Annotated in this window: 51 protein-coding genes (2 of these 51 cut by a window edge); 42 read left to right on the top strand and 9 right to left on the bottom strand. The window is 55.5% G+C overall.

Annotated features, from left to right (window positions below):
• The 30 genes from QP400_RS05525 to rpe form a co-directional block, all read left to right on the top strand.
• Positions 1-365: the 3' portion of an L-threonylcarbamoyladenylate synthase gene (locus QP400_RS05525; RefSeq protein WP_004805182.1), read on the top strand. It extends 256 nt beyond the left edge of the window; only the last 365 of its 621 coding nucleotides appear in the window; the start codon falls outside the window, past its left edge; its stop codon occupies positions 363-365.
• A gap of 58 nt (positions 366-423) precedes the next feature.
• Positions 424-2,460 (top strand): choline BCCT transporter BetT, encoded by a 2,037-nt coding sequence (gene betT, locus QP400_RS05530; protein WP_004805183.1) that lies wholly within the window; start codon positions 424-426, stop codon positions 2,458-2,460.
• A 9-nt stretch (positions 2,461-2,469) separates the two neighbouring features.
• Positions 2,470-3,804, top strand: coding sequence for a replication-associated recombination protein A (locus QP400_RS05535; protein ID WP_004805186.1), 1,335 nt, complete (start codon positions 2,470-2,472; stop codon positions 3,802-3,804).
• A 96-nt stretch (positions 3,805-3,900) separates the two neighbouring features.
• The gene (gene rpsD, locus QP400_RS05540; protein WP_004805188.1) at positions 3,901-4,527 is read left to right on the top strand and encodes a 30S ribosomal protein S4; all 627 of its coding nucleotides are present in this window, start codon (positions 3,901-3,903) and stop codon (positions 4,525-4,527) included.
• A gap of 93 nt (positions 4,528-4,620) precedes the next feature.
• A complete protein-coding gene (locus tag QP400_RS05545; RefSeq protein WP_004805190.1) occupies positions 4,621-4,974 on the top strand; it encodes a DUF948 domain-containing protein in 354 nt (117 codons plus the stop codon).
• 188 nt (positions 4,975-5,162) lie between these two features.
• The gene (alaS, locus tag QP400_RS05550) at positions 5,163-7,847 is read left to right on the top strand and encodes an alanine--tRNA ligase (protein ID WP_004805194.1); all 2,685 of its coding nucleotides are present in this window, start codon (positions 5,163-5,165) and stop codon (positions 7,845-7,847) included.
• Complete coding sequence (gene ruvX, locus QP400_RS05555) at positions 7,847-8,296, top strand: Holliday junction resolvase RuvX (RefSeq protein WP_004805196.1); 450 nt, start codon at positions 7,847-7,849, stop codon at positions 8,294-8,296. Before alaS ends, ruvX begins: the two co-directional genes overlap by 1 nt.
• 8 nt (positions 8,297-8,304) lie before the next feature.
• On the top strand, positions 8,305-9,510 hold the full coding sequence (mltG, locus tag QP400_RS05560) for an endolytic transglycosylase MltG (protein ID WP_004805197.1): 1,206 nt from the start codon (positions 8,305-8,307) through the stop codon (positions 9,508-9,510).
• Positions 9,510-10,316, top strand: a complete 807-nt coding sequence (locus QP400_RS05565) for a shikimate dehydrogenase family protein (protein WP_285462567.1) — start codon at positions 9,510-9,512, stop codon at positions 10,314-10,316. Before mltG ends, QP400_RS05565 begins: the two co-directional genes overlap by 1 nt.
• Positions 10,291-10,905: an A24 family peptidase gene (locus QP400_RS05570; RefSeq protein WP_004805201.1), complete on the top strand. Its 615-nt coding sequence runs from the start codon at positions 10,291-10,293 to the stop codon at positions 10,903-10,905. Before QP400_RS05565 ends, QP400_RS05570 begins: the two co-directional genes overlap by 26 nt.
• Positions 10,906-10,955: 50 nt before the next feature.
• Positions 10,956-12,173, top strand: a complete 1,218-nt coding sequence (gene aroC / locus QP400_RS05575) for a chorismate synthase (protein ID WP_004805204.1) — start codon at positions 10,956-10,958, stop codon at positions 12,171-12,173.
• Positions 12,170-13,723, top strand: a complete 1,554-nt coding sequence (gene aroB / locus QP400_RS05580) for a 3-dehydroquinate synthase (RefSeq protein ID WP_004805206.1) — start codon at positions 12,170-12,172, stop codon at positions 13,721-13,723. The genes aroC and aroB overlap by 4 nt, the downstream gene beginning before the upstream one ends.
• The gene (locus QP400_RS05585) at positions 13,720-14,208 is read left to right on the top strand and encodes a shikimate kinase (RefSeq protein WP_004805208.1); all 489 of its coding nucleotides are present in this window, start codon (positions 13,720-13,722) and stop codon (positions 14,206-14,208) included. Before aroB ends, QP400_RS05585 begins: the two co-directional genes overlap by 4 nt.
• Before the next feature lie 69 nt (positions 14,209-14,277).
• The gene (efp, locus tag QP400_RS05590; protein WP_004805210.1) at positions 14,278-14,841 is read left to right on the top strand and encodes an elongation factor P; all 564 of its coding nucleotides are present in this window, start codon (positions 14,278-14,280) and stop codon (positions 14,839-14,841) included.
• A complete protein-coding gene (gene nusB, locus QP400_RS05595) occupies positions 14,841-15,668 on the top strand; it encodes a transcription antitermination factor NusB (protein WP_004805212.1) in 828 nt (275 codons plus the stop codon). Before efp ends, nusB begins: the two co-directional genes overlap by 1 nt.
• Before the next feature lie 161 nt (positions 15,669-15,829).
• Positions 15,830-16,378 carry a bifunctional pyr operon transcriptional regulator/uracil phosphoribosyltransferase PyrR gene (gene pyrR / locus QP400_RS05600; RefSeq protein ID WP_004805215.1) on the top strand — a complete coding sequence of 183 codons (549 nt, stop codon included), beginning with the start codon at positions 15,830-15,832 and terminating at the stop codon, positions 16,376-16,378.
• Between the two features lies 1 nt (position 16,379).
• A complete protein-coding gene (locus QP400_RS05605; RefSeq protein ID WP_004805218.1) occupies positions 16,380-17,339 on the top strand; it encodes an aspartate carbamoyltransferase catalytic subunit in 960 nt (319 codons plus the stop codon).
• A 1-nt stretch (position 17,340) separates the two neighbouring features.
• A complete protein-coding gene (locus QP400_RS05610) occupies positions 17,341-18,642 on the top strand; it encodes a dihydroorotase (protein WP_004805219.1) in 1,302 nt (433 codons plus the stop codon).
• A 29-nt stretch (positions 18,643-18,671) separates the two neighbouring features.
• Complete coding sequence (carA, locus tag QP400_RS05615; protein ID WP_004805220.1) at positions 18,672-19,856, top strand: glutamine-hydrolyzing carbamoyl-phosphate synthase small subunit; 1,185 nt, start codon at positions 18,672-18,674, stop codon at positions 19,854-19,856.
• A complete protein-coding gene (gene carB / locus QP400_RS05620) occupies positions 19,857-23,159 on the top strand; it encodes a carbamoyl-phosphate synthase large subunit (RefSeq protein WP_004805222.1) in 3,303 nt (1,100 codons plus the stop codon).
• On the top strand, positions 23,156-23,995 hold the full coding sequence (pyrF, locus tag QP400_RS05625; protein WP_004805223.1) for an orotidine-5'-phosphate decarboxylase: 840 nt from the start codon (positions 23,156-23,158) through the stop codon (positions 23,993-23,995). The genes carB and pyrF overlap by 4 nt, the downstream gene beginning before the upstream one ends.
• 98 nt (positions 23,996-24,093) lie before the next feature.
• On the top strand, positions 24,094-24,405 hold the full coding sequence (gene mihF / locus QP400_RS05630) for an integration host factor, actinobacterial type (RefSeq protein ID WP_004805226.1): 312 nt from the start codon (positions 24,094-24,096) through the stop codon (positions 24,403-24,405).
• Positions 24,406-24,505: 100 nt separating this feature from the next.
• Entirely contained in the window at positions 24,506-25,060 is a 555-nt protein-coding gene (gene gmk / locus QP400_RS05635; protein WP_004805229.1) for a guanylate kinase, read from the top strand.
• Between the two features lie 28 nt (positions 25,061-25,088).
• Positions 25,089-25,358 (top strand): DNA-directed RNA polymerase subunit omega, encoded by a 270-nt coding sequence (rpoZ, locus tag QP400_RS05640; protein ID WP_004805231.1) that lies wholly within the window; start codon positions 25,089-25,091, stop codon positions 25,356-25,358.
• A gap of 3 nt (positions 25,359-25,361) precedes the next feature.
• Complete coding sequence (coaBC, locus tag QP400_RS05645; RefSeq protein WP_004805233.1) at positions 25,362-26,558, top strand: bifunctional phosphopantothenoylcysteine decarboxylase/phosphopantothenate--cysteine ligase CoaBC; 1,197 nt, start codon at positions 25,362-25,364, stop codon at positions 26,556-26,558.
• Between the two features lie 29 nt (positions 26,559-26,587).
• On the top strand, positions 26,588-27,772 hold the full coding sequence (gene metK / locus QP400_RS05650) for a methionine adenosyltransferase (protein WP_004805234.1): 1,185 nt from the start codon (positions 26,588-26,590) through the stop codon (positions 27,770-27,772).
• Positions 27,773-27,807: 35 nt separating this feature from the next.
• Positions 27,808-29,802: a primosomal protein N' family DNA-binding protein gene (locus tag QP400_RS05655; protein ID WP_004805237.1), complete on the top strand. Its 1,995-nt coding sequence runs from the start codon at positions 27,808-27,810 to the stop codon at positions 29,800-29,802.
• A 4-nt stretch (positions 29,803-29,806) separates the two neighbouring features.
• Positions 29,807-30,727, top strand: a complete 921-nt coding sequence (gene fmt, locus QP400_RS05660; RefSeq protein ID WP_004805238.1) for a methionyl-tRNA formyltransferase — start codon at positions 29,807-29,809, stop codon at positions 30,725-30,727.
• Positions 30,724-32,112, top strand: coding sequence for an RsmB/NOP family class I SAM-dependent RNA methyltransferase (locus tag QP400_RS05665; protein ID WP_004805240.1), 1,389 nt, complete (start codon positions 30,724-30,726; stop codon positions 32,110-32,112). Before fmt ends, QP400_RS05665 begins: the two co-directional genes overlap by 4 nt.
• Before the next feature lie 9 nt (positions 32,113-32,121).
• Positions 32,122-32,781, top strand: coding sequence for a ribulose-phosphate 3-epimerase (gene rpe, locus QP400_RS05670; protein ID WP_048707317.1), 660 nt, complete (start codon positions 32,122-32,124; stop codon positions 32,779-32,781).
• Positions 32,782-32,784: 3 nt separating this feature from the next.
• Here rpe and QP400_RS05675 read toward each other — a convergent pair whose 3' ends face one another.
• Positions 32,785-33,885 (bottom strand): DUF3866 family protein, encoded by a 1,101-nt coding sequence (locus tag QP400_RS05675; RefSeq protein WP_004805245.1) that lies wholly within the window; start codon positions 33,883-33,885, stop codon positions 32,785-32,787.
• A 30-nt stretch (positions 33,886-33,915) separates the two neighbouring features.
• Here QP400_RS05675 and QP400_RS05680 point away from each other — a divergent pair, with 30 nt between their 5' ends.
• Genes QP400_RS05680 through QP400_RS05705 form a run of 6 tightly spaced genes read left to right on the top strand, consistent with a single transcriptional unit; the run spans position 33,916 to position 40,950 of the window.
• Positions 33,916-34,812 (top strand): helix-turn-helix transcriptional regulator, encoded by an 897-nt coding sequence (locus QP400_RS05680; protein ID WP_004805248.1) that lies wholly within the window; start codon positions 33,916-33,918, stop codon positions 34,810-34,812.
• A complete protein-coding gene (locus tag QP400_RS05685) occupies positions 34,802-35,731 on the top strand; it encodes a helix-turn-helix transcriptional regulator (protein ID WP_040314671.1) in 930 nt (309 codons plus the stop codon). The genes QP400_RS05680 and QP400_RS05685 overlap by 11 nt, the downstream gene beginning before the upstream one ends.
• 10 nt (positions 35,732-35,741) lie before the next feature.
• On the top strand, positions 35,742-36,047 hold the full coding sequence (locus tag QP400_RS05690) for a hypothetical protein (protein WP_004805252.1): 306 nt from the start codon (positions 35,742-35,744) through the stop codon (positions 36,045-36,047).
• 4 nt (positions 36,048-36,051) lie between these two features.
• On the top strand, positions 36,052-38,742 hold the full coding sequence (locus QP400_RS05695) for a DEAD/DEAH box helicase (RefSeq protein ID WP_004805254.1): 2,691 nt from the start codon (positions 36,052-36,054) through the stop codon (positions 38,740-38,742).
• Entirely contained in the window at positions 38,727-40,262 is a 1,536-nt protein-coding gene (gene lnt, locus QP400_RS05700; RefSeq protein WP_081499145.1) for an apolipoprotein N-acyltransferase, read from the top strand. The genes QP400_RS05695 and lnt overlap by 16 nt, the downstream gene beginning before the upstream one ends.
• Entirely contained in the window at positions 40,255-40,950 is a 696-nt protein-coding gene (locus QP400_RS05705; protein WP_004805257.1) for a polyprenol monophosphomannose synthase, read from the top strand. The genes lnt and QP400_RS05705 overlap by 8 nt, the downstream gene beginning before the upstream one ends.
• 43 nt (positions 40,951-40,993) lie before the next feature.
• On the opposite strand, the gene QP400_RS05710 is transcribed toward QP400_RS05705, so the two are convergent.
• Together QP400_RS05710 and tsaA are read right to left on the bottom strand one after the other, a co-directional pair.
• The gene (locus QP400_RS05710; RefSeq protein WP_004805258.1) at positions 40,994-41,359 is read right to left on the bottom strand and encodes an RNA polymerase-binding protein RbpA; all 366 of its coding nucleotides are present in this window, start codon (positions 41,357-41,359) and stop codon (positions 40,994-40,996) included.
• Positions 41,360-41,475: 116 nt separating this feature from the next.
• Positions 41,476-42,183 (bottom strand): tRNA (N6-threonylcarbamoyladenosine(37)-N6)-methyltransferase TrmO, encoded by a 708-nt coding sequence (gene tsaA, locus QP400_RS05715; RefSeq protein WP_285462569.1) that lies wholly within the window; start codon positions 42,181-42,183, stop codon positions 41,476-41,478.
• Positions 42,184-42,251: 68 nt separating this feature from the next.
• On the opposite strand from tsaA, the gene QP400_RS05720 reads away from it, so the two are divergent.
• Together QP400_RS05720 and QP400_RS05725 are read left to right on the top strand one after the other, a co-directional pair.
• Entirely contained in the window at positions 42,252-43,463 is a 1,212-nt protein-coding gene (locus QP400_RS05720; RefSeq protein ID WP_285462571.1) for an MFS transporter, read from the top strand.
• Positions 43,464-43,564: 101 nt separating this feature from the next.
• Complete coding sequence (locus QP400_RS05725) at positions 43,565-45,481, top strand: solute carrier family 23 protein (protein WP_004805265.1); 1,917 nt, start codon at positions 43,565-43,567, stop codon at positions 45,479-45,481.
• 62 nt (positions 45,482-45,543) lie between these two features.
• On the opposite strand, the gene QP400_RS05730 is transcribed toward QP400_RS05725, so the two are convergent.
• From QP400_RS05730 to QP400_RS05750, 5 genes are all read right to left on the bottom strand, one after another.
• Positions 45,544-46,086 carry a MerR family transcriptional regulator gene (locus QP400_RS05730; protein WP_004805268.1) on the bottom strand — a complete coding sequence of 181 codons (543 nt, stop codon included), beginning with the start codon at positions 46,084-46,086 and terminating at the stop codon, positions 45,544-45,546.
• A 130-nt stretch (positions 46,087-46,216) separates the two neighbouring features.
• Entirely contained in the window at positions 46,217-46,942 is a 726-nt protein-coding gene (gene ftsR / locus QP400_RS05735) for a transcriptional regulator FtsR (protein WP_004805269.1), read from the bottom strand.
• Entirely contained in the window at positions 46,939-47,370 is a 432-nt protein-coding gene (locus tag QP400_RS05740) for an FHA domain-containing protein (RefSeq protein ID WP_004805271.1), read from the bottom strand. Before QP400_RS05740 ends, ftsR begins: the two co-directional genes overlap by 4 nt.
• Positions 47,371-47,450: 80 nt before the next feature.
• The gene (pepN, locus tag QP400_RS05745; protein WP_285462573.1) at positions 47,451-49,898 is read right to left on the bottom strand and encodes an aminopeptidase N; all 2,448 of its coding nucleotides are present in this window, start codon (positions 49,896-49,898) and stop codon (positions 47,451-47,453) included.
• Positions 49,898-51,214, bottom strand: coding sequence for a cation:proton antiporter (locus QP400_RS05750; protein WP_004805277.1), 1,317 nt, complete (start codon positions 51,212-51,214; stop codon positions 49,898-49,900). The genes pepN and QP400_RS05750 overlap by 1 nt, the downstream gene beginning before the upstream one ends.
• A 107-nt stretch (positions 51,215-51,321) precedes the next feature.
• On the opposite strand from QP400_RS05750, the gene QP400_RS05755 reads away from it, so the two are divergent.
• Both QP400_RS05755 and QP400_RS05760 read left to right on the top strand, forming a co-directional pair.
• Positions 51,322-51,840 carry a DUF3000 family protein gene (locus tag QP400_RS05755; RefSeq protein WP_231288170.1) on the top strand — a complete coding sequence of 173 codons (519 nt, stop codon included), beginning with the start codon at positions 51,322-51,324 and terminating at the stop codon, positions 51,838-51,840.
• Complete coding sequence (locus tag QP400_RS05760) at positions 51,837-53,123, top strand: HRDC domain-containing protein (protein WP_004805282.1); 1,287 nt, start codon at positions 51,837-51,839, stop codon at positions 53,121-53,123. The genes QP400_RS05755 and QP400_RS05760 overlap by 4 nt, the downstream gene beginning before the upstream one ends.
• Here the strand turns inward: QP400_RS05760 and dxs are convergent.
• Positions 53,109-55,025 (bottom strand): 1-deoxy-D-xylulose-5-phosphate synthase, encoded by a 1,917-nt coding sequence (dxs, locus tag QP400_RS05765; RefSeq protein WP_004805286.1) that lies wholly within the window; start codon positions 55,023-55,025, stop codon positions 53,109-53,111. The two genes, QP400_RS05760 and dxs, sit on opposite strands and share 15 nt — an antisense overlap.
• Before the next feature lie 151 nt (positions 55,026-55,176).
• Between dxs and QP400_RS05770 the strand changes: the two genes are divergently transcribed.
• Positions 55,177-57,165, top strand: a complete 1,989-nt coding sequence (locus tag QP400_RS05770) for an alpha/beta hydrolase family protein (RefSeq protein ID WP_040314807.1) — start codon at positions 55,177-55,179, stop codon at positions 57,163-57,165.
• A protein-coding gene (locus tag QP400_RS05775; RefSeq protein WP_004805291.1) for a chloride channel protein crosses the window boundary here: on the top strand, positions 57,162-57,671 show its 5' end (the start). Its footprint extends 1,302 nt past the window's final position; the window shows 510 of its 1,812 coding nt (coding positions 1-510); its start codon is at positions 57,162-57,164; its stop codon lies beyond the right edge, outside the window. The genes QP400_RS05770 and QP400_RS05775 overlap by 4 nt, the downstream gene beginning before the upstream one ends.

Below are 57,671 nucleotides of genomic sequence, written 5' to 3' on the forward strand. Positions count from 1 at the left end.
TCCGGTTGCTTAAGTCGCTCACCCCTGGGCCTTATACCTTCATCTTGAAAGGTACGAAGGAGGTCCCCCGCATTATGCTCAATGCCAAGAAGCACACGGTGGGGGTACGCATCCCGAAGCATAAGATCACTCAGGCTTTGGTGAACGAAATAGGCGAACCGCTGATGTCTTCGACGCTAATACTGCCTGGGCAGAGCGAGCCAGAGGTAAACGGTTGGCAGATTCGAGACCAGATCGGTTATTTGCTGGATGCGATCATCGATGGTCCGTGTGGGGCGGAAGGGCCTACCACGGTGGTAGATGTGACTAGCGGCATCCCGGAAATAAAGCGTGAAGGCGCTGGAGCTGTAGATTTCATTGGTTAGCAGGTGGGGCCGGCGAAAAATCGTCGGCCCCAAACTGTTTAATCGCTAGGGAGGGAAGATGAGCACCGGTCAGATACGGCACGTAAAAGTGAGCTATCCCGTATTCATTGGTTCGGCACTAGGCATCGGAGCGATCGCCCTGTGGGCGATTATTGCGCCAGTTCAGGCCGGATCGGTGCTGGGAACAGCTGTAGCTTGGATTTGCAGGTGGTTTGGCTCCTTCTACGTGTGTTTGGCCAGTGCGATCATTGTCTTTGTCCTGTACCTTGGCTTCTCCCGGTATGGGCGGGTGCGTCTAGGCCCCCCAAGCTCAAGACCGGAGTTTTCGTTGTTTTCCTGGGCGGCAATGTTGTTCGCTGCGGGAATTGGCACGGACATCATGTTCTTTTCAGTGGCCGGACCCATAAATCACTACATGAATCCGCCCTCGGGAAAAGGCCAGAGTCTGCAAGCGGCAGCGGAAGCACCGGTGTGGACGATCTTTCACTACGGCATAACCGGGTGGGGGATGTACGCACTCATGGGGATCGCGTTGGGATATTTTGCCTACCGCCGGAAGATGCCCCTTTCGGTGCGCTCGTCTTTATTCCCGGTATTGGGCAAGCGTATTGATGGTCCGCTTGGACACTTAGTTGATTCGGCTGCAATCCTCGGCACCATCTTTGGGGTAGCGACCACGCTGGGAATCGGGGTAGTGCAGCTAAATGTTGGGCTGGACATCCTCTTTGGGACGGGCCGTGGCCTACCAGTACAAATCATTCTGGTGGTGCTCGCGGTAATAATGGCTACCGCTTCGGCCACGACCGGTGTAAATAAGGGGATCAGGATCCTGTCCCAGCTGAACGTGTTTCTAGCGGTGTTCCTTATTGGATGGGTGCTGTTTACTGGAAGGACTAGCTTTCTGCTAAATGCTATGGCATCCAACATCGGGGATTTTGTGCAGACATTCCCATCCAGGAGCATGCAGACTTTCCCTTATGAGGACAAGGGGCTCTGGATGGGGGCGTGGACCCTATTTTTCTGGGCATGGTGGGTAGCCTGGGCTTCCTTTATTGGCATGTTTCTAGCGAGGATTTCCCGAGGACGAAGCCTACGAGAATTCGTAATAGGCACTATGCTCATTCCGTTCTCGTACGTGGTGCTTTGGATCTCCGTCTTTGGTAACGCTGCCATCGATCTGGTGCGCTCTGGCAACCTTGATTTTGCTAGGAATACGATCGCGGTTCCAGAATCTGGTTTTTACGCGCTCTTGCAAACTTACCCGGCGCCCTTCTTTACTATTGGGCTAGCAACCTTTGTTGGGCTGCTTTTCTACGTTACCTCTGCTGATTCTGGCGCCCTGGTGATGGCGAATTTGTGCTCTAACCTACCAACCGCCAGATCGGACGCGAAGGCTTCCCTAAGGATATTCTGGGCGGTGCTGGTGGGAGTACTCACCGTTGCAATGCTGGTTGTAGGGGGTATTCACGCGCTGCAGAACGCAACGATCATTATGGGGTTGCCATTTGCCTTTGTAATGATCCTGGTGATGATCGGACTCGCAAAGGCACTTCGGGAAGAACGCTCCAAAGTAGTGATGCTTGAACACTCGGCAAGGAATGTTGTAGCTGGCTCCGGTACGGATGGGGCATCCTGGCACGATCGCCTCGCCCGCACTTTCGACCAGGTTAGTCCGGCACAGGCTAGCAAGTACATCACCCGCGTGGCCCAACCCGCCCTCGAAACAATTGCCAGGGAGCTGCAGCGGCAAGGAATTTCTTCTGAGGTAGTACGTGCCGATACAGATTCGGTAGAAGAAGTTGAGGATCGCCGAATCTACGATCGGTTGAAGCTCACTGCCTTTACGGGACCGGACCAGTTCATCTACCGCATCCTTGCGGTAGATACTCCCGCGGCTGTATATGCAGGTGTGCCGCTCTCTTCAGCACGTTCTACCAGGTTGGAAGTGCACCTCCCTAATGGCGATGGGGACTACAACGTGATGGGCTATTCGAAATCAGCGCTGATCCACGACGTGTTGGACCATTTCGATCGATACCAGGAGTACTGGAGGATGCAAGAGCGCTCTAACACTCCGGTAGTGCCATTCCGCTAGGGTAGGACTATGGATCTTTTCGAAGCGAGCGGGATGGAAGAGGTAGGCGTTCCGGCCGTTGAACAAAACTCTCCACTGGCAGTACGCATGCGCCCGACCTCGCTTGACGAGGTGGTAGGGCAGGGGCACCTGCTGAAACCGGGGCAACCGTTGCGCAGGCTATTAGAGCCTAAAGAATCTGGCGTGTCCTCGGTTATTCTGTGGGGGCCGCCTGGAACTGGAAAGACTACTCTTGCCTACCTAGTTGCACGGCAGTCAGGGCGGCGCTTTACCGAGGTCTCTGCGGTGTCTGCCGGCGTGAAAGAATTGCGCGCGGTGATCGATTCGGCACGGCACCATTTGGCATCTAACGGAGCGGAAACAGTCCTCTTCGTGGACGAGGTGCACAGGTTTTCGAAATCTCAACAAGATGCTCTTTTACCTGCCGTGGAAAATAGGTGGGTGACACTGGTAGCTGCCACTACAGAGAATCCTTCGTTTTCGGTTATTTCGCCCCTGCTATCCAGGTCGTTGCTGCTCACGCTAAATCCTCTTACTAAAGGGGATCTGAGGACTTTAGTGCGTAGGGCGCTAACTGACGAGCGAGGCTTTGGCGGCAAAATCGACATATCTGAGCAGGCAGAAGAGCTACTGCTGCGCACGGCGGGCTTTGATGGGCGGCGGTCTCTGACTTTGCTGGAAGCTGCGGCAGGGGCAGCGATCGATAACGAGCGGACCACAATAGAGGTTGCCGATGTCGAAGTCAGTGCCGACAAAGCCCTAGTGCGTTATGACGAAGACCAGCACTACGACGTGATCTCGGCGTTTATCAAATCGATGCGGGGCTCAGACCCGGATGCGACTGTTCACTATTTGGCGCGAATGATTGAGGCCGGAGAAGATTCCCGCTTTATTGCCCGACGGATCATGATTGCGGCTGCCGAGGATGTGGGGCTTGCAGACCGTGGCTTGCTTCCCGTAGTTGTTGCAGCGGCTCAGGCGGTAGCGCTCGTAGGGATGCCGGAGGCAAGAATTATCCTGTCTGAAGCGGCTATTGCGGTGGCTCTTGCGCCAAAATCTAATGCGGCAATCACTGCTATTGATTCGGCGATTGCGCAGATACGAAGGGAAGGGGCCCCGCCCGTTCCTGCCCATCTTCGCGATGCGCACTACCAGGGCGCAAAGGGGCTGGGGCACGGCAAAGGCTACAAATACCCCCACGACGATCCCGCGGGAATTGCGGGCCAGCAGTATCTTCCAGACGGCTTGGATGGCACTATCTACTACGAGCCAACTAGCCATGGTAATGAATCCCACATTGGGAAAACTCTTGCCCAGGTTCGCAATATGCTGCGAATGCGCTAGTCTGGTGGGGTTGCTTTACCGCAACACTGGGGTCTTAGCCGTATGTGTTGGCCCCGTGCATAAGCACGCAAATAACTTCGACAGAAAGAAAAGGTTATGTCTAACTCTAACCGCTCGCGCCGCCAGGTTCGCCTGTCCCGCGCCCTCGGTATTGCGCTTACTCCCAAGGCTCAGCGCCACTTTGAAAAGCGTCCCTACGGTCCCGGTGAGCACGGTCGTGCCCGTCGTCGTAGCGAATCTGACTACGCCGTCCGACTGAAGGAAAAGCAGCGTCTGCGCGCTCAGTACGGTATTCGTGAGGCCCAGATGCGTCGCGCATTCGCTGATGCGAAGCGCCGCGGTGGCCAGACTGGCGATAACCTGATCGCTTACCTGGAGACTCGTCTAGACGCTCTGGTACTGCGCGCTGGTTTCGCTCGCACCATTGCCCAGGCTCGTCAGGCCGTTGTGCACAGGCACATCATGGTCGATGGCCGCATCGTCGACCGTCCGTCCTTCCACGTGAAGCCCGGCCAGGTTGTCCACGTCAAGCCCGCTTCGGTAACCAAGGATCTGTTCCAGGTTGCAGCAGCCGGTTCGCACCGCGACGTCCTGCCTGAGGTACCTTCCTACCTCGATGTTGCTCTTGAGAAGCTGCGCTTCGAGCTGAAGGAGACCCCCAAGCGTGACGACGTTCCGATCGTCTGCGATGTACAGCTAGTAGTCGAATACTACTCTCGCTAATCTTACTTATAGTGCGCCCCGGAGCCTGCTGGTTCCGGGGCGTCTTCTTATTCAGGTACTCTTAGATAGATCCCGTTTATAAGGAGAGTTTTTATGCATCTTGGAACAGTTGCGGGGATGGTGGCGGCTATCGCATTTGCCGTGCTGGTTCTACTGCTGGCAGTCCCGCTATTGAAGCTAGGTGGGCTTATTGACGAACTGCGCAAGTCTGTGCAGGACATTACCGTCGATGCAAGGGGTACTGTGCAGGAGGCCTCGAAGACTATTACCGAGGTAAACACCCAACTGGCAAAGGTAGATACGGTGACCACCTCTGCTTCGCAGATGGCCCAGGATGCTTCTGCGGTGTCCACCTTGGTGTCTTCTACGGTGGGACGTCCGCTTATCAAACTGGCTGCTTTTAGTGCGGCTACTCGGGAAGTGCTGCAGGGGAGGAAGAGGCAGTGAAAAAGGCCATACTCATTGGCGTCGCCGCGGCCGCATTGTTAGCACTCCCGCCTGTGCGATCTAAAATTAGTTTCTACGCTTCACAGTTTTCTAATGCTATGAAGGAAAACGAAGAATACATTACGCGGACATTGCTTGCGCCCTCCAGTGGCAAACATGTTCGCCCTACATACTGAAAGGTGCCTTCTGTGCGTACCTCTGAAATTAGGCAGCGCTGGCTAGATTATTTTGGCGCTCACGGCCACGAGATCCGCGAATCCGTGCCGCTAGTGAGCCCGGAACCGTCGATTTTGTTCACCATTGCCGGGATGGTTCCTTTCATTCCGTACATCGTTGGCACCGAGAAAGCTCCGTGGCCCAGGGCTGCGTCAGTGCAAAAGTGCATCCGCACCAATGACATTGACGAGGTCGGGAAGACGACTAGGCACGGTACGTTCTTCCAGATGTGCGGCAACTTCTCGTTCGGTGACTACTTCAAAGAAGAGGCTTCGAAGTTTGCGTGGGACCTGCTTACCGGTTCCATTGCTGAGGGCAAGTATGGCCTGGATGGCGACAAGCTGTGGGTAACGATCTGGGACCAGGACGACGAGGCTAAAGATATTTGGTTGAATCAGATTGGCATTGATCCGGCCCACTTGCAGGGGCTACCGCGGGAAGAGATCTTCTGGGATACCGGTCAGCCCGGTCCTGCAGGCCCGTGTGCCGAGATCCATTTTGATCGCGGCAGTCAGTACGGCCCGGATGGAGGCCCCGCGAAGGACGTTGCCGGTGACCGCTTCCTAGAAATCTGGAACCTAGTGTTCGACCAGTACCTTCGTGGCGAGGGTAAGGGCAAGGATTACCCGCTGCTGGGCGAACTGGATGCCAAGTGCATTGATACCGGACTAGGGCTTGAACGCCTCGCATTCTTGTTACAGGGCAAAGACAACATGTACGAGATCGACGAGGTATTCCCCGTGATCGCCGCTGCAGAGGAGATGTCCGGGCGCAAATACGACAGTGGCGCCGATCAGGATGATGTACGGATGCGCCAGGTGGCTGATCACGTGCGTTCCTCGCTCATGCTAATTGGCGATGGCGTACGTCCTTCAAATGAGGGCCGCGGCTATGTGCTGCGCAGGTTGATGCGGCGCGCCGTCCGCTCGATGCGGCTACTTGGCGTGGATGCGCCGGTAATGCCTACTTTGCTGACAGCTTCCAAGGATGTCATGAAGCAGTCTTACCCCGAGCTCGAGCGTAACTGGGATGCTATCTCCCAGGTCGCCTTTGCGGAGGAAGATTCCTTCCGCCGCACCCTGTCCGCTGGCACCACGATTTTGGATCTGGCAGTTCAAGATGCCAAGAAGGAGTCTAAGAGCTCTCCGGTACTGTCTGGCGAAAAAGCCTTTTCCCTGCACGATACTTACGGCTTCCCAATCGATTTGACCTTGGAAATGGCAGCCGAACAGGGTGTCAGCGTGGACGAGGAAAAGTTCCGTTCGTTGATGGCAGAGCAGCGTGAACGGGCACGAGCTGATGCGCTAAAGAAGAAGACTGGTCACGTTGACTCTCGCGTTTACCATGAGTTGCAGAACCGGGTAGGCGGAAATGTTGAATTCTTGGGTTACACGGACTCGCAGGCTGATGCTAGAGTGCTGGGCATCCTAGTCGACGGCAAACCGCAGCCTAAGGCTGTTGCTCCCGCAAACGTCGAATTGATTCTCGATCGCACTCCGTTCTATGCAGAAGCCGGCGGTCAGCTTGCTGACCAGGGAACCATCCGCACCTCTTCTGGCGGTGTCATTGATGTACTGGATGTACAGGCACCCGTAAAGGGCCTTTCTGTGCATAGGGGTACGCTAACCGACGGGGAAGTGGTTTTGGACGAGCCAGCCCATGCCCAGATCGATACGGATCGACGGCTGCAGATTGCTAGGGCCCATACTTCGACCCACGTAATTCACCAGGAACTGCTGGATCGTCTGGGTGAGGGAGCAACGCAGGCAGGTTCCGAGAACGCGCCCTCGCGAATGAGATTTGACTTCCGCAATCCAAACGCGCTGCCCGAAGGAATGGTCGAGGACGTTGAGGACGATGCCAACAGGAGGCTTGGACTCAATCTTTCGGTCACTGACTATGAGCTGCCGATCGAAGAAGCTAAAAAGCTAGGGGCACAGGCAATCTTTGGCGAAAAGTACGGCTCGATTGTGCGTGTCGTAGACATCGGCGACGGCTGGTCCAGAGAGTTCTGCGGCGGCACCCACGTGCCCTCGCTCGGACACGTCGGCAGGATTGCCATATTGGGTGAATCCTCAGTCGGGTCGGGCGTACGCCGTGTTGAAGCATTGGTAGGCGATGCTGCTACTGGATTCCAGGCAAAGGAGCATGCCCTGGTCAATCAGGTATCGGGCATGCTTGGAGTCACCCCTGTAGAACTCGCTGATCGCGTACAGACCATGATGGCTCGCCTGAAGAAGGCTGAAAAAGACTTGGCAAATATGCGTTCGCAGGCGTTGCAGGCGGCAATTCCTCAGATAGCCGCCGATGCCAAGAGGGTAGGAGACAAGCTGGTAGTAGCCCATTTTGCCGGTGAAGTAGGCTCCGCAGACGATCTTCGGACTTTGGCACTTGGCGTCCGCGAGCGTCTAGGCGAAGACCTTCCAGCTGTAGTGGCAGTTGCTGGCATTTCTAAGGGCAAGCCTGGCATTGTGGTAGCAACTAATGAGGGCGCCCGCACTGCCGGCTTGCGTGCCGGAGACTTCGTACGCGAGGCCGCCAAGCTAATGGGCGGTGGCGGCGGTGGCCGTCCTGACATTGCCCAGGGGGGAGGCCAAAACCCCAAGGCTGCTCCAACTGCGCTTGAACACATAGTCGAGTCTGTATCGAAGGCCTAATGCGCAAAGGCAGCAGAATCGCTTTTGATGTGGGCACAGTTCGCATCGGTGTCGCGGTGTGTGACGCCGATACGATACTGTGCACCCCAAAGACCACTATTGCCAAAGACAAATATGATGCGGATCTATACGAGGCCGCGGATTTAGTCGATGAGGTAGGGGCAGTAGAGATAATCGTTGGTAAGCCGGTTACCTTGGCCGGCAATAGCGGCAAGAGCGCAAAGATGGCGCTGAAATGGGCGCGCGGATTGCGCTCGCTAGTTACGGTGCCGATTCGCATGGTCGATGAGCGACTAAGCTCCGTCTCGGCACACACTCAGATGAGTGAAGCAGGAATGAATTCCAGGCAGCAAAGGCAGCTGGTAGATCAGCAGGCAGCTGTGGTTATCCTGCAGCAAGCTTTGGAATACGAAAGAATTAACGATCGGCCTGCAGGCCAGAAGTTATAAGGACCAGGATGACACCGGATAGTGAAGGCCCGAAAAGTTTTCCTTCTCGCGCGCAGATGCGCCAGCAGAGACGGAAGATCAAAGTGCGGCGCCGCCCTCAGGCGCAGCTCCGTCCTACTGAAGGACCAGCTGAGCGCAAGAGGCGCCGGCGTAGGCGTCGCGTGAAGACTACCATCGTGATGCTGCTTGCGACCTTCGTGGTGGTATGTGCTGCTGCACTGGGTATGAGAGCGGTAATGGGGTCTGGACTCTTCGCGAAGGCGCCTGACTATCCCGGCCCTGGGACAACACCAGTAAGCGTCGAGATTCCTGAGGGATCCTCCGGGACAGACATTGGCAAAATTTTGGAAAAGCAAGGCGTAGTTGCTTCTGCAAAGGCATTTGCCAAGGCATTCGACGCCAATGCGCAGGCCCCTGCTATCCAGCCTGGGGCATACAAGTTGAAGAAGAAGATGTCGGGTGCGGGAGCGGTAGCTGCCCTTCTTGACCCGGCTTCTAAGGCGGATCTAAAGGTAACAATTCCTGAAGGTTTCACTGTAAAGGAAGCTAAGGAACGACTAAAGAATGTCGATCAGTTCAATCCGGACGAAGTGGAGAAGGCTTTTGCAGAAGTAGCTAAGTCCAAGCTGCCCAAGGTAGCGAAAGGCAACCTAGAGGGCTGGCTGGCTCCCGACACCTATACAGTAACGCCCGGGACTGAACCCGCAGACGTCCTGGAGACGATGGTTGATGCAACCATTTCAAAGCTGAAAGACCACAAGGTCCCCGAGGAGAAGTGGGAAGAGGTAATGACGAAGGCCTCTATTCTGGAAAAAGAGGTAAACGTCGAGAAGTATTACCCGATGGTCGCCCGTGTCATCGAGAATCGCCTTGCGGCTGGGAACTCGGATACGGCAGGAAAACTAGACATGGACTCCACCGTACTGTATGGCGTTGGTAAGTCCGGTGGCATTCCCACCGCTGACGATCTGAAAGCAGACAATCCCTACAACACCTATCTGCAAAAGGGACTGCCTCCTACTCCAATCGGAACGTTCTCGGACAAGGCGTTGCAAGCTGTTCTTGCTCCGGCAGATGGCAAGTGGATGTATTACACCACGGTCAATCTAGAAACTGGTGAAACTAAATTTGCCGAGAACTTGGACCAGCAAAATGCTAACGTCGAAGAACTCAAGAAATATTGCAAGAACAACCCAAAGGTTTGTGAGAGCTAATGTGGGCTGCGGTCATCGGCGACCCAATTGAACATTCTCTGTCACCGGTACTGCATCAAGCTGCGTACCGGTCCCTAGGGCGCTCTGACTGGCAGTACAAGGCCATACGCGTGCCGCAAGAACAGGCTGTTGCCACGATCAAGGAGGCAGCAGCTGATCCTGGTTGGCGGGGATTTTCGGTAACCATGCCTAACAAGCAGATAATTCTGCCTGCATTGGAGCTTACCGAGCTGGCACGGGTAGTTGGCGCTGTCAACACCGTACTTCCCGGCCTAAAAGGAACTAATACCGACGTCGAAGGGATCGTTCGCGCCTTAGATGAGGTAGAGCCCAGATCGGCTGTCATCCTAGGTGCGAGGGCTACTGCGTCGTCCGCTTTAGCTGCCCTGAAGTGGATGGGGGCTAGGGACGTTACAGTTTGTGCCCGCAGTTTCTCTGGGGGTGGCTCGGTTGCCGTAGCAGCGGCTCGGATGGATTTTCCGATTACACAGTGTCGGTTGGGTTCTGATCAGATGATCGATGCCATCTCAAAGGCGGACGTGCTAATTTCGACTCTGCCTGCAAGGGTTGCCGACAAGTGGGCAGGTGGCATTGGAGCGGTCGCAAAGCCGCGCCAGGCACTCTTGGATGTCGCCTACGCGGGTGGAATGTCCGCCCTGGCGCAGGTTTTCAGTGATGCCGGGGCTAAGGTTGTTCCCGGTACCGATATGCTGCTTTATCAGGCTGTGGCGCAGGTAGTGCTGATGGTTGGAGCAACTCCGGACGTGGAAGCTATGCGCGATGCAATGGATCGGGCCCGTTCTTAGCTTGGCAATCTGCCTCGGCGGCGTAGGGGCAGCGGTGTATTTTGGTCCCGCTACCTGTGCGCGCTACTGCACCAGCGCTGGCATCGAGGCGCCAAGATGGAATAGACGCTACACATATGCGCTGGTGTCCTTGGGATTGTGCGGACTTGCGTTATGCTCGAGGGCGCATTGGGTAGGGCTAAGTATTGCGGGGTTTCTTTCCGTGCCCCTACTGTGCGATTTTGCTGCCCATCGGTTGCCAAGATTATGGGTGTGGGCAGGCGGGGGAGCGCTCTTGTGCTCAGCAGTGGCCGCCTACCGGGGCGTCCTTCTTCCCCTAGCCGCATCTGCGCTCGGGATATTCTGCTTTTTTGCGCTCTTCTCCGTAGTTACCAAAATGGGCTTCGGCGATGTGCGTCTTGCTCCAGTAGCCTTATCTTGGCCCGTGACAATTTCTTCGGCCGGGCCGCTCTGGGCGGTAGCTGGATCCTTCCTACTTGCCGGCTGCGGCGCCCTCGTAGCGATCCTAAGAACCCATAATCCGAGGGCGCAGATCGCCTTTGGTCCCTACCTGATTTTGGGTGGCTACCTTTCTGCCCTTATCTTCTGACCTCCGGAACGATTTCACGCCCTTCAGCAAGAATGTGGAACACTATAGGCATGATTTGGCTTACTGCAGGGGAATCCCACGGCGAAGGGTTAGTCGGAATTATCGATGGCATTGCCTCGGGAGTGGAGATAACTACTAAAGATTTACAGGATGGGCTAGCTAGAAGACGGCTCGGCTATGGGCGTGGAGCGCGCCAGAAATGGGAAGCGGACAAGGTCCGTTTTTTGGGTGGGGTACGGCACGGAGTGACCACTGGTGCCCCAATTGCCATACTGATTGAGAACTCTGAGTGGCCGAAGTGGAAGACCGTCATGAGCCCGGATCCGGTGCCGGCCTCAGCCCTTAAGGTGGACGCCGGCAAGGGCGATGAACGCGAGATTGCCCGCAACAAACCACTTACTCGCCCCCGTCCAGGACATGCAGATTTGGCGGGTATGGCAGCCTACGATCTACCAGATGCTCGCCCGGTGTTGGAGCGGGCTTCGGCTCGCGAAACTGCGATGCGGGTGGCACTTGGGGTAGTCGCACAAAAGACCCTGGAGCAGGCCTTTGGGATCCGTACCGTCTCGCACACAGTAGCTCTAGGAGGGGTACATGTACCGGAGTGGGCTCCTCAGCCTTGCGCCGATGACAAGGCAGCCTTGGATGAAGATCCGGTTCGCTGCTTCGACGCTGCCACCTCCGCCCAGATGGTGGCAGCTATAGACGAGGCAAAGAAACAAGGCGACACGCTAGGCGGAGTGGTGGAAGTTATTGCGTCCGGGGTTCCGCTTGGTCTTGCAGGTACTCATGTACAGGGAAAACGGCGCCTAGATGCCTGTCTCGCAGAAGCCCTGATGTCGATCCAGGCGATCAAAGGGGTCGAGGTCGGGGACGGGTTCGCTACTGCCGACCGGCCGGGATCAGCTGCCCACGACGAGATCCTGGTAGAAGATGGCCATCCTCACCGCGCCTCAAATCGAGCCGGCGGCATCGAAGGTGGAATGTCCGATGGAGAAGATATTCGGGTACGGGCAGCGCTAAAGCCAATCTCCACGGTGCCCAGGGCGCTGCGCACCTTTGACATCGAAACCGGCAAGGCAGACACTGCAATACACCAGCGCTCCGATGTCTGTGCAGTGGCTCCAGCCGCCGTAATCGCAGAAGCGATGGTCGCCCTCACCTTGCTACAGGCCTTGCTGGAACACACTGGAGGATATTCGGTAAAACAGATCAAGGCCGCGGTCAGTGCCTATGTTGCCACGCTCAATTCGAGGGGGTTGGCGTGAGCATTTTCCTAACCGGCATGCCCGGTGCCGGAAAAACCTCGGTCAGTGAATACCTGGCAAACAAGTATGGTCTGACCAGCATCGATACGGATGATTTGATACCGGATATTGCCGGAAAATCCATCCCGCAAATATTTTCCAGTGAGGGAGAGGGCGCGTTTCGCCGCTACGAACAAGAGGCAATCCGACGAGCGCTGCAGGAGGCGCCAGATCTTATTGCGCTGGGCGGGGGAGCTCTAAGTACTTCGGCTGCAGCGGCACTCGTAAGCGGACATGAAACGGTCTACCTAAAAGCGAGCCCGACTGTTTCCGCTGCCCGAGTCGGAAAGTCCGATTCCCGACCGTTACTCGGAGAAGACCCGCTGCCTGCGCTCACGAAGCTCTATGCGCAGCGCGAGCAAACCTACCGATCCGTCTGCACCATAGCGATAGAAACTGACGGGCGTACGGTAGCCGAAGTTGCTGAAGACCTAATGCGTAGCCAGCATGAGCTAATCGGAGTAGACGGAAATGCCCCGTACGCAGTGCGCATCGGAAGAGGTATCGCGAAGGCAAAGATAGATTCACTCATTGCCTCTGCCTCTCGCAAAGTATTGCTGATTGCCCCCGAAGATATGAAGAAGGAATGCATCGAACTAGCAGCAGTCCTGGAGGAAATGGGCAGGCAGGTGCAGGGATTTATTACCCCGAACGCGGAAGAGCAGAAGAGCGTTGATTGCCTGTCTAATGCTTGGGAAACTCTTGGCTTGGAACGATTCGGGCGAGAAGACACGGTAATCGGTCTAGGCGGGGGAGCGACCACTGACCTCTCTGGATTCGTAGCCGCCACCTGGATGCGAGGCATTGATCATATTGCCATGTCGACCTCGTTACTGGGGATGGTCGATGCTGCGGTTGGCGGCAAGACTGGCATCAACACCCCAATCGGCAAGAATATGGTGGGTTCGTTTTACACTCCGCGAGCGGTGGTGTGCGATTTGGATTACCTGAAGTCACTGCCTAAAGACGATTTGATCGAAGGTCTTGGCGAGGTGGTCAAATGCGGTTTTATTGCCGATCCGCGCATTCTTGAACTATTGGAAAATGAAGAGATTGGACCCGAGGACGACCGGCTCGTCGAGATTGTCTCTCGTTCAATCCGGGTCAAAGCGAACGTAGTGTCCCAAGACCTGCACGAGGCTGGCCTGCGCGAAATTCTGAATTACGGACATACTTTCGGCCACGCTATTGAGAAGGTAGAAAACTACCAGTGGCGGCACGGAAACGCTGTGGCACTTGGCATGATGTTTGCCGCTCATGTCGCGCATGAACTAGGCATGATTAGTTCGCAGCTGGTTCGCCGGCATCAAGAAGTCATCTCTTATTTGGGGTTGCCCACCAGCTACGACGGAGCAGATTTCCCCCGCTTGCTTGAGGCAATGAAAGCCGACAAGAAGGTGCGTGGCGGCGTAATCCGTATGGTTCTGCTGCAAGGGTTGGCAAAGCCTGTTACGGTTCCGATCGAAGATACATCCGTCTTACAGCGCGCATTTATGAAGGTGAATAAGTGAGACTAGTACTGCTCGGTCTGCCTGCAGCAGGAGTCAGCACCGTCGGAGAGTGCCTTGCAAAGGCAATGAAACTTAGCTTTTGGGACACCGAGGCCCATATGGCCGAGCGTGGCGGAAGCGCAATTTTGCTAAATGATGGGGAAGAGGCATACCGAAAGGTCGAACTCGAAGAATGCTTGAAGGGGCTGAACTCGGGTTGCGCAGTGGTAGGGCTGCCATCGGCGGGTCCCACTTACGCCGCCGTGGCAGAGCTCCTTGGAAAATCTCCGGTTGTGCTACTCAATGCCAGGACTCACGTGTTGGCGGTGCGCAACGGCTTAAACGCGCCTCGCTCAATCGCCCTCGGCACCCCAAATGCAACCTTTGCCGCACTAAAGAAACGCCGTGAAGAAGAACTACGCCCACTGGCCGCGGTAGAAATAGATACCTCCGAGGCCACTCCTGAAGAGAGCGCCGCAGCAATAATCCGTGAGCTCGGCCTATAAAATAACGGGTTTGCGCTTGAAGCAGGTAGTGTTTAAAGTCAGAGTGAAAATTTTTGAAAGGACACACTAATGGCAACGACCAATGACCTAAAGAACGGTATGGTGCTAAAGATCGACAACCAGCTGTGGCAGGTAGTCGAATTTCAGCATGTCAAGCCTGGCAAGGGACCGGCATTCGTACGCACCAAGATGAAGAACGTCCTGTCTGGCAAGACCATCGACAAGACCTTTAACGCCGGGGTCAAGGTCGAGACAGCTACCGTCGATCGCCGCGACATGTCCTACCTGTACAACGACGGCGAATTCTTCGTGTTCATGGATGATGACAACTACGAGCAGGTAGAAATCCCCGAGGACATTGTTGGCGACGCCAAGAAGTTCATGCTCGAAGGCCAGAAGGTCATCGTCTCCTTCAACGAGGGCAACGTTCTTTTCGTAGAACTGCCCCCGCAGGTGACCCTCGAGATCACCTACACCGAGCCCGGTCTGCAGGGTGACCGTTCCAATGCCGGTACTAAGCCTGCCACCGTCGAAACCGGTGCTGAAATCCAGGTGCCGCTCTTCCTGGAACAGGGCACTAAGGTGAAGGTGGACACCCGTACCGGTGAATACGTCTCGCGCGTGACCGAATAATGTCAAGGAAGAAAAATAGGAAGTTTACTGGTCGAACGAAGGCTCGCAGCAGGGCAGTAGATACCCTCTTCGAAGCCGACCAGCGCGGCTTTGGCTCTACCCCGGAGCGGATAAAGGACTTGGCGCGGGCAAGGCAGGTTGTGTCCACCGCCCAAACCGGGATCCCCCCGTACGCCTACCAAATCGTGCTTGGGGTTGCGGACCATGTAAACGAGATCGACGAGGCTATTTCGGCCAACGCGACTAACTGGACGCTTGATCGCATGCCGGGAGTGGACCTGGCAATCTTGCGCGTCGGGGCATGGGAAATCATGTTCAACGACGAGATCGACGGTCCCGTTGCGATCAAAGAGGCGATGGCTATTTCGGAGGTTATTGCCTCTGACAAGACGCCCGCTTTTGTGAATGCGATTTTGGATCGCATTCTGAAGGTGTCGAAAGCACGCCAAGCAGTGTTTGGTTCTGCAACGGTGCCGGAAGATTTTGCAGAGGGCGTCGACTTGCCTGCCAAGGAGACTCTTCCTGAAGGCAGCGTCGTTGTTCCTGTAGAAGAGGCCGGTTCTGACCAAGAGGACAACGCCGGCGAAGCCGGTACCGAGGATGCGGATACGGCTGAGCTATCGGACGCTGCCGGTGAAGACGCAGTAGAAGCTGCGAAGGCGCCAACCGACAAAGTTGAGGTACCTTCCGAAGAACCGGATCAATCGGTCAGGGCTGAAGAGGCTACTGAAGCTGATGCGCCGCCACGACCTGGAGCAGATTCCGTCGCACAGGCGCTAGCAAATTTGGCTGCTGGCGACTTCTTGGAAGACGAGGAAGAGGAATAGTTTTTGGGCCACCTTCGGGTGGCCCGAAAATTTTTCTGTCATGTTCGCCACCTCCTGCTTTAATGCCGCTTTCCGTAAGTGACAGGGCCGCCCTCGGACGCTAAACTTGGGGTGTCCAAACCCTTTAATGACCGTCCTGTGAGGCGGAGAAGGAGGCGGGTGTGGCGCACGCTACCCCAGGGGCTAAAAAAGTCCTGTCGCGGGAGGATATATCCCGCTCGCTAAAACGCATTTCATACGAGATTTTGGAGCGCAACCAGGATGCCTCCGAGATCGTTCTGCTCGGCATTCCCACTGGCGGGGTGCCTCTTGCAAATCGCATCTACAAGGTTCTTGAGCGTGAAGGTGCTCCCGTATCACTCGGCATCATCGATACGACCATGTACCGCGACGACCTATCCGAGAACCCGGTGCGAAACCCCCACCCGACGTCAATTCCTGACTCTGGCATTGATGGCAAGACAGTGGTGTTAGTAGACGACGTTCTGTACTCGGGGCGAACCATTCGAGCCGCGCTGGACGCCCTCGTAGACATTGGACGTCCCTCCGTTGTGAGGCTTGCTGTACTGGTGGATAGGGGACACAGAGAACTTCCGATCAGGGCCGATTACGTAGGAAAGAATCTTCCCTCCTCGAAAGAGGAATCGATCGTAGTTCGCACCATGGAAATCGACGGAGAAGACGCCGTTTTAATCGAGCAGGAAAAATAATATGGATCATCTAATATCGATCAAAGATTTGAGCCGAGCCGAAGCTATCGAAATCCTGGACACTGCCGAAACCATGGCAGCGACTCAGTCCAGGGCAGTAAAGAAGCTACCCACCCTGCGCGGGAAGACAGTAGTGAACCTATTCTTCGAGGACTCCACCAGGACTAGGCAGTCTTTTGAAGCCGCCGAAAAGAGACTGTCGGCTGACGTGATTAACTTTTCCGCGAAAGGTTCCTCAGTCTCGAAGGGCGAATCGCTAAAAGACACCGCCCTAACTCTTTCGGCAATGGGAGCCGATGCCATAGTTGTGCGGCACAACCATTCTGGCGCCGCTCACCGGCTAGCCCATGCGGGCTGGATCGGACTGCCGGTTCTGAATGCTGGCGACGGTACCCATCAGCACCCGACACAGGCACTACTGGACGCGATGACATTGCGCCGGCACTTCCGTGCACAGGGAAAACCTGCCCCTGCCGGTTCTGACATCGCCGGTGCTCACGTAGTCATTGTCGGCGACATCCAACATTCGCGGGTGGCCCGCTCGGACGTAGATCTATTGCATCTACTCGGTGCCAAGGTAACTTTGGTCGCACCCCCAACCTTGGTTCCCTATGGAATCGAGACCTGGCCGTGCGAGGTTACTTATGATTTCGACGAGGCCCTGAAATCGGCTCCAGACGCGGTAATGATGCTGCGTATTCAACGGGAACGGATGTCCTCCGCCGGCGGCGGATACTTCCCGTCCCCGGTGGAATATCGGAGGCTCTACAGCCTGAACCGGGAACGTTTCGAGGCGCTCCCCGAAAAGACCATTGTCATGCACCCCGGTCCTATGAACCGAGGCTTGGAGATTTGTGCGGAAGCAGCTGACTCAGACAAGTCTGTAATCGTGGAACAGGTTGCAAATGGTGTGTCAGTGCGAATGGCAGCTCTCTACCTGCTGCTAGCGAAGGAAAAGTAAAATGAGCGAAATTCTTATTTCAGGCGCAAATATAGAGGGCGAACAGGTCGCAGATATTGCGATCAAGGACGAAAAAATCGTCGCGGTAGGTCCAGATGCAGCAAGCTATCTAGAAGATCCGGAAAGAATTGATGGTTCGGGTTTGATCGCGCTGCCAGGCCTGGTTGATCTTCATACTCATCTGCGCGAACCCGGTCAGGAAAACTTTGAGACGGTGCGCACTGGAAGCCAGGCTGCGGCCATGGGCGGGTACACCTGCGTACACGCCATGGCAAACACCACCCCGGTCGCCGACGACGCACCGGTTGTCGAACAGGTGCAGGCATTGGGAGACGAAGCCGGGTACGTACAGGTACGTCCCGTCGGGGCAGTGTCTGCGGGGCTGCGCGGGGAGCACATGGCCGCCCTCGGCGCGATGGCGACCTGCAAGTCGAAGGTTCGGGTGTTCTCTGACGATGGCAAGTGTGTACATGATGCACTGCTTATGCGGCACGCTTTGGAATACGTGCGTGCCTACGATGGCGTTGTGGCTCAGCATGCCCAGGATCCAGAGCTCACTGAGGGCGCCCAGATGAACGAATCGGCTCTCTCTGACGAACTGGGCCTCAAAGGCTGGCCTGGAGTTGCTGAAGAATCTATTATTGCCCGCGACGTAATGCTAGCTGAACTTACAAAGTCTCGGTTGCACGTATGCCACCTGTCCACGGCGCGTTCGGTTGAACTGGTGCGATGGGCCAAGGAGAGGGGAATCAACGTAACTGCTGAAGTGACGCCCCACCACCTGTACTTGACAGAGGAGGAGGCCCGCAGCTACGACCCGCTGTACAAGGTGAACCCGCCGTTGCGTTCCGCAGCTGATGTGGAGGCGGTGCGCGCCGGCCTCGAAGACGGAACCATCGACATTGTGGGTACCGATCACGCCCCACACCCGATCGAGGACAAGGACTGTGATTGGCAGTCCGGTGCCTTTGGGATGACCGGATTGGAAACTGCTTTACCCGTAGTTATCGACACGATGGTGAACACCGGCAGGCTTACTTGGGGGCAGGTCGCCCAGGTTCTGTCCAAGACTCCTGCAAAGATTGGTCGAGTAGCCGATCAGGGCCAGGACATTGCGAGCGGTTCTTTTGCAAACGTCACCTTGGTAGATCCGACCATCGTGCGCAAGGTAGATCCGAGCTCGCAGAAGTCCATGTCTACGAACACCCCCTTCGTAGGCCGAGAGCTTCCTGGACAAATCAAATACACGCTATATCGCGGCAAGATGACCGTCCGCGATGGAAAACTAGTCAACTTCAACTAACGGTGGCTAACCCACCCGAGAGGACACTTATGTTTCGCGATCTCGCGATAATCGTTTTCGAGGACGGCTTCTATCTTCCCGGAAAGGTATACGGAGCAACTGGTCGCGCGCTAGGCGAGGCTGTTTTTGCTACCGGTATGACCGGTTACCAGGAAACCCTGACCGATCCTTCTTACTATGGGCAGATCGTTATTCAGACTGCTCCGCATATTGGCAACACTGGCGTAAACCAGACAGATAACGAATCTAAGCGTATTTGGGTCGCAGGCTACGCTGTACGCGAGGGCTCGCGCATTACCTCAAATTGGCGTTCTGAAGGCGCTTTGGAAGATGCACTCAAAGAGCAGTCCATTGTCGGTATCTGCGAGGTCGACACGCGGGCTCTGACCCGGCACTTGCGGGAAAAGGGTGCGCTGAAGGCGGGCATCTTCTCTGGGGATGCGCTTCCAGCTGGAGCCGAGAACCTAACTGAGGCTGCACTGGCCAACCTGGTGTCAATCGTTTGTGAACAGCCTGCCATGGCAGGGGCTGCTCTTGCTGGGGCAGTAACTACCAAGGAAGCCTATGTAGTAGCGCCTACTGGCGAATACGAGGGGAAGACCCCGGTGGCTAAGGTGGCCGCCTTGGACCTTGGAATTAAGTCGCGCACCCCAGAACAAATGGCAGCTCGCGGCATCGAGGTACACGTCCTCCCACAGTCGGCCACGCTTGCCGACATTCTTGAAATCGAGCCGGACGGGGTGTTCTTCTCCAATGGCCCGGGTGACCCATCCACCTCTGAGCACGAGGTAGAACTGCTGCGGGCAGTGTTGGATCGGAAGATTCCGTTCTTCGGCATTTGCTTTGGCAATCAGATTCTTGGGCGGGCACTCGGATATGGCACTTACAAGCTCACTTATGGGCACCGAGGGGTAAACCAGCCGGTGCTAGACCGGGCTACCGGTCGAGTAGAGATCACGGCCCACAATCACGGTTTTGCGGTAGATGCGCCCGTAGACGAAGTATCGGTGGCCCCATATGACGATGGCCGTTACGGCAGGGTGGAGGTTTCCCACCTGGGGTTAAACGACGGGGTAGTAGAGGGGCTGAAAGCCCTGGATATTCCCGCCTTCTCTGTGCAATACCACCCGGAAGCAGCCGCCGGTCCTCACGATGCTGAGCATCTGTTTGATCGTTTCCTGACCATGATTGAAGACAATAAGGAGTCCAAGTAAATGCCTCGCCGCAATGACATTGAATCTGTTCTAGTTATTGGTTCTGGCCCCATTGTCATAGGTCAGGCTTGCGAGTTCGACTATTCGGGGACGCAGGCATGTCGCGTACTGCGCGAGGAAGGTCTGCGAGTTGTGCTGGTCAACTCGAACCCGGCAACCATCATGACTGATCCAGAGATGGCGGATGCGACTTACATTGAGCCGCTAACCACGCAGTCTTTGCGCCGCATCATCGATAAGGAGCGTCCGGACGCATTGCTGCCGACCTTGGGGGGGCAGACTGCACTAAATGCGGCGATCGCCCTCAAGAACGAAGGAATACTCGATGAGTTCGGAGTGGAACTTATCGGTGCTAGCGCTGAGGCCATCAATGCTGGCGAGGATCGTGATGAGTTCAAAGCCGTGGTTGAGCGCTGCGGGGCTGAAGTAGCTCGCTCCTACATTGCGCACTCATTGGAAGAATGCCACGAAGCCGCCGAGAAATTGGGCTATCCGCTGGTAGTGAGGCCCTCCTTCACCATGGGCGGACTGGGCAGTGGTTTCGCGTACAACCGTGAGGATCTGGACCGGATTGCCGGAGAAGGCCTGCACGATTCAATTACGAACGAAGTATTGCTGGAAGAGTCCATCCTGGGCTGGAAGGAATACGAGCTAGAACTGATGCGCGACAAGGCAGACAACGTAGTTGTGGTCTGCTCTATCGAGAACGTCGATCCGGTGGGCATCCATACTGGTGACTCGATCACTGTTGCACCTGCACTCACCCTGACTGATAGGGAACTGCAGAATCTGCGCGACATCGGTATCGCCGTCATTCGCGAGGTCGGGGTAGATACCGGCGGCTGTAACATTCAGTTTGCCGTGGATCCGAAGACCGGCCGCGTAATTGTAATCGAGATGAACCCGCGAGTTTCTAGGTCCTCAGCGCTTGCATCCAAGGCAACTGGTTTCCCGATCGCGAAGATGGCAGCCAGGCTGGCGGTGGGCTACACGTTAGACGAGATTCCCAACGACATCACCGGCTCTACTCCCGCATCTTTCGAACCGACACTCGACTACGTCGTGGTGAAGGTGCCGCGCTTTGCTTTTGAAAAGTTCCCTGCTGCAGATCCGCGTCTGACCACTTCTATGAAGTCTGTGGGCGAGGCGATGGCAATTGGCCGTAACTATGCCGAAGCTCTGCAGAAAGCAATGAACTCCATTGACAAGAAGGGCACTCGTTTCACCTGGAAGGGCACCGCGCCCTCGGCGGAAGAACTAGCTGAGTTGCTCGAGCAGATCAAAGTTCCGACCGAGCACCGGATGGTGCAGGTTCAGCAGGCTATCTGGGCAGGTGCTAGCGCCGAGCAGATAGTTGAGGCAACCCAGATTGACCCGTGGTTCGTTGATCAGGTTGTCCTGATCAACGAAATTGCAACTGCAATCGAGAAGGCCGATGCTTTGGACAAGCAGATCATGACCGAGGCTAAACGGCACGGTTTCACTGATCTGCAGATAGCAGAGATTAGGGGACTGACCGAAGACACAGTTCGCGAGGTTCGACATGCCTACGGGCTGTACCCGGTGTACAAAACCGTCGACACCTGTGCTGCTGAATTTGCTGCGGACACCCCCTATCACTACTCGACTTACGATTTCGAGAATGAGGTGGCCCCGCGCGATCGGGAAGCAATCATTATCTTGGGCTCCGGTCCCAACCGCATCGGTCAGGGCATTGAGTTCGACTACTCCTGTGTGCACGCGACCATGGAACTGGCAAAGGACTATGACACCATCATGGTCAACTGCAATCCGGAAACGGTGTCCACTGACTACGACATTTCTTCTCGGCTGTACTTTGAACCGCTTACCTTCGAGCACGTCCTCGAAATTTACCGTGCCGAATGTCAGGCCGGTCCTGTTGCCGGGATGATCGTTCAGCTCGGTGGGCAGACTCCGCTCTCCCTGGCAGCAAAGCTAGAGAAGGCTGGAGTGCCAATTATTGGTACTTCTCCAAAGGCAATCGATGCTGCTGAAGATCGCGAGATTTTCGGGGGAGTATTGGATCGGGCCGGACTCGATGCTCCTGCGCACGGTACTGCCCACACCGTCGAAGAAGCCCGCAGCGCCGCTTTGGAGGTTGGCTACCCGGTGCTGGTACGTCCTTCGTTCGTCCTAGGCGGTCGTGGTATGGCTATCATCTATGACGAGAAGGCTCTAAATGAGTATCTAGAATCTTCTGGTATCGCAGCCGAAGGCGCTGGCCAAGGGCCACTGCTGATCGACCGTTTCCTGGATGACGCGATCGAAATTGACGTGGATGCTCTCTACGATGGCACCGAACTATTCCTTGGCGGCGTCATGGAACACGTCGAAGAGGCCGGGGTTCACTCGGGCGACTCCTCATGTGTGATTCCGCCAATGACTTTGTCCCAGGCCCGCATTCGGCAGATTCGCAAAGCTACCGAAGCTATTGCTGCAGGCGTAGGTGTGCGTGGCCTGATCAACATTCAGTTTGCTCTGCTATCTGGCGTGCTCTACGTAATCGAAGCTAATCCGCGTGCCTCGCGTACCGTCCCGTTCGTTTCCAAGGCTACCGGCGTCTCCTTGGCTAAGGCAGCTGCCCGAGTAATGATCGGAAGGACGATTGCGCAGCTGAAGGAAGAAGGAATGCTGCCGGCAAAGGACGCCACAGAGATGGTTCCGGGCGATCCTACGGCAGTCAAGGAAGCCGTGCTTCCATTCAAGAGGTTCTTGGATTACGAAGGCAAGGTTGTCGACACAATCCTTGGCCCGGAGATGCGTTCTACTGGTGAGGTGATGGGATTCGATAAGAACTTCCCGATTGCTTTTGCGAAATCTTTGCTAGCTGTTGCTGGCGAGGTTCCGAGCTCTGGCAAATTGTTTATTTCGGTAGCCGACCGGGATAAGAGGGCGCTGGTGCTTCCCGCGCTGCAGCTATCCGAAATGGGCTTCGAACTATGTGCTACTAAGGGGACTGCTGCGGTTCTCGCTCGCAACGGTATCGATTGTGAGGTAGTGCGCAAGGCATCGGATGGCCGTGGCGAAGACGGCGAACCCACAATCGTGGATATGATTCACGATTCGAAGATTGCGATTGTAGTGAACACTCCAGGATCTCAGGGCTCGCGCGCGGATGGCTACGACATTCGCACAGCCACCACTAGTGCGGGTAAGCCGATTATCACCACTATGCAGCAGCTAACGGCCTACGTTCGTGCGCTGTCGATCGATCCTGCAGACTTCCAGGTTGCATCCTTGCAGGAGTACGCTGCCGATCGCATTGCTAGGAGGAACAAGTGAACTACGCTAAAAAGCTCGCCGCCCGCATGCGCGAATATGGGCAGGTGTGCGTGGGCATTGATCCGCATCAGAACCTACTGGAGCGCTGGGGCCTCGAGAACTCAGCGAAAGGCGCACTCGAGTTTGGGCTTCGAACGGTTGAGGCCGCGGCGGAAAACGCTGCGGCAGTGAAACCGCAATCTGCTCTGTTCGAATGCTACGGCAGCGCGGGAATTGCAGCTCTGGAGAAGATCTTGCAAGCTGCCCGCGACGCCGGACTCGTGTCTATATTGGACGTAAAGCGTGGCGATATTGGTTCGACTATGGCCGCATATGCAAGGGCTTACCTTGCTAAAGGTGCGCCACTGGAAGCAGATGCAATTACCGTTAGCCCATATCTCGGATTTGGCTCTTTACGCCCTGCCGTAGACCTTGCAATTGAAAATGGCAAAGGCCTGTATGTACTGGGACTTACGTCTAATCCGGAGGGGCCAGAGGTTCAGCAAGCAACTACTGCAAATGGCTATTCTGTGGCCAAATATGTAGTCGAACACGCAGCTGAAGTAAACAATTCCGCCTGTGGCAATAGTCACATGGGACCCATCGGGATAGTTGCGGGCGCAACTATCGGTGATGTACTCAAGAAACTGAACATTAATTTATCTAATGCTAAGGTTTCAATCCTCTCACCTGGATTTGGAGCGCAGGGGGCCGGAAAGCAAGAATTGGCAAGTGTTTTCAAGGGAGTGCAGGAGAATGTGCTCGCTTCGGCCTCTCGCTCAATTTTAATGAACGGGCCCGACAAGGCCGACCTGGTGAAGGCTATACAAAGCTTCCGCACGCAACTTTTCGAATAGTCATGTATGGGATAGGTGCTGGGCGAGCTTTTGCGTTAGTCCAGCAATATCGTAAGATTTTGCGCGTCTGTACAACTAATTCAATTAGAGAGGTTTTTATGGCTCTGCCTCCACTAACAGCCGAACAGCGTGCTGCTGCTCTGGAAAAGGCTGCTGAAGCTCGTCGCGTCCGCGCTGAAGTTAAGGTAGCTCTGAAGAAGCATCAGACCACCTTGTCGAAGGTGCTCAAGGATGCCAAAGAGGATGAAGCACTCGGCAAGATGAAGGTTGTTACCCTTCTGGAGTCTCTGCCCCGCGTAGGCTCGACCACCGCCCAGAACATTATGGAGGAGATTGGGATCGCTCAGTCGCGACGTATTCGCGGTCTGGGAGTTCACCAGGCTCAGGAGCTGATTCGCCGCTTCGGCTAGCTCAGTACTTTCGTAAGGGGGGCGCAGACTTGGTCTGTGCCCCCTTACGGATTTAAGCGACTATTTGGGAGCGGCGCCCAAGTAAGGCATGATTGTATCTATGAGCGCGAAACTTACGGTACTTGCAGGTCCCACGGCGGTGGGTAAAGGGACAGTAGTGGCAAGGTTGAGGGAGCTTTACCCAAACCTTTATGTTTCTATCTCAGCTACTACTCGCAATCCTCGTCCTGGTGAAGAGGACGGCAAGGACTACTATTTTGTCAATCAACATCGCTTTGACCAGTTAGTGCGCGATGGGAAGATGCTTGAATGGGCGCAGGTGCACGGGGCGCACTGCTACGGAACTCCAGCCGAACCGGTAGATAACGCCTTGTCTGAGGGTAGGGCGGTGCTAGTCGAGATCGACTTGGCCGGTGCTCGGCAGATTCGGCAGAAGCGCCCCGATGCTCAGTTAGTCTTCCTGCTTCCACCTTCGTGGGAGGAGCTTGTGTCGCGATTGCGCGGACGAGGAACTGAAGATGAATTAGAGCAGACTAGAAGACTGCAGACCGCAAAAGTGGAGCTTGCAGCTGCTGACGAATTCGACGTTCAAATCGTAAATGATGAGGTAAATACCGCAGTTTCTAAGCTGGCCTCCGTTATGGGCCTGGCATAAAATAGGGCAGTTGAAGGAAAGGAATCAAATGTCCGGAATTGTCGCACATCCCGAAGGAATTACGAATCCTCCAATCGACGATCTGCTCGAGAGGGTAGATTCCAAGTATGCATTGGTTGTGTACGCAGCAAAGCGTGCCCGTCAGATCAACACTTACAACCAGCAGGTAGCGGACGGGATGATCTCTACCCCCGGGCCTCTAGTTGAGGTTTCTCCTGAGGACAAGCCGCTCGGTACCGCGCTCCGCGAGATCAATGAGGGCTTGCTGTCTATGGAGCAGGGAACCGACAAGGAATAGTCCATGGCAAATGCGCTTGTAGGAGTAACCGGAGGGATCGCGGCCTATAAGGCAGTCGGTGTTGTAAGAGCTCTTATCAAGGCCGGCTGGCATGTCCGTGTTATTCCTACTGCTGATGCTTTGCAGATGGTGGGAAAGGCCACCTGGGAAGCTCTTACCGGAGAGCCTGTGCGGACGGGCGTTTTTGAAGATGCTCAGCACGTTGACCATATTGAGGCTGCCAGGAAGGCAGATGTTGCCCTGGTCGTGCCTGCAACAGCCAACGTACTCGCAAAGATGGCTTGCGGTATAGCGGACGATCTACTGAGCACCACTTTGCTAGCACTAACGTGTCCGCTGGTAGTGGTTCCTGCTATGCACACGCAGATGTGGGAGCACCCTGCCACGCAGACTAACGTGGATACATTGCGGACACGTGGCGTTCGCGTCGTTACTCCCGCGCAAGGAGATCTATCCTCCGGCGACTCGGGCCGAGGACGTTTGCCGGATGAAGCCACAATCTTGTTCCACCTCAAAGCGGCGCTGCGGAAGCAGTCGCTGCGAGGATATAAGGCTGCCGTGTCTGCTGGTGGGACTCGCGAGCCGCTCGATCCTGTGCGGTGGATTGGAAATCGATCCTCCGGGCGCATGGGCGCTTCTATTGCTAGTGAGCTTGCTGCCGCCGGCGCTGAAGTAACCTTTGTCGGAGCAAACGTCGAAGACGCGATAGTCCCCGCTGGCACGCGAGTCGTGTCTGTCGCTAGCACAGCCGAGCTCGAGGAGGCAATGCTCGCGGCACAGGCTGAGTGTGACATTCTAGTGCAGTGCGCCGCGGTCGCTGATTTTACTCCGAAGACAGTATCCGCCGGGAAAATCAAGAAGACGCCAGCTGACACCATGGTGCTGGAACTGACTAAGAATCCAGATATTTTGGCTGAATTGGCGCAGAATAGGCGACCTGGCCAGCTGGTGGTTGGCTTTGCTGCAGAGACTGGTACTCCTACAGAGGTGGCACAGCTAGGAAAAGAGAAGGCCCGCCGCAAGGGGGCTGATCTGCTTGTTATCAATCAGGTCGGAGATACCGCCGGATTTGGCGACGTTGACACGACTATTACGCTCGTCGATGCCAAAGGTCAACAGCTTGGCAGTGCACAGGGTCCAAAAGATGTTGTTGCCCGCGCCGTTGTTGAGGAAATTAGTACTCTAGCTTCTAAGTGCTAGAAAGTCCCGCAAGTTGGGAGAGAAGATCTATGAACCGTCTGTTTACTTCTGAATCTGTTACCGAAGGCCACCCCGATAAGGTATGTGACCGGATTTCTGACGCGATTTTGGACGCTGTCTTAGAACAGGATCCCAATGCGCATCTGGCTGTCGAAACCTTGGCAACTACTGGCCAGGTTCACGTAGCAGGCGAGATTACCACTGACGCCTACGTCGAGATTCCGCAGATTGTGCGCGGAGAAGTTTCTTCCATTGGTTACACCTCTTCCGAGGTTGGTTTCGATGGCAACTCTTGCGGGGTGCTGACCTCAATTGATCAGCAAAGCCCGGATATTCAGGCGGGTGTAGAGAAGTCGTGGGAAGTTCGAGACGACCTGAGTGGCGATTACGACGCGTACGACGTGCAGGGCGCTGGTGACCAGGGCCTCATGTTTGGGTATGCGTGCGACGAGACACCTGATTTGATGCCGGCACCGATTTGGCTAGCCCATAAGCTGGCCAAGCGACTGGCTCAGGTTCGCAAAGAGAACATCGTCGAGGGGCTTCGTCCGGACGGGAAGACCCAGGTCACTGTTGCTTATGAGGGCGACACCCCTGTAGGGCTGGATACTGTAGTGGTTTCCAGCCAGCATTCGCCGGATCTCGCCCTTGCCAAGTTGCGTCCTGCAATTGTCGAGACAGTTATTGAGCCGACGTTGGCTGAGCTGGGATGGTCTATGCCCGATTCGGATTCCGTCTTTGTGAATCCCGCCGGCCTATTCACGGTAGGCGGCCCCATGGGCGATGCAGGCCTGACTGGCAGAAAGATTATCGTTGACACCTACGGGGGGTACGCACGGCACGGGGGAGGCGCCTTCTCTGGCAAGGACGCTTCCAAAGTAGACCGCTCCGCCGCATATGCACTCCGGTGGGTGGCAAAGAATGTTGTTGCGGCAAAGCTTGCCTCGCGCTGTGAAATTCAGGTTGCTTACGCAATCGGAAAAGCTCGTCCGGTAGGTTTGTGGGTAGATACTTTCGGTACTGCTACAGTTCCGGAAGAGGCACTGCAGAAGGCAGTGTCTACCGTATTCGATCTGCGGCCGGCGGCCATTATCGATGCTCTGTCGTTGAAAGAACCTGTATTCAAGGCCACCTCCTCCTACGGCCACTTCGGGCGTAGTGAGTTCAGCTGGGAGAAGACGAATAAGATCGAGGAACTGAAGGCTGCCCTATAGTTTCATCTGTCTGTGGCAGAAGCTTTAATTAAGACATGATCCAAGATGCGCTTCTGGCACTGCCGGACCCTACCCCGCGCACTGTAACAGTGCCCGGGGTAGAAAATCCTGTGGTGTCAGTTTTAGTGGATCTATCGGTGCCGCACCTCAACCGTCCTCTGGATTATGTGCTGGATGCGAAGACACGCAATGCGAAGGTCGGTGGCCTGGTCCGCGTCAATATGGCGGGGAGCCGGCACAATGGCTGGGTAATATCTCGTGGTAGCACCACAGAGCATCCAGGCAGGCTGGCACGTATTCGCTCGGTAGTTTCAACTCAACCACTACTGACAGACAGTATTTACGAGTTAGCGGTACGGCTGAGCCGCAAATACTGCGGTTCCATTGCCGGGATCCTAGCTGAGGCTATTCCTAAGCGACATGCGCGTACTGAAGGTAGCTTTGTGCCTAACGAAGCGGACTTTCCCGATCTGCAGATTCGTAGCGACGTTTTTGCCGGTACCGATAGTGGCAAGGCGCTGTGTTCTCGTCTGCAAGCTGGGCAGTCTCCTAGAGCATTGGTAATGGGGATGCCCCCGTCGGGCGAACAGGGCTGGGTTGGTCAATACATAGCGCTCGTTGCCTCGACGCTTGCCTCGAAGCGAACTGCCCTGGTGATACTTCCTACAGCCTCTCAGGTAAAGTACTTCTCCACAATGCTGGAGCAGGCCGGAATTGATCATCTAAGAATGGGCTCCGGGCTCTCCGATGCACAACGCTATAGGGCTCACCTGGTCTGCCTAAGTGGAGGCACAAAGGTTGTTGTGGGGACCAGAAGCGCAATCTGGGCTCCACTTTCGGATCTTGGACTAATAGCAATTTGGGATGAGGCGTCCGATAGCTTGGAGGGCAGACGCAGTCCCTATCTGCATGCACGCACAATTGCCGTCGAACGTGCCGCACTTGCCCAATGCGGTCTAGTTCTTGGGGGATATGCTCGCTCTGTCGAGGCACACATGCTACTAGAGTCTGGCTGGTGTGCTTCCGTAACTCCTCTTAGGGAAGTGCTGCGGTCGCACACCTGTATCAACGAGGCGCCAACGGACCAGGAACTGGAGGCTTATGGCCCAAGCGGTCACATGCGCATTCCGCCTCCAGCACATAAATTGCTTGCTCGTGGACTCGAGCATGGGCCAGTGCTGATTCAGGCACCTCGGGAGGGCTACGTTCCGGTCACGGCTTGCGTCGATTGCGGTTCACTTGCAAGGTGCCAGGAGTGCTCTGGGCCGCTTTCGCTTTCTGGTGCCGGAATGTTGTCCTGTAACTGGTGCGGTAAGACGAATCCTAACTATCACTGTCCCGAGTGTGGATCGGCGCGAATCCGTTCTCGAAAAGTTGGGGCTCGTCGCGTTGGCGAAGAACTTGGCAGAGCATTTCCCGGAGTTACAGTTACTGTTTCTGGGGCGGCTAGGGCGGTTGTAGAAGAGATAGATGCCCAGCCTCGCCTTGTTGTTGCGACGCCGGGTGCTGAGCCAGTTGCCGAAAGGGGCTACTTTGCGGCTGTATTACTGGATGGGGCAGCCACGGCGGGGCGGCCAGAACTGTGGGCTCCCACTGAGGCTCTTAGACGCTGGTTTAATGCGGCCGCGTTAGTGCGTCCAGAGGGGAGGACTCTTCTTCTGGGAGCTGTAGATAGAGCACTGGCCGGAGCGTTTATTCGCTGGGATGGGCCCGGATGGGCCCGCAGAGAATATGAAGAGCGAAAAACTTTGGACTTACCGCCCGTGAACTGGATGGTTGCTGTTGATGGCGGTCAGGAGGCAGTTGAAGAGCTGCTCGCACAGCTGAAGGAATCTCCCCTCCAGCTAAAGTACGAGGTGCTTGGGCCGCTTCCTACAAGCAATGGGGTACGTGCATTGCTACGCAGTCATCTCGGCGAACATATGCAATTGATGACCGCGTTAAATGGCGTTCAGGCCAGTCGTAGTGCTGCTCGAAAGCAGAAAGTGCGCGTCCAAGTCTCGCCGGCAGATCTATGGTCGGTACACTAGCTTAGTGCGTTTAATTTTTGCTGGAACTCCTGATACTGCGCTGCCATTGCTAGAGGCAGTTGCCGCCCTAGAAGATCACGAAATCGTAGGTGTGCTCACCCGCCCGGATGCGCCTAGAGGACGGTCGAAGAAACTTCGTCCCTCTCAAATAGCGAAGAGGGCGGAAGAACTATCTATCCCCGTGTATAAACCGGCAACATTGAAAGATGAGGCTGCTCATCAATTGCTGGATTCATTGCATGCGGATCTGGCAGTGGTTGTTGCGTATGGGCAAATTATTCCGCCGCCAGCACTAGCACAGCTCCCCAAAGGCTGGATAAACGTGCATTATTCGCTGCTGCCCAAGTGGCGCGGGGCAGCGCCGGTGGAACGTGCTATCGAAGCGGGGGAGCGCGAAACGGGCGTAAGCATTTTCCAAATTGAAGAGGGCCTGGACACCGGCCCAATCTGGGACAAGCAAGAAGTCCCCATTTCCCCCTCTACTGATACCCCGCAACTGTTTGAAGCCTTGAATGTGAAAGCAGCCCAGATGATTGGGCACGTACTCGCTAAGATTGCCGATGGAAATGAGGCCCCTCTGCCACAAGAAGGAACGTCCTCTTATGCGAAGATGTTCAATAAGGCAGCTCAGCAAGTTGACTGGCAGCGCCCGGCTGAAGAGGTAAGCGCGAAGATCCGTGCCTTTACTCCAGGGGCATGGTCGACCCATCAGGGGACTCGTATGAAAATTGCCAGTCCAACTATCACAGCTAAGACCTTGCCGGCGGGGGCAATCCAGGCGACAAAAAAGCAGCTTTTCGTAGGCACCGGCACCGAGGCGCTCGAAATTGGGCAGGTTGCGCCAGCTGGTAAATCTTGGATGAGTGGGGCGGCTTGGGCTAGAGGAGCACACCTTGATGCTTCCTCAAAGATGGAGGAGAAATGAGCTATAGAGCTAAAGCTAAGAGGCTGGATCCAGCTCGTGAGGCTGCTTTTGAGGTCTTGTGTGCTGTAGATGAGCGCGATGCCTATGCCAATTTGCTATTGCCGAAGGTCTTGAGCCGCAAGCGGGTAAAGGGGCGCGATGCTGCATTTGCAACAGAGATTACCTACGGCACGTTGCGCGAGATGGCTCGTCTGGACGCGATTATTTCAAGTGCTAGCTCCAGGCTGGTTTCGAAGCTAGGTTTACCGGTTCGGGCTCTTTTGCGCATCGGTGCCTATCAGCTCCTTTATATGCGTGTGCCCGCACATGCTGCAGTCGCCGAAACAGTAGACCAGGCGCGGGTACACACCTCTGATGGGCCAGCCAAGTTGGTAAATGCTGCGCTTCGCCGAGTCAGCGAGCGCGACAATGAAGAATGGGATAATCGCATAACGCAGGGCAAAAGTGAGCAGCAGGCTTTAGCGATCTGTTCATCCCACCCGGAGTGGATTGTGGGTGCCATAGCGGAAGCGGCTAAAGCTGCAGGCAGGGCAGATGCGCTAGCAGACATCTTGTATGCGGATAATGAATCTCCGTATGTTACTCTGTGCGCCCGTCCTGGACTGATCGATCGGGAAAGGCTGGCCGATATTGCCGAGGACGAGCTTAATACCAATGTTGCCTTCTCGGATATCTCACCGTGGGCAGTAATTCTGCAGCACGGTGATCCCGCGCTGCTTGAACCTATCCAGAGGGGATACGCGGCAGTGCAGGATGCGGGGTCGCAACTAGTAGCTGGCTTACTTGCCGAGGCTCCCCTCGGAGGGACAGACGACCGCTGGTTGGATATGTGCGCTGGCCCTGGGGGAAAGGCGGGTTTGCTAGGCGCGTTGGCGGCACAGCGAGGCGCACGTCTGCTGGCAAACGAGATTACCCCACACCGGGCAGAGTTGGTTCGGCAGAACGTTCAATCTCTCAATAACGTCCAGGTGCAGGTGGCAGACGCCCTCGACTTGGAAGGCGAGGGCTTCGACAGGATCTTGTTAGATGCCCCCTGCACCGGTCTCGGCTCGCTGCGCCGACGGCCAGAAGCCCGCTACCGCAAATCTAACTCCGATCTAGCGAAGTTGACCGGGCTGCAGAGGAAACTGCTGCGTAAGGGCCTTGAAATGCTCCGCGGCGGCGGGGTACTTTGTTACGCCACCTGCAGCCCCCACGTGTGGGAAACCCGACTGGTCATTGCAGAGGTGCTAGCGGACCGCAGCGACATTGAAATAATTGATGCTGCCCAGGTCGCAAAGGATATTTCGGGAGTAGAACTAGGTAACGGACCAATGCTGCAGCTATGGCCTGACAGAGATGAAACCGATGCCATGTTCGCCGCACTTTTGCGGAAGAAAGGTTAGCCTAGATACATGACTACGATTTCTCCCTCAATTCTCAATTGCGATATAGCCGACCTACGCGGCGAGCTGGCGAAGATCAAGAATGCTGATTATGCCCACGTTGACGTGATGGACAACCATTTCGTCCCAAATCTGACATGGGGATTGCCGGTGGTGGAATCGGTAGTAAAAACAGGTATTTTGCCCGTTGATGCCCACCTGATGATCGAAAATCCTGACGTGTGGGCGCCGCAATATGCCGAGGTCGGGTGTGCGTCGGTAACCTTCCATGCGGAGGCTGCGGCAGCGCCTCTTCGACTGGCAAAAGAGATCCACAAGCTAGGGGCAAAGGTGGGGCTTGCGCTAAATCCTGCCACTCCGTTCGAGCAGTTCCAGGACGTGTTGGGCTACTTTGACATGATCCTGTGTATGACGGTGGAACCCGGCTTTGGGGGGCAGTCGTTCATAAGCGAGGTGCTGCCAAAAATTCGCCGGGCCCGCAAGGCTATTTCGGCTGCGGGTGTGCAAGTATCAATCCAGGTCGATGGCGGGGTATCCCGGAAGACCATTGAGCAGGCTGCCGATGCAGGTGCTGACGTATTTGTTGCTGGTTCTGCTGTGTTCGGTGCTGAGGACGCTGACAAGGAGATTTCCGCGTTGCGCTCACTGGCCGAGGGGCACTGCCACTGAGCTTTAGCTCAATGCGTAGTTGCCTGCGGCCCAACCGCTAACAAATATCGCTGCGTCCTCTTCCAAGCTGCGGCCCATCGTGCGGAGCCTAACGGGCGAGTCCTGTAAGAGCTCGTAGGCACCGCTGGCGTCGACCTCGCGAATGTGGTGGCGGCCAGCACAGGCCTGAGCAACTTGCTTGGCTACCAGGGCATCGAATCCTTCTGGCATGTTGTCTAGAGTGGCGAAAGAGGGGAGCGGAAGGTCTACCCCCACCTGCGTAAGGTCGGCTAAGACAGTGTGGGTATGGTGAGAAAGCCCCAGATGGCGGTTGCGCTTGTCCGCTCCGGAGATGCGCAGCGCGGCAATCGGGCGGGCCCCCAGCACAGCAGCCGCAGTCAAGGTCCAGGCTACGTCTACTCCGGAAAAACCGAACTCGGTGTCGCCCCCCAAATTTCCCGGCCCTTGCGAGACAACTATCAGGTCTGCAGATAGGGCAGCGGCTGCCACCTGTAGCGCTGAAGGAATAGAAACGGCTTCGTAGGTGCCGCCCCAAGCCTGTCCAGCGGTGACTGTCCCACATAACCAATTTGCGCGCACAAGCTCCGCTACTTGCATGGACAAAGGAAGCGGGAGGGCGGCCCCGTCTGTCATCACGTACGCAATTCTTGCGTCCGCCTTCGCTGCCCGCGCTCCGGAGATAATGGCGGGCAGCTGTGAGTGGAGGTCTGCCGCCACTACTGGAACATTCTCAATGCGAGTGAGCTTGTCATGCGTTGGCGACCCTTGTTCGTCGGCTGCCGAAACCATCACCTGGGTAGGCATGTACCGTGCCTTTACCATGTGGCCGTTAGGCAAATAGTCTGATGGAAGAGCGGAGAGGTTGGTGACAACACTTGCCTGCCCACCGGTGCCTAGACGTTTGGCGAGGGCGGAGCATTCCAGACGCAGACGGTCGCCTACCTTTACCGGCCCTACAATGCGGTCATAGGCGAGTGCGTGTAACCGCTGCCCTTTTCCTATCAGGGTTGCATTTGTAGGCGCGGAGTCTACTTCCACTTCAAAGATGCCCGCGCCTTCCCATGTACGAACGATGTTTACAACCACGCCATCTCGATAGATCATAAAGCTCATTTTAGGCGGTAGTGTAAGTACGTGACAGATTTCAGAGTGAAGGGTACTGAACGGGTAGCGAATTTGCTCGTTACCTTAGTCAATGCGCCTACTAAAGGAATAACCAAGGCAGCACTTTTGGAGTCGGTTGCGGGGTATACCCCAGCAGATGAGCGCACTTTTGAACGTGACAAGAAGACCTTGGTGGATGCGGGGATTGCACTTAAAATCCGCCAGGACGAGGTTTTTACAAACGAGACCTACTATTCGGTGGATTTAGCGAGTTCGGATTTGAAATTGGATTCGCTGGAGGCAGCGGTAGTGCTGGCCGCCATCCGCATGTGGTCGGATGATGCCGGCTGGAACGTCTCTCAGGTTGAATCGAAGGTGCCCGATGCCGCTCCAATTGACGTGCCGCAGTGGCATGTTTCAGGTACTGAATCTCTTACAGGCTTTATGGAGGCGCTGGTAGCGGGCCGCTCGGTTAGCTTCAAATACCGCAAGGGGAGCGGTGAAACTGAAGTACGGCACGTCGATCCGTGGCGGTTGCGTGCGAAGGATGGCGCTTGGTACCTACTCGGCTATGACCACGATCGTGATCGCGTGCGTACGTTTCGAGTGTCTCGGGTTATTGGAGAACCGACGCCGGGAGCGGTCATCTCGCATCCTGCTTCTGACGCGGTAGTGGATGCTTTCGAGATAGCCCCACTGGTTGCTATTGCTCCCGGTAGTGAGCATGCTTTACGGATGCGAGGTACGCGCCGGCCTGCTGACGAGCGAACCCCGGAGGGGTGGCAGAACTACTTACTTGAAGAGGACGATTTCCTAGCTTGGCTGGGGGATCTGGTTGAGTGCGGCCCCAACGTTGTGGTGCTAGCTCCCAATCGGCTACGACAAGAGGTAATTGCCCATTTTAAGAAGATGGTGGATGATGCCTAGTATTTCCAGTTCGAAGCACATTGTGCGCTTTGTATCCATTTTGGCCTATCTGCAGGCACACCCGGGCACTACCTTGCGTGAGCTTGCTAAGGCATTTGACACTGACGTGCGAGGAATGCGCAGAACACTTACTACTCTGGTAGGAGTTGGCCGCGGCTCCAGAGCGTACTGGGAATCGATAGTCGTGGACATTCCCTCCGACCCGGATGACGAAGTAAATGTTGACGACGACCAAGGAATTACCCGTGCCCTTGCGCTTAGTGCCACTGAAGCGGCAACGATTCTTGCGGGGCTGACAGTACTAGCTGAAACTCCGATACCGGAATTTGCTGAAATCGCCCGCAGAGCTGCAGCGAAAATCTCTGCTGCTGGTCTTGGAAAGGCCGAGGTATCAACTTCCCGCACGCCCCCTAGGATTGGCCAATTAGGCGGAATGGTGCAGCAGGCTCTAAACCAGGGCAACAACGTGCATCTGCGGTATGTAGACCGTGCTGACAAAGTAACCGAAAGAACGGTAGAACCTTGGCAATTGGAGCACTCTTACGGGCAGTGGAAGCTTGACGGTTGGTGTCAACTGGCCAACGCACCCCGGAGTTTCCGGCTAGATCGAATACTCGACCTAGAAATACTGGACGAGCCAATCGCGACGGATCGGTCTGAGCGAGTCGAGAGGCCTCCATTGCTTGAAGTCACGATGGTGATAGATCGCGAGCTGGGATGGCTGTGCGATACGGTCCCATCCAGGGTGCTTGCCCGTCATGAAGACGGAGCAATTGAGCTATCTTTGGTGGTGCGGGACGTCGAGTGGTTTACCCGACTCTTGCTACGACTTGGCAGCGGCATCCGCGAGGTAGATCAGAAGCTATTTGCGCAGGCGGCTACCGATCGCGCAAGAAAAGCACTAGCTTTATACAGATAGGGCAGAATTTATGGTTATTGTATGGATCTTGCTGGTACTGGCTGCCATCATCGTGCCAATTTTGCTTACGCTCAGGCTGTGGGGCAAGTTCCGGCAGTTGCTGGCTGTTGTTCCGTCTTTATTTGAAGCGCTCGTGCCGATGCCGGAGCCATCCCGCCCTCCACGTCACTGCGCACCTGGCGCAGTCGCAACTAGCACCCAGATCCGTGACTGTCAGGTTGCCCGGATGCAGATTCGCCTGAAGAGGCGCGAGGCAAGAGCGCGCCGCAGCGAGCAGGCTCTGCACAGATGGCATAGCATTGGCCTGACGGATTAGGGATATGACAAAGCACAGGCGTAGACGAAAACGAACCGAGCAGACTCTGCCACCAGAGCCCTCTGCTGCGGAAAGGTACCTTGCCTTTAAGAAGCGGCAGGAAAGGAAGTCGACGCTGTTGGGTCGATTCGAGGGCGGGCTCAACTTTGAGCTGGACGATTTCCAGGTATCCGCCTGCGAGGCAGTCGAAGCTGGTAGGCCAGTACTTGTTGCTGCTCCTACCGGGGCGGGCAAGACTATTGTTGGCGAATTCGGCATTGAACGTGCGCTCTCATTAGGCAAGAGGGCCTTCTACACAACCCCAATCAAGGCATTGTCTAACCAGAAATTCGCCGACTTTTGTAGGAAGTGGGGACGAGATCGGGTAGGCCTCCTCACCGGAGACACGGTAGTAAACGGCGATGCTGACGTGGTAGTAATGACCACCGAAGTACTGCGCAATATGCTTTACCAGAGGCATCGCGCGCTGACAGGTCTCGGGGTAGTAGTGCTTGACGAAGTACACTACCTGGCTGATCGCTTCCGCGGTCCTGTCTGGGAAGAGGTAATCCTGCACACGCCTGAAGAGGTGCAGATCATCTCTATTTCTGCCACCGTCTCTAACGCTGAAGAATTTGGGAAGTGGCTAGAAGAGGCAAGAGGCGACTGCGCTGTAGTAGTTTCGGAGCAGCGACCAATTCCGCTGAAGCAACATATGCTGGTCGGCGATCGACTCTACGACTTATACAGGCGTGGCTCGAACCGTCCTAATTCTGCTTTGACAGATGCGGTTGCGCGTTCTTTGGAGCGTAGGCCGAGGGTGTTCCCGGAAGATAATATGTTGACGCTGGCGAAACATGATCTACTTCCAGCGATCTTTTTCATCTTCTCTAGAGCAGGTTGCGATAGGGCCGTCTCGTATTGTTTGCGGGCTAAGATCTCTATAACTACTCCCGACCAGCGTAGACGGCTGGCGCAAATTGTAGAGGACGTCGAGGACCGTATCCCTGCAGAGGATCATGCGGTGGTTGGACTGGACAAGTGGGCCAGAGCATTACTCAGTGGCTATGCTGCGCATCATACTGGCTTGTTGCCAGCTCTGAAGGAGGCGGTCGAACTCGCCTTCTCGGAGGGCCTACTCGGAGCCGTGTTTGCTACCGAAACCCTTGCGCTCGGTATCAACATGCCAGCACGGTCGGTGGTAATAACCCAATTGAGAAAGTGGAATGGCTCGGACCATGTAATGCTTACTCCCGGGCAATACACGCAGTTGACCGGGCGGGCAGGAAGACGCGGAATTGACGTTGTAGGGCATGCGGTAGTTCCCTATCAGATCGGAGCAGAGCCTGCGATTGTTGCCTCTTTGGCTTCTAAACGTACGTATCCGCTAATTTCCGCTTTCCGCCCTACGTACTCGATGGCGGTCGGACTACTTGAACATATGGATCTAGAGGCCGCGAAGGCGACTATGGAAAGATCCTTTGCCCAGTTCCAGTCCGATCTAAAAGCCAGAAAAAATGCGCTCAAGGCACGTAGCTGGAAAGAACAGATGGATGCCGCCGAGGGCGACCTGCACTGCTCTAGGGGTGACTTCAAGGAATATGCTTTGGCTAGGCAGGAACTGTCGAGGGCGCAAAAATCTGCTGCTAAAGCTTTGAACCGGGCTCGCCATGCTAGAACTAGGCAGGTCATTCTTGAGCTTGATCGCGGAGACGTAGCACAGTTGAAGATTGGCAAACGCTTTCGGGCGGCGCTAATTCTAAGTGGTGCTAAACATCATGGCGTACCTACTTTGGTAGCTCTTACTGACGACGCCAAAATCAGGCATATTAGCGCCGACGATGTTCCTTCGGGAATAGCTAGAGTCGGCCACATGAAGATTCCCCCTTCGCTGACAGGTCGTAAGCCACGAGACCGGAAAGAACTAGCCTCGCGCCTTCGCCACGATGGGCGAGCAGGCAAGTTTAAGGCTCGCAGGGAGGCGGAGCCCGAGCTACAGAATTTTGATCGGCTAAAGCGCAAGATCCAGAATCATCCTTGCAACAGTTGTCCAAGGCGCGAGGAGCACTATTCCAAGTCTCGAGCCTGGGTGCGCGCCAAGACTGAATACGAACGTCTGCTGTCCAAGGTGAATGAACAAACGGGCGCACTAACCGATCGTTTCGCAGGAGTATGTGCTGTTCTCAGAGAGTTCGGTTACCTTTCCGAGTCTGAAGTAACCGAGCAGGGCAGAGTTCTGGCAGGAATCTACTCCGAGCACGATTTGCTGCTTGCTCAGTGTCTAAAAAACGACGTATTTGCTGGTCTGAGCGCTGCGAATCTGGCCGGTGCCGTCAGTGCCTGTATATATGAAACCCGGACTGAAGCAGTTACTCCTCTTACCCATCTGCCCGGGCAGCTGCGCGGTGCTCTGGCGAAGATTGAGGCCCAACAGGCCCGGATCGAACGAGCTGAACAAGCGAATTCTTTGCCGCCCTCGGAATGGTCTTCGGCCGGACTAGCCGGAGCCATTGCAGCATGGGCAAACGGAGCATCTCTAACTACTACTCTCGATAGCACTGACAAGATGCCGGCTGGCGACTTCGTCCGATGGGCAAAAATCCTGCTTGATGTTTTAGGCCAGCTCCGTCTCGTAGCCGATCCGGCCATTGCTCGCAAGGCACAGTCAGCAGCCGATCTAATTCGCCGTGGGGTAGTGGCATGGACCGAGTATTAAAGCCAAGACGAGGCTTCTTGACCTACGCCAAAGCACTTGTATTAGCAGTTGGCGGCGGTATTGGGATGTATTTGGCATTCCCTCCTACCGGAGCTTGGTTCCTGATGCCGCTCGCACTGGGGGCGCTGTATTGGTGTACTCGTGAACATGGAGCCACTGTTGCTGGACTATCCGGTTTAGCCTGGTCTTTAGCTTTTTTCTTGCCTCACATTGAGTGGATTTCTAAATCGGTAGGGTGGATAGGCCCTTGGGTCGCCCTTGCCACGATTGAATCAGTTTTCGTTGCGGTATGGGCAATCGGTAACTGCTGGCTTACTCGGTGGTTGAAGGCAGATATATCGAAGACGATAGTTGGAGCAATCACCTGGGCCGGCTTCGAACAACTTAGAGGGCACATGCCCTGGGGCGGATTCCCATGGGGATACGCAGCATTCGGACAAGTAGATTCTCCGCTAGCGAATCTAGCCCCGTACGGCGGGGAAGTAGCGGTGAGTGCTCTGACCTTCGCGATAGGCGCCCTCGCGTTCACAGCCATCTCTACTGGACTGTCCCTTCTTGCCCGTCTCGGCACCGTACTAGTTTGCATTGGCCTGATTATTTTTCCTGCTGCTGTGCCCATGCCCTCGGCTTCGCCAGAGGGAACACTCACAGTCGGCGCTGTGCAGGGCAATATTGCTCGACCAGTCGAAGCTACCTACGCCGAGGAAGGCAAAGTTACAGGCGCTCATCTGGCCCAGACCAAGGCTCTTGCCGAGCCGGTAGACCTAGTGCTGTGGGGCGAGCAGGCGGCAGATCGGGATCCCCGGTTAAATCGGACTACAGGACAGATGGTGGGGGAGGCAGTCCGGAGCGTTGGCGTACCTATCGTTGTTGGGGCTATCCGTTACCAGAATGGCCTGCGCTATAACGACCACTATGTGGCTTATCCCGATGGTTCCTTCAGTGCCCCCTACACCAAGCAGAGACCCGTTCCTTTTGGCGAATATATTCCGTTTCGGAATATACTGCGCAATTGGTTCTCGGATGTGGATCGCATCCAAACTGATATGGCGCCGGGAGCGGGACCAGCGATCCTGGATGTAAAAGGACTAAAGCCGGTGAGACTAGCCGAAGCTATTTGCTTTGAGGTGGCGATCGACCAGATAGTTCGCCAGGGGATAAACGCGGGAGGAACACTTCTGGCTGTCCCTACTAATAACTCCTCATTTGGATTTTCTGCAGAATCTACCCAACAGTTGCAAATGTCCCGGTTTCGGGCTTTGGAATACCATCGTGCTACCGCCCAAGTGTCAACAAACGGTGTGTCCGCGCTGATATTGCCAGACGGTACCGTTGCCCAGCAGTCGCAGCTTTTTACGGCGGATACCTTGATTGCGAAGTTGCCGCTTCACAGCGACATTACTCCTGCCGCAAAGATCGGGGGCAGGGTACAGCTGGCAGCAATGGTTCTGGCAGCTAGCCTTTGGGTTATCAGTGCAGCAGTCGTGTATACGCGAAAAAGTAGGAGAAATCGTGCCTAAGGAAGTAGTTATCGTCCCTACGTACAATGAGGCCGAGAATCTGCCCATTCTGTTGGAGCAGCTTTCGAAGCTGCCTCTTGACGTGCTGGTGGTAGACGATGACTCTCCGGATGGCACAGGAAGAATTGCGAAAGCTTTTGCCAATACGTTCGAGCGCATATTTCTGCTTTCGCGGCATACGAAAGAGGGACTAGCACCCGCTTACCGGGCTGGTTTCGACTGGGCTATTGAACGCGATTACGACTTGATAGCGCAGATGGATGCCGATGGTTCTCACCGTGTACAAGATCTTGAGCGAATTATTGCTCGGGCGCATCAGGCTGATCTGCCCGCACTCGTTATTGGTTCGCGATGGATCCGCGGTGGCAGGGTAGTGGGGTGGCCAAAATGGCGTGAACTGCTATCAAGAGCCGGAAATCTGTATATCAGGGCGATGCTTTCGCTGCCCGTTGCTGATGCCACAGCTGGCCTCAGAGTTTATTCTGCCGAGGCATTCGCGCTGCTCAAACCACAAACTAGCGGGTATGTCTTTCAGACTGAGCTTACTAGAGCCGTACACAAAGCCAATTTGCGCGTTGCTGAGGTGCCGATTGTCTTCCCGCAACGTCGCAGTGGTTACTCGAAGATGTCTTCCAGAATATTTTGGGAATCTCTTGTGCAGGTAACCAGGTGGGCCTTTGCAAAATAATTAATGGAGGGCGGTAAGCCCTCCATTAATTATGTAAGTTTTACTAGCGTCGCCTGTAGTGGACGCCTTCACGTAGTCTTCCTTCGTGCAACATCTTCAATTGCTCGTCTAGCAGAACCTGTAGCTCTTCAAGGCTGCGACGTTCAAGCAGCATGTCCCAGTGGGTACGCTGCGGCTTTGACGGCTTTTCGTCCTTTGGCTTGGATGCGCCCTGAAGAAGCGCCTGCTGGCCAGTCTTAGATTCCCACACAGCCGGCGGTTCGGCCTCAGACGAAAACGGGACAGTAAAAGTTTCACCGGTAAGAGGAACTACGTAGGTCGCCTCAATGCGGTCGGCGAAAACAACCCCATCTTCAGTCTCAAGAGATTTTGAACCAATGGAAGTACCACGGAGTGCGCGATCAGCCATGCATCGTCCTTTCTATCAATCTATGTAATTGTACAGGGCTTACATAAGAGAGGCGAACCAGCTCGCAAGTGCCGCTATAGGTAAATGCCGATAATGTACATTATGTACTTTTAGGGTTAACTGTGCTTCCTTAATATACGGGTAACGCTTAGAACCCGCACCACCCCGTCCACTCGGAACTTGATCTCATAGCCTCCGAACGTAAAACCGTAGATGCGCTCTGGATCGCTATGATAAGCAGGCCGTGGGTCTTCGGCGAGCACTGCAGTCAATTTGTCCACGTAGGCGCTAGGCAGACTTGCAGTTATCTGCGGATCAATAATTACCTCGTACGTAGCTTTCGCCTTTTGTGTAAACCCGAATCGAGCATCTTCGTGCACATCCTCGCGCACATAAGGCTTCACATCAAAGATGGGCGTTCCGTCCAGCAAATCCGCACCGGCCACCACTAGTTCGCCAGCCTTTACGGCTTCAAGCCTTACAGAGGAAAGCCCAAGGCGATTTGGGCGAAATGGCGACCTGGTAGCGAACACGCCTATGCGTTCGTTACCTTCCAATCGCGGAGGGCGAACCATGGGCGCAAATCCGTCGCGCTCAGGCACTTCAGAGAACTGCCAAATAAGCCAAAGATGAGAAAACCCAGCGATCCCTCGCACCGCTTGCTCGGAGGCAAATTCTGGCTCAAATACGATCCGCGCGCGTAGCTGGCCAACCCTGCCCGCTTGTCTAGGAATGCCGAATTTTTGGGGAAATTCCGTTCGTGCATACGCAATTGGACGCAATGAAAAACCTGTCTTTCTATAAGTTGGCGCAATGGCGCTCATAAATTAGCTTGGTCCTTAGATTAGAGGCTATGATTCAGAGGAAAAGGGATTTTCTTAGCGAAGCAGAAATGTCGATATATAAGCAATTATTCTCCATTCCGGGAGCTGCACGTTTTTCCATGGCGGGCGCGTTGGCGCGCTTCCCCATGGCAATGACCAACCTGGCGGTCATCATGATGATTACCGCCATGTACAAAGACTACGCATTTGCCGGGCGACTTTCTGCTGTCGCTGCCGTGAGCTTCGCAATTATGGTCCCCCAGCTATCCAGGCTTGTGGACATTTACGGGCAGGCGAAGATCATGTTCCCGTCCGTTCTAATTTCGGCCGCTTCCTTCGGAGGGCTCGCTTTTACTGCCCACCATGCTGGCCCCAGGCCGTTGCTTTACCTACTTACTATTATGGGTGCCGGTTTTTCCGGCTCCATTGGTGCGCTCGTGCGTGCCCGCTGGGCTTACGTACTGAAGGAACCGGGAAAGCTGCAAAGCGCGTTTGCATTGGAGGCTACTCTAGACGAGGTAATCTTCATCGTTGGCCCGGTCCTAGCGACATTTATGGCTACCGAGATTCACGGAACGGCTGGCATCTATGGCACCGCGATTGTCTCTGTGATCGGTGCTTTTCTGCTCTTCCCGCAGCGGTCTACTGAACCAATTCCATCAGGCCGAAAGCCTGCCCCCACTACTCCATCGAAGCCACTGCTGAAGAACCGCACTCTGCTGATGCTGATGATTGTCTACATTGCCATGGGGGCAATTTTCGGGGCGCTGGATGTCTCGTGCGTTTCCTTTGCAAACGAGAATGGATGGCCGTCCGGTTCGGGGGTAATTCTTGCCGCTATGTCGGTTGGCTCGCTCATTGCAGGCTTGGTTTACGGCGCCCGCAGCTGGAAGCCATCTATTCTGAGGCTTTACCTATTTGGGGTCATCTTCCTAGGGGTGGGCTGTTCGGTCCTCCCCTTTGTGCCCGGGCTCTTCTGGTTTATGGTGACTGTTTTTATAACCGGTTCTGCCTTCTCACCTACCGCTACCAACGTCATGACCATGGTCTCGCAGGCAGTGCCTGGATCAAGACTGACGGAGTCAATGGCCTGGATGGTTACCGCTTCGAACGTCGGTGCTTCCATCGGTTCAGCTATCGGTGGCCAGGCAATCCAATCTGCTGGGGCCCACGGTGGTCTAATGACCGTGGCGTCTGCAGGGTGGATCATGGTCGTGCTGGCACTAATAACCGCACCATACCTGCGGAAGACCCGGAATAACGCGCTGCGAGTACTGTAGTAGTCCACTCTATACGGACGTAGGAATAAAATCACAGCAAAAATATTTGGGAAACTTATAAGCTGTTAGCCAAACTTGGGGTAAGAACGTTAGGAGCCCCAATGGCAACCGTAAAACACCCCGTCAATCAAGTTCCTGCGCCAGGCAAACTGGTAATGCTCGGCTTACAGCACGTATTAGCGTTCTATGCCGGCGCCGTAATTGTTCCCCTTCTAATTGCCCAGTCACTAAAACTGGACACTGCCACAACTATTCACCTGATTAACGCGGACCTGCTTACCTGCGGGTTGGCTACCATTATTCAGTCTGTTGGCATAGGTAAATGGGTTGGTGTCCGCCTTCCTATAATTCAGGGCGTCACTACCACTGCCGTGGCGCCAATCATCGCAGTCGGCTTGGGCGTGACCTCAGGTAAAGGCGGAGTTGCTTCACTACCAGCAATCTATGGAGCCATTATCGTCTCGGGCCTGTTCACCTTCTTCGCTGCTCCCCTATTTGCGAAGCTGCTGAAGTACTTCCCGCCGGTAGTAACTGGTTCAGTACTTTTGGTGATGGGTACTTCCCTACTTGCAGTATCGGCGAACGACTTCACGAACTATGCCGAAGGCACGCCGAAGATCCGCGATCTGGCATATGCCTTCGGGACGCTCGCAGTTATTGTCTTGGTACAGCGATTCCTCCATGGGTTCCTAGGCACCATCGCCGTGCTTATTGGGCTTGTCGGCGGCACCGCAGTAGCTCTCATACTCGGAGATGCAAATCTGGATAAGGTCGCTGGTGCCAATCTGTTCGGAATCACTACCCCCTTCTACTTCGGAATACCGCAATTCAATCTGTCGGCGATCATTTCTTTGATCATCGTCATGATCATTACCATGGTCGAGACTACCGGTGACGTGTTTGCCACAGGCGAGATCGTCAACAAGCGAATCCGGAAGATTCACATCACCCGCGCCCTGCGAGCTGATGGACTGTCTACGCTGCTCGGCGGCGTTATGAACTCTTTCCCCTATACCTGTTTCGCGCAGAACGTTGGGCTGGTTCGTATTACTCGAGTCAAGTCGCGATGGGTTGCTGCGGCAGCTGCGGGTTTCATGATTCTGCTTGGGCTTATTCCCAAGGCGGGTGCAGTTGTAGCTTCGATCCCCTCGCCCGTCCTGGGAGGAGCCTCGCTCGCGCTGTTTGCCAACGTCGCCTATGTCGGTCTGCAAACAATTGCGAAGACTGATCTTTCGGATAACCGCAATGCAGTCATAGTCACCACTGCCCTTGGGCTGGCTATGCTTGTCTCATTCAAGCCAGATATTGCGAATGCTTTCCCCGCATGGGCGCAGATCTTCCTCTCTTCCGGTATGACTATCGGCGCTATTGCAGCGATTGTACTCAACCTGCTGTTCTTCCACGTAGGCAAGCAGAAGAGCACTACTGTGGCCGAGGACGCGCAAGGACGAGGGGTTTCTATTGAAGAAATCAACCAGATGAGCAAGGACGACTTTGTTGCGACTTTGCGATCCCTGTTCAACAACAAGACTTGGCCGCTCGAGGAAGCCTGGCAGTCTCGCCCTTTCAAGAATGCCGTTGAACTGCGTGCGGCCATTCAAACTGCCGTACTCACGAGTGCAGAAGAACTGCGGGAAGATCTGATTCACGACTACCCGGACATGGCTCAGCTGATCTTGGCTTCTCCGGAAGAGGCTGCAATTATTGCTCGTGACCGTGGCTCACTCGGCCTCGAACGGTTGGATGATACTAAGAAGGCAAAGCTCGAATCTGTCAGTCAGGAATACCAACAGCGTTTCCACATGCCTTTCGTTGCCTGCCTTGGAACTGCGGATACGGTAGATTCAATTATTTCCGAGGGCGTCCGCCGGTTGGAGAACTCCCCCGAACAGGAGCACCGGGTGGCCCTAAGCCAGATTGTCGAAGTGGCCAATGATCGTTTCGACATACTGATGGCAAACGCCAATCCTATTCGCTCCGCTTGGGATCGAAAGTTCACCCAGGTAGAAGAGGACTAAAAGCAATATAAATGGATCCCGCAGGAATTAGCCTGCGGGATCCATTTATATTCAGTTTATGATTAGCCGGCGTGCTTTTGTGCTCTGCGTAGCGCCAGCTCGTCTACTACGTCAGCCCCCTGCGCTGCATCGGAAGGAAGCTCAGACAAAGTACCTTCGACCTCGCGCCAAACACGTCCCACTGCGATGCCGAATACTCCCTGTCCACCCTGGACAAGATCGATAACCTCATTAGCAGAAGTGCAAACGTACACAGATGCGCCGTCCGACATGAGCGTTATCTGGGCTAGGTCTTCGACTCCCCATTCCTTTAGTGCAGCGATTGCCTGGCGGATCTGCTGTAAAGAGACACCGGTGTCGAGCAGCCGCTTTACTACTTTCAACACCAAAATGTCTCGGAAAGAGTACAGTCGCTGTGAGCCAGATCCCTTGGCTCCCCGAACGGAAGGCTCGACTAGTTGAGTCCGTGCCCAGTAATCTAATTGGCGATAGGTAATTCCAGCTGCCTTGCAGGCCGTGGGACCACGGTAACCGGCATTGGGGTCAAGTTCTGGAAGGCCGTCGTTGAAGAGCAGCGGTTGCCGGCGTTCGGGGAATGCGACCATGGCCTGTAAGCTCCTTTTGCGAAGTTCGGGGATAACAAGCTCTAGATTAGTTGGCCAAAACCGGGTGGTCAACGAAACGCGCGCAAAGTCTGAACCTTAACTTGAAAGTTACCTTTAAGGCAGATTGGTCTTATAGGGCCCCGGAGCTATTAGCGCTACGTTTTACCAGTTCAGACATCAAATCGCTCATGTGAGTAGCTAATTCGCTGGCCTGCTCGGTGCGTTCGGCACCACTGGAGGTAACGACATGCTCTATCAGTTCCACGGCTCGCTCCACTGCTACGCGGACAGAACGCAAATTACGCGTGGAGATACCTGCTTCGTTAAGTACTTTCACGGCCTTGACAGTTTGCAAGGCGGACTTGTCAAAGCGACCAGATAGTTCTAAAGAGATAAGTCCAGCAGAGACCATCGCCTCTAGTGATTCAGGAGTAGCGCCGGTTAGTGAAGCGAGTTCGGCAACGGTAAGCGTGCCATCGGCCCTTGTAGGTGCGATGACTTCGCCCCCATCGGCAACTACCCTCGCCACCGGGGCAGGAGCAATGTCATAGCCCTGATCAAGCTTCTCCAGTTGCGTGACAATTACGCGGATTGGCTTGTACCGATCGCGCTGTTCAGTAAGGCAGTAACGGATACGAGCAATGTCTGCCTCGGAATATTTCCGATACCCAGAGCCGGAGCGGGTGGGGGAAACAATTCCCTGGTCCTCCAAAAAACGCACCTTGGATACGGACAGCGAGGGGAATTCTTTCTTGAGCCTAGCAACAACCTGGCCTATAGAGAAGCAGACCTTCCTGTCTACTCCCCTAGGCCAAGGTTCTATTTGATTAGGCTTTGTTAGCGGGGCAGCACTCACTTAGTAACACCAGACGGATGGAAGGTCATGCGGTATTTTCCAATCTGCACTTCGTCACCGGCGCTTAGCACCGCACTGTCGGTGCGTTCCCGATTGACATAGGTGCCATTCAGAGAACCGGCATCGCGAACGGTCCATGCTCCATCCTGGTGGGTGAAGATGGCATGTTTACGCGAGACGGTGACGTCATCTAGGAAAATATCGGATTTAGTGGATCTACCTGCAGTAGTGTCATTGTGGTCCAATAGGAAGCGAGCCCCAGAGTTGGGTCCTTTATGTACTACTAGCAATGCAGAACCTTCAGGAAGCGCATCAACTGCGGCCTGCGCGGCAGCCGATAGAGGGACTCGTTCAATAGCCTCTTCGGCAGGTTTAGAGCCGAAAATGGCAGTTGACTGAGGATCCTCGTCGCCAAATGGTAAATCCATCATGTCCTGCTTTCTAAGTACCAATATCTATTTACCGACTATGTTACTAAATGATAACGGCGCTAGGGCCGCTAACAAAACTACTCACTCCACTTGTTCTGAATGCGAACACGCCTGGTGGTCTCGTCCAGGTCTTCCGCAACAAGACGTGCGAGCGTGGCGGGCAGTTGCCTGTCCCACTGTTTCCACGCTTTCAATACCTCCGGCTCTTCACTTCCATCGGTATCGATGCGGTGCGGGGTGAGCGTATGGGCGACGCGCGTGGCAATCTGGATTACGCGAGAATCCCAGAGTTTTGCGGCTAGCTCCAGGTCAGCGACTGCCTGCTGCGGGTCTGTGTGCGGCACCGCGGCAATCTCGATGCCTTCCATCAGCGCATCGATCGTTGCATTCGCCGCCGATTCGTCCTCGACGATACGCTTCTTCGCGCCCTCAGGATCTAATACTGCCTGGACAGTAAGGAAACGCTGCCGGCTTCTGCCTGTATCTGCGGCAGCAAGCCGTTGCTTCGCTGTTTCAAGATCCGCCTGGCCAACCTTCGCTGCCAGCGCAAGAAGCCGCCACTGGTCGTCCTCGGTCAGGCCATACCCGGTGCCAACCTCGGCGACGATATCCTTCACGTGCCCAATTGCTGCTAACTCAGCAGCACATTTCGCCCAAGCAGTGCGTGCTTCAGGTACCTGGGTCACCCCCGCAATCTGCAACGCATTACGAGCAGCTTTGAGTGCCAGTTGACCTCGCTGTGCCGGAGCAGTGTATTCGCCAATTGCTGTTTCTACCTGTGACAACAAAGTATCGCGCACAGTGCCGGTCTCTAGTGGCGCCGCGCTTAGCACAGCAGCGGTAAATGCAGCTGGCGATAGTTGGCCATCGCGTACTTCCTGCCAGGCCGAAGCCCACAGAGCAGCGCGAGCGGACATGTCGTCGATCTCGCGCAATGCGTCGGTAAGAGCCTCTCGAACTGCCGGGCTAAGACCACACCGGGCGTAAGTGCGGTCGCCCTCGTTTAGCACTGTCCATGGCGCCTGGGCCTTCAGCCTCACCTCGGCGCCATCGAGTTCCACCTGCTCGCGGGCCAATCTTGTGCCGTCGGTATCGAAAAAGCCCACATCGAACACCTGAGGGCGATCATCTTTGCTTACGCGGGTCACTTTGCCATCTGCAATTTCCAAGAATGTCGGCCCAGTAGTAGTAAGCCACGACCTGACCCAATGATCCAGCTTGCGCCCACTGGCTTCTTCCAATGCCGCAGTTAGATCCGACATTTCCGTTGCTGAGAACGCGTGTTCGGCGAAGTATTTCCGTGCCCCCTCGACAAAGGCCTCCTCGCCAACGTAGGCAACCAGCTGGGCAAGGGCGGCAGCGCCCTTCGCATAGGAAATCCCGTCAAAATTCTGCTTTGCGGCATCGACGTCAGGAATCTCCGCCTGGATTGGGTGCGTAGTGGGCAACTGGTCAGCCTGCAAGGCCCAAGTTTTGCGAGCTACCGCAAAAGATGCCCATGCATCGGTAAATTCAGTAGCGCCGACAAGCGCGCAATAGCCCTCGTGATCGGCAAACGATTCCTTCAGCCACAGGCCATCCCACCACCGCGGTGTAACCAGATCCCCAAACCACATATGGGCCATCTCGTGCATAAGAGTGTTTGCCAGCTTCTCCCGCTCGGTGGCGCTAGCCCCACCGAGCCGCAAATACTTCTCGTTGAAAGTAACGCATCCAGGATTCTCCATAGCTCCCAGGTTGTATTCGGGAACAAACACCTGGTCATACTTACCCCACGGGTAGTCAAACTGATACCGATCGTGGTAGAAATCCAGGCCGGCCTTAGTCCACTGTGCCATGTCCTGAACGGGCAGTGCATCAGCCAACTCACCTCGGCAGAACACGCGGAGTGGAACCTCGATATCCTGTGCCCCGCCCTTCCAAGTGCCGAGCTCTACGCACGTGTATCGGCCTGCAATGACGGCGGTTAGATAGGAGGACAGTGGCGGAGTTTCTCTGTACTCGTGGCGAGTGCCGCCCTCGCATTCGGTAGCGCTAACCTCCGCTCCTCCGGTAAGGATGATCCAGTCCGAGGGGCCGTCGATAACGAAAGTCCACCTAGGCTTCATATCGGGTTGATCCACACATGGGTAAACAGCGCGGGCATCAGCCGGTTCATACTGCGTGTATAGGTAGGTAGCACCGGTAGCATCCTGGTATCTGTGCAGTCCTTGGCCGGTATGGGAATAGGTCATCTGCGCACGCACCTGAACCTCATGCGCTCCGCTAGATAAGTCCTCAATCCATAATTGATGTTCATCTTGACGCCACTTAGGCTCAGCGCCGTCTACCGTAACGGCAAGTACCTTGCCTTCCTGGACATCTAGAGCGAGCCAATCTTCCTTCAGATCAACTTGCAAAAGCGTAGAGACAGGGAAATGTCCATCAGTTTCCTTCGCCCTAGTTAGATCTAGGTGCACCCGCTGGTGGCTAACCTGACAAGTGGCGCTGCGTTTACCTGCTAGTTCGCGGGTAAGTTTGGACATTATCGCTCCTTCTTTCGCTTCTGCCCTGCGGATTTCTGTTCGGCTTTTATCTGCTTGCCTATAGATACATTAGCCTTTCCTGTGGGTTTGGCTGGCTTTGATTTTTCAGCTTGGGCTCGATTTCGGGCAAGAATCTCGGCGCCTGGAACGTGATCTGTGATGTATGCCAGCAAAGGCATTGCCAACACGGATATCGTGCCCGCTATTACCAAGGTCGAGGCGGTGGTTTGGCTCATTGCATCAGCTTGCGCGGCTACGTGCGTCACAGCCACTATAATAGGCAGCGACGTAGTCGAGTACAGCCCTACCGTTACCTTTTGTCGAATAGACAGTTCCTTCTCTAATTCAGAGGGCATCACGAAGGTTGATCCGAATACCGGCAGTCCGCGTACAGCCAGAAGGCAGATGAGGAAGGCTGCGGCGCCAAGAGGTGAGTCGAGCAAGGCGGCGGGATCAACCTCCATACCGGAGATAATGAAAAAGGTTGGGATGAAGAAGCCGTAGGCCAGGCCATCCAACTTCTGCTCGAGTTCGGCACGCCCGTTTGGGAGTGCTTGTCGCAAGACGAAGCCAGCCGCAAATGCGCCCAAGACAATGTCTAAGCCAAGAGTGGCAGCGAGCGCTACGAACCCAACCAGCAGCACCAGCATAATTCGCACGGTAGCCTGCGCCGTAGTTTCAGCACCCCACTTGATGCCCTCTATGATTCGCCCTCCGAATTTCTGAAAAGGCTTAGGGATCACTGCGAGCACCACGGACAGTCCTGCGAAGAGCAACAGCAGCACCAAAGAGACCCAGGTGGCGCGATAGCCAAGTAGCAGCGCCATGGCCACCACCGGGCCTAGCTCCCCCACAGCACCGTGAGCTAGCACCAACTTCCCTACCGGCCTAGCGGTTGCTCCGCGTTCCTTCAAAACGGGCAAGAGCGTGCCAATAGCTGTTGAAGTCATCGCGATGGCAATGGCTGCGCCCTCCACCGATAGCGGCGGTACCTTGTGTCGCACAACCACCACCACAAACGCCAGCAGGAGCGAGACGAGCCACACCAGCGAGGCCTTCGCGCCGCGGCCACCTTTCAGGTCTGCCGGATTGATCTCGAAGCCGGCAAGAAGGAATAGAAATGCTACCCCAAGCTCGCGGAGCAGCCCTAGCTCTGGGCCTACTTCAACTAGGTTGAGGACGAAGGGGCCAATAAGCATGCCCCCAACAAGTAAGAAGACGACCTCCGGGACAACGCCGCGGAAGAGAAGTTTAGAAATTATTGGGGCTAATAGGGCAACACTGACGACGAGGAAAAGTTGGGTTAGTACATTCATGTTTTACTCCTAGCCCTGGGAGTTCCTAAGCATACATGAGTGGAAAGATTAGGCCCACCGGCGTGGGCCCCATCCTCTGAGGTGTAAAGGAGGCTACATTGTGGTATGTGAACGAACGGCCCCCAGAGGAGTTTGTTGAGGCCCTCCTTAGCCTCAGGCAAGCTGGCAAAGAATCGAAGTGGCAGATTCAAGAGGTACCTGCCCCTTCCAGGCTGTCGCCTTATGCCGCCGCACTAGCACTGAGCGCCGAAACTGCACACGCGCGTTTCGTTGTGCTCTACGATCCGCAGGGCCAGCCGGGCTGGGACTCACACTTCCGGATCGTCATAATGGCTCGAAGCGAAATCGAATACGAATTCGCCTCCGACCCACTGCTCGCAGATGTCGTATGGGCCTGGCTAGGCGAGGCTCTAGATGCCGCCGGTGCTGGCAGGCACGCCATTACGGGCACTGTCACCCGGACAGAATCGCAGTCTTTTGGGGCGACGGAGTTACTAGGCGGACGCCTACACGTGGAGCTGCGGGCCTCCTGGAGCCCCAACACCGAAATTTTGGGACCGCACTTGCAGGCGTTAGATTACCTAATGATGTCCCTGACCGGTACCCAGTTGCACGAGGTCGTATGAACGAAGAAGCTGCCAAAAAACTAGTCGAACGCCACGCCGCCAAGCTGGATATTGATGGCAAAGGCGGCCTCCGCGCTGCAGGCGAGGGCGTAGATAAGGTGCAGCTGGTAAAAGCCCCTGCAGAGGGCATTCCCGAGGTCGTATCCGAGTACTGGCAGATCGAAGAAGTAGGGCGTGCTTTGGAAGCAGGACACGGCCCGGTAGCTTTCGACGCGGAGCGGGCTTCGGGATTCACCTACTCTCAACGCGCCTATTTGGTGCAGCTTCGCCGTGAGGGCGCCGGATCTTTTCTGGTGGATCCAGTTCGCTGCGGAGATCTGTCCCCCATCGATACAGCCTGCCAAAAATCCGAGTGGATCCTTCATGCAGCTGACCAGGACCTGCCGTGTCTTGCGCAGGTGGGGATGTTGCCGGATAAACTGTTCGACACCGAAGTGGCTGCCCAACTGCTGGGAATGGAACATATTGGGCTGGCAGCGGTATGCGAGTATGCCCTCGGCAAATCTCTGCTCAAGGATCACCAGGCTGACGACTGGTCGAAGCGGCCTCTTCCCAACGATTGGCTCCGATACGCCGCTCTAGACGTGGAACTACTCATTCCACTGCGCAATAAACTATCGCGTGCCCTCCAAATCGCAGGCAAGGCCCAGTGGGCTAAGCAAGAAATGGAAGCAATCAGGTTAGCGCCGCCTAAAGAAGCTCCCGCAGAACCATGGCGAAAGGTGCCCGGCGCGGGCAAGGTGCGCACCCCCAGGGGTCTAGAGGTACTCAAAAGACTGTGGGCTGAACGCGACGAAATAGCGCGTGAACTCAATATTGCGCCCACGAAGATTTTGCGCAATCAGGCTATGGTGGCCGCGAGCCAGGCGGAGGCAACCTCTAGACGGCAGCTGCTCGCCATTGGAGCATTCCGGGAACGAAAAGCCCGCACTCGCATTGCCAATTGGGCGCGTGCCGCGCGTGCCGCGGGACGTACCAAGGAATCCGACCTGCCGGAGCGCAAGAAACCAAATAAGCGCTCTCTACCCGGCCGCCGGCAGTGGGCAAAACTTCGTCCAGGATCGGCAGAAAGGCTCGAGATCATCCGGTTCTGCGTCCATTCGTTGGCGGACGAACTATCTATTTGGCAGGAAAAGTTGGTCGCTCCCGCTGCGCAAAAGCAATTAGCATGGCAGTATGCGCCAGGTGCTGAAGTAGAGCAGATCCTGCAAAGCGCAGGTGCCCGCCCGTGGCAAATAGCCACTGTGACGGATCTGCTAGCCGAGGCGCTAACTGAGCTTTAGTCCACGCATTGTGCGCTGGACCGTTTCAGCTATCTGAGCTGGTTCCAATCCCAACTCATTGATCACCTGGTCACGCGAGGCGTGTTCCAGATACTGCTTTGCAATACCAAAGTTCTTTGTTGGGGTGAAGCAGTCGTTTTGCTGCATCCATGAATTCAGCACAGCGGCGAACCCGCTCTGGGCTAATCCGTCCTCGATAGTCACCACCAGATCAGCAGCGCTTACCGCTTCCCCTACTCTGGAATCGAGCGGCATGGCCCACAGCGGATCAACCACCCGCACGTGCGCTCCCTCGGAAAGCAACCGAGCTACCTCAATGCCAGTCTGTGCAAATGCGCCTAGTGCCAGTATCAGGATTTCTACATCCCCACTGCCTGCTTCAGCGATGATTTCTGGAGCCCCGATGTGCGCAGCCCACTTGGTATCGGGCTCGCCATTCAAAACGCCTATAGCTTCAATATCCGATCCAATCGAACCCTTCGGGTAGCGGACCAGAGTTGGCCCTTCCTGCCAAGAAGTAGCTTCCCGCAGCGACTGGCGCACCCTGGTTTCATCCCTGGGGGCCGCCAGTTTCATGCCGGGAACAATGGCGGCGATCGACATGTCCCACATGCCGTTGTGTGAAGGACCATCCGATCCGGTAATGCCGGCGCGGTCCAACACGACTGTTACCGGTTCGTCATGGAGTCCGATATCCATAAGGAGCTGGTCGAATGCTCGATTTAGGAAAGTCGAGTAGAGGGCGACTACCGGGTGTTTGCCCCCGTAGGCCAACCCAGCTGACATGGTGAGCGCGTTCTGTTCGGCAATGCCCACGTCAATTACGCGATCCGGGAACTGCTTGTACATTGGCAGCAGCCCAACCGGTTGCATCATGGCGGCAACTACCCCAACGATGCGTTCGTCTTCGCGCGCTATTTTCACAATCTCATCGGCAAAGACTGCCGTCCATCCGAAGCGTGCGGGGGCTATCGGCAATCCCGTCTCGGGATGAATCTTTCCTACCGCGTGGAACCTATCGGCAATATCCTGCTCTGCAGGAGTGTAGCCACGGCCTTTCTCGGTAATCGTGTGCACGATGACCGGCGCGCCGTATTCTTTCGCTCTTGCAAAGGCGAACTCCAGCGCCGAGATATCGTGTCCGTTCACCGGTCCGGTGTATTTGATTCCTAGGTTCTCGAACATCATGTCGGGAACCAACACGTCTTTTACTCCAGCTTTCAATCCATGGAGGGCGTCGTAGGCAAGCTCACCAGGCATACCCTTGGACTTTAGATGGCGTTTGCCCCAGCTGAGCGCCTTTTCATAATGCGGGTTAGTGCGGATAGCATCCAGGTGGTGCGCAAGCCCACCAATCGTAGGAGCGTAAGAACGGCCGTTGTCATTGACAACCACTATTAGCTTGTCTCCTGCTTCTTCAGCAATCGTGTCAAGAGCTTCCCACGCCATGCCACCTGTTAGCGCGCCGTCACCGATGACTGCAACAACCCAATCGTCCTTGCGGTCCATCTTGCGCGCCCTCGATATCCCTTCCGCCCAAGACAGGGCGGTAGAGGCATGCGAATTCTCGACAACGTCGTGCGCCGATTCGGCCCTGGAAGGGTACCCAGACAGGCCACCCTTTTGGCGCAGGTTAGTAAAGTCTTGTCTGCCGGTAAGCAACTTGTGTACGTAAGCTTGGTGCCCGGTATCGAACACGATTAGATCGCGTGGGGATGTGAACTGCCGGTGGAGGGCGATAGTCAGCTCAACTACCCCCAGGTTTGGTCCTAGGTGGCCCCCGGTCTTTGACACAGACTGCACTAAGAAATGCCTAATCTCGCTGGCCAGTTCTTTGGCCTGCGCAGAGTTCAGCTTCTTCAAGTCTGCGGGGGACTGAATGTACTTTAGATGTTCGCTCACGTTTCCTCCGACTACCTAGACAATCCAGTCTAAACGCCGGTGCCTAGTGCGTAAAATGTAGCTCCATGCAATGGTAGATTTTTCTGTCAGGATTTTGGCAATATCAAGCCCGCAGCACAAAAATGTTAGCCATGGCTCTAAACTAGATACCATGAGCGAAAAAACCTTGAAAGTATCCCCTTACGGGACCTGGACGTCGGAGTTAACCACTGAAGTTTTAAACAGGCGCTCGTTCCGCCTTTCTCAGGTGCGCGTATCCGGAGACGACACCTACTGGGTAGAAACCCGTTCTGCTCAGGAGGGCCGTAATGTACTTCTGCGGCGGCGGATGGATGGGCGAACTGAAGAGGTTCTCCCGATGACTCCCGATTCCGAACTAGTGGATGTGCGTACCAAGGTTCATGACTACGGCGGGAAGGCATACACCGTCATCGATAATCTGATCGTGGTTTCTCACGGCGGTGATGGCTGCCTTTACAAATTCGACCTGGATAATCCTTCGGCGGGGCTCAGGCGCCTAACCCCGAAGGTGGCATACCGCTTTGCAGACATGACTGTGGACCCGGTTCGTGGGGTTGTCTTCGCTGTGCTCGAGGACCATACGGGCGCCCAGTCCGTGGCCAACAAGCTGGTTTCTGTGCCTCTGGACGGAAGCGCTGCTAGGGAATCTTCCAACATTAAGGTGCTGTGGAACGAGGACGATTTCGTCGCCTCCCCGGCGCTGTCGAATGCCGGAGAATTCCTTGCCTTCATTACTTGGAACCGTCCACAGATGAACTGGAATCAAGCTGCGCTCCACGTTGCGCCTCTTACTTTCGAGGGCGACTTTGCTGATCACATGGTGCTGTTGGATGATCCGGAAGTATCGGTGACGCAGCCTAGGTGGTCTTTGGATGACAACTTGATCCACGTCGACGATTCCTCCGGCTGGGCAAATTTGTATCGCACAGAGGGGTTCGTGGGTGCAAACACCGCTCAGGGAATTGCTAGCGGAGACTGGAAGAAGAACCTTCGGACGCGGGCGCTCCACCCCTCGCAGAAGGCCTTCTCGGCTCCTGAATGGCGTCTCGGCTTGCACTCCTATGACAACTTGGACCATGACCACTTGGTAGCTGGTTGGAGCGAAGATGGCCACTTCGCACTAGGTGCGATTCGGCTAGACAACGGGCAGCTGGAGACTTGGGAGACCGGGTGGGCTCCAGCCGGCAACGTGTGTTGCGATGACGGGCGCGTAGTGCTGCTGGCAGATTCAGAGCAAGAACCAGCTTCTATAGTGCAAATTCTGGACGCAAAGGCAACGGTTATTCGTCGCGCTATCGAATCTCCGCTTCCTAAGGAAGATATTTCTTCCCCGCAGTTCCTTACATGGAAGAACACGGATGGCTCAGTGTGCCATGGGTTCTTCTTTGTCCCCACCTCTGCCAGTTTCAAAGGCCCTAAGCGGGACAAACCCCCGCTGATTGTTACTGTTCATGACGGTCCCACTAGTGCTAATCGCGCCGGCCTAAACCTTGAGCGCCAGTACTGGACGAATCGCGGTTTCGCAGTGCTAGACGTGAATTTCCGTGGTTCTACAGGCTACGGCCGTGCCTACCGCGACTGTCTTCTTGGTAATTGGGGGATCTACGACGTCGACGATGTTATTAGTGGGGTTCGCATGCTTATAGAACAAGGCAAGGTAGATAAAGACAAGATTGCTATTAGAGGTTCTAGTACTGGTGCCACTACCGCGCTACTAGCGGCTGCGAAATCAGATTTGTTCACCGCAGTTTGCTCGCGCCACGGTATTTGTGACTTGGAAAATGTCCGCGACCATGCCCACAAGTTTGCTTCCGAATATCTTGGTGCCCTGCTTGGGGCTACAGAAGATGACGATCCAAAATGGAAGGATCGTTCCCCCATCACCTGGGCAGACCAGATCAGCGCCAGTACACTCTTCATCCACGGCACTGACGATCCCATCGTCCCTGTCGACCAAGTACGCCAAATGGCGCAGGCCCTGCAGGCAAATGGCACCACTGTAGAATCCGCTGAGTTTACTGGCGAAGGACACCGCTTGGCTAAAGCTTCCTCGATCGGCGGTTCTCTGCAAAGGGAACTTGACTTCTATCGCCAGGTCTGGGGACTCAAGAAGGCATGAGCCCCACCCCTAGCGAATCGAACAGAAGTTGGTTTACTAAACTTATCCGCGACCACCGCTTCGCCCTCGCCATTATGGCAGGCGTCGTCGGGCTGACCTGTGGGCTTGCTTCCGTGGTATTCCATTGGTGCATAGCCGGGTGGACCTATCTGATGACGGGCTATACCGACTACACCGAACATCCGGGAGCTTCCCACGGCTATCTTGGGGTGGGCACATGGTTTTTGCTGATTGTCCCCGTTCTTTCGGCGCTCCTGTACGGTCCCCTCATCCAGAAGTGGGCTCCCACAGCCAGAGGCCACGGAATCCCGGAGATAATGCTGGCAGTTCGCCGCAAAGGTGGTCGCATTCCCGGTCGCATCGCCATCGTAAAGATCATTGCCAGTGCCATGACGCTGGGCGGTGGCGGCTCAGTAGGCCGAGAAGGTCCAATTGCCCAGGTGGGAGCCGCTATCGGTTCCAAGCTTGCTACCCTGACGGGACTGCCTAGTCAGCGCATTATCTTG

The sequence above is a fragment of the Winkia sp. UMB3158 genome (assembly GCF_030217145.1).
GTDB classification, from domain to species: Bacteria; Actinomycetota; Actinomycetes; order Actinomycetales; family Actinomycetaceae; genus Winkia; species Winkia anitrata.

Bases quoted from the DNA above. Each gene is read 5' to 3' on its own strand.
- gmk (WP_004805229.1), top strand. From the start codon at position 24,506: ATGAGCGCGAAACTTACGGTACTTGCAGGTCCCACGGCGGTGGGTAAA.
- aroC (WP_004805204.1), top strand. From the start codon at position 10,956: ATGATTTGGCTTACTGCAGGGGAATCCCACGGCGAAGGGTTAGTCGGA.
- QP400_RS05710 (WP_004805258.1), bottom strand. From the start codon at position 41,359: ATGGCTGATCGCGCACTCCGTGGTACTTCCATTGGTTCAAAATCTCTT.
- carA (WP_004805220.1), top strand. From the start codon at position 18,672: ATGTTTCGCGATCTCGCGATAATCGTTTTCGAGGACGGCTTCTATCTT.
- coaBC (WP_004805233.1), top strand. From the start codon at position 25,362: ATGGCAAATGCGCTTGTAGGAGTAACCGGAGGGATCGCGGCCTATAAG.
- QP400_RS05675 (WP_004805245.1), bottom strand. From the start codon at position 33,885: ATGATCTATCGAGATGGCGTGGTTGTAAACATCGTTCGTACATGGGAA.
- nusB (WP_004805212.1), top strand. From the start codon at position 14,841: ATGTCAAGGAAGAAAAATAGGAAGTTTACTGGTCGAACGAAGGCTCGC.
- QP400_RS05720 (WP_285462571.1), top strand. From the start codon at position 42,252: ATGTCGATATATAAGCAATTATTCTCCATTCCGGGAGCTGCACGTTTT.
- QP400_RS05655 (WP_004805237.1), top strand. From the start codon at position 27,808: ATGATCCAAGATGCGCTTCTGGCACTGCCGGACCCTACCCCGCGCACT.
- QP400_RS05665 (WP_004805240.1), top strand. From the start codon at position 30,724: ATGAGCTATAGAGCTAAAGCTAAGAGGCTGGATCCAGCTCGTGAGGCT.
- mltG (WP_004805197.1), top strand. From the start codon at position 8,305: ATGACACCGGATAGTGAAGGCCCGAAAAGTTTTCCTTCTCGCGCGCAG.
- QP400_RS05605 (WP_004805218.1), top strand. From the start codon at position 16,380: ATGGATCATCTAATATCGATCAAAGATTTGAGCCGAGCCGAAGCTATC.
- QP400_RS05740 (WP_004805271.1), bottom strand. From the start codon at position 47,370: ATGGATTTACCATTTGGCGACGAGGATCCTCAGTCAACTGCCATTTTC.
- mihF (WP_004805226.1), top strand. From the start codon at position 24,094: ATGGCTCTGCCTCCACTAACAGCCGAACAGCGTGCTGCTGCTCTGGAA.
- rpsD (WP_004805188.1), top strand. From the start codon at position 3,901: ATGTCTAACTCTAACCGCTCGCGCCGCCAGGTTCGCCTGTCCCGCGCC.
- lnt (WP_081499145.1), top strand. From the start codon at position 38,727: ATGGACCGAGTATTAAAGCCAAGACGAGGCTTCTTGACCTACGCCAAA.
- QP400_RS05570 (WP_004805201.1), top strand. From the start codon at position 10,291: ATGCAATGGATCGGGCCCGTTCTTAGCTTGGCAATCTGCCTCGGCGGC.
- QP400_RS05545 (WP_004805190.1), top strand. From the start codon at position 4,621: ATGCATCTTGGAACAGTTGCGGGGATGGTGGCGGCTATCGCATTTGCC.
- QP400_RS05690 (WP_004805252.1), top strand. From the start codon at position 35,742: ATGGTTATTGTATGGATCTTGCTGGTACTGGCTGCCATCATCGTGCCA.
- metK (WP_004805234.1), top strand. From the start codon at position 26,588: ATGAACCGTCTGTTTACTTCTGAATCTGTTACCGAAGGCCACCCCGAT.
- QP400_RS05685 (WP_040314671.1), top strand. From the start codon at position 34,802: ATGATGCCTAGTATTTCCAGTTCGAAGCACATTGTGCGCTTTGTATCC.
- QP400_RS05535 (WP_004805186.1), top strand. From the start codon at position 2,470: ATGGATCTTTTCGAAGCGAGCGGGATGGAAGAGGTAGGCGTTCCGGCC.
- pepN (WP_285462573.1), bottom strand. From the start codon at position 49,898: ATGTCCAAACTTACCCGCGAACTAGCAGGTAAACGCAGCGCCACTTGT.
- rpe (WP_048707317.1), top strand. From the start codon at position 32,122: ATGACTACGATTTCTCCCTCAATTCTCAATTGCGATATAGCCGACCTA.
- rpoZ (WP_004805231.1), top strand. From the start codon at position 25,089: ATGTCCGGAATTGTCGCACATCCCGAAGGAATTACGAATCCTCCAATC.
- ruvX (WP_004805196.1), top strand. From the start codon at position 7,847: ATGCGCAAAGGCAGCAGAATCGCTTTTGATGTGGGCACAGTTCGCATC.
- betT (WP_004805183.1), top strand. From the start codon at position 424: ATGAGCACCGGTCAGATACGGCACGTAAAAGTGAGCTATCCCGTATTC.
- carB (WP_004805222.1), top strand. From the start codon at position 19,857: ATGCCTCGCCGCAATGACATTGAATCTGTTCTAGTTATTGGTTCTGGC.
- QP400_RS05725 (WP_004805265.1), top strand. From the start codon at position 43,565: ATGGCAACCGTAAAACACCCCGTCAATCAAGTTCCTGCGCCAGGCAAA.
- QP400_RS05770 (WP_040314807.1), top strand. From the start codon at position 55,177: ATGAGCGAAAAAACCTTGAAAGTATCCCCTTACGGGACCTGGACGTCG.
- QP400_RS05610 (WP_004805219.1), top strand. From the start codon at position 17,341: ATGAGCGAAATTCTTATTTCAGGCGCAAATATAGAGGGCGAACAGGTC.
- efp (WP_004805210.1), top strand. From the start codon at position 14,278: ATGGCAACGACCAATGACCTAAAGAACGGTATGGTGCTAAAGATCGAC.
- tsaA (WP_285462569.1), bottom strand. From the start codon at position 42,183: ATGAGCGCCATTGCGCCAACTTATAGAAAGACAGGTTTTTCATTGCGT.
- QP400_RS05760 (WP_004805282.1), top strand. From the start codon at position 51,837: ATGAACGAAGAAGCTGCCAAAAAACTAGTCGAACGCCACGCCGCCAAG.
- QP400_RS05730 (WP_004805268.1), bottom strand. From the start codon at position 46,086: ATGGTCGCATTCCCCGAACGCCGGCAACCGCTGCTCTTCAACGACGGC.
- QP400_RS05695 (WP_004805254.1), top strand. From the start codon at position 36,052: ATGACAAAGCACAGGCGTAGACGAAAACGAACCGAGCAGACTCTGCCA.
- QP400_RS05565 (WP_285462567.1), top strand. From the start codon at position 9,510: ATGTGGGCTGCGGTCATCGGCGACCCAATTGAACATTCTCTGTCACCG.
- QP400_RS05750 (WP_004805277.1), bottom strand. From the start codon at position 51,214: ATGAATGTACTAACCCAACTTTTCCTCGTCGTCAGTGTTGCCCTATTA.